The sequence below is a fragment of the Pseudoalteromonas sp. S4741 genome, assembly GCF_005886135.1.
GTDB classification, from domain to species: Bacteria; Pseudomonadota; Gammaproteobacteria; order Enterobacterales; family Alteromonadaceae; genus Pseudoalteromonas; species Pseudoalteromonas tetraodonis.
On sequence record NZ_PNCN01000022.1, the window covers coordinates 1 to 57,671 of the forward strand.

Sequence of the window (57,671 nt, forward strand, 5' to 3'; positions counted from 1 at the left end):
GAAATGTCATCAAAAAACTCTGGAACAGTAGGTTGATTAAAGTTAAATACATCGCTCTGTACTTTTAACTTGCGGAACAAATCCATTGGGTCATCATCAGTCCAATCAGATAATTGAATAACATGCTCGTTATCTGCACTAATAATATCTTTTTCTCGCGGTTCAATAATTAATGCACCGTACATGCCAGTCATTTCTTGAAAGCCACTATGTGAGTGATACCAATATGTACCGCTTTGTTGTAATTTAAATTTATAAACAAAGGTTTCGCCAGGCATAATCCCTTTAAAACTGATACCAGGTACGCCATCCATTTGATACGGTAAAATAATGCCATGCCAATGAATTGAACTCGGTACTGATAACTTATTTGTTACTCTAATAGTAACGTCATCGCCTTCTTTGAGGCGCAAGGTAGGGGCGGGTATAGAGCCATTGATAGTTGTCGCCATACGTACTACGCCAGTAAAGTTAACCGGCGATTCATCTATAACCAGATCAATTACTTTGCCGCTAAGTTCGGGCACAGTGCCTGTTATTGTTCCTGCTACTAAAGATGATGCAGCATGTAATACACTCGGAAAAGCAGCAAGTACACCTCCTGCAATTAAGCCTTGAACAAATCGTCTTCGTGGTGTGCTAACCTGTTGTGATGACTTTTTAAACCCCATTTCCTTACTCCTTCATACCAGAATATGTATTAAGTATAGAAAATAGACCTGTCTTCAACATGACGCGAACATTACAAAGTTGTAATCTTGGTGTCATGTTGCTGTAGTGACAGATACTGCATAATATTTGCAGAGGTAGTTGTTAGGACTTTAATGAAGGAATTGTATGCGCTTATTAGTTGTTGAAGATGAAGCAAAAACGGGAGATTATTTAAAACAGGGACTAAGTGAAGCTGGTTTTCAGGTTTCTTTGGCGCGCAATGGTCTTGACGGTCATCACCTAGCAATGACCGACTTATTTGATGTAATAATACTTGATGTCATGTTACCTGACGTATCCGGTTGGAAAATTTTACAGTCGCTACGTGAAGCAGATAACAAAACCCCAGTACTATTTTTATCTGCTCGCGATAGCATAGACGATAGAGTAAAGGGGCTCGAACTTGGTGCTGATGACTATTTAATAAAGCCTTTTGCTTTTGCTGAAGTTTTAGCAAGAGTACGCACTCTTATTCGCCGTGGTGCAGTACAAACAGTTGACGATATACTGATCGTTGCTGATTTAGAAATGGATATTCCAAAGCGAAAAATACAACGTGCAGGCAAGCGTATTTTATTGAGTAATAAAGAGTTTAGCTTACTTGAACTATTGTTACGGCGCGAAGGTGAAGTACTGCCACGTTCGTTAATTGCTTCTCAAGTATGGGATATGAATTTTGATAGCGACACCAATGTGATTGATGTTGCCATTCGTAGGCTAAGAGCAAAAGTTGATGATGACTTTACTATTAAATTAATTCATACGGTTCGTGGTATGGGCTATAAATTAGAGGTTGAAACTGATGGCTATTAAGTCACGGCCTTTATCACTTACGATGCGTGTTGTGTTGTTTGTGGCTGTAACCGTTATTGCGTGCTTAACTTTAGTTGCCACCTTAATAAATAGTTCGATAAAACATCATTTTTTCAAGCAAGATAGTAGTGAACTGCATGTTATTAATCAATCTATTGAATTAGTTTTAAGACAACAGTATAAATCAAACCTGAAACTTAAAAATGAATTATCTAACGCTGTAGCGGGTCATCACGGTGTTTACTATCAGGTAAATACCGCAAAAGGAGAGCTCATTTTTCAAAGTTCTGAACGAGATTTTAGTGATTTTGTAATGAGTGCTAAGGCTTCAGCTGGCTTTAACCGTAACAACATTACCTCATGGCAAAATGATACCCACACCTACCGAGCTCTGGTGAGTAATTTAAGTACTGGGCAACAGCAATACGAAATTACTACAGCGATAGACATGAGCTTTCATTTACACTTTCTCAATCAATTTCAACAAAGCCTTTGGGCTATTATGTTTGGCTCTGCGGTACTCATTTTATTGGTGGCTTGGTTTGCTATACATCAAGGATTAAACCCTTTACGAGGTTTGAGTCAGAAAATGCATGACATCCAAACTAATAAGATGGATGTAAGGCTTGATGAAAATAAAGTGCCTATTGAGCTTGTTAATATGGTGCAATCTTTCAATTTAATGCTAGACAGGCTTCAAGGTGAATTTATCCGGCTATCAAATTTTTCTAGTGATATTGCTCATGAACTACGCACACCTCTTACCAATATAATAACTCAAACGCAGGTTGGCCTATCTAAAAAAAGGCAATCCGAAGAGTACCAAGAGTTATTATTTTCTAATCTAGAAGAGTTGGAACGACTAACTAAGATGGTTAGTGACATGCTTTGGCTGGCAAAAACCCAAAACGGCCTAATTCAACCAACCCAAGACATTTTATCCAGCCATGAAGAAATTGAAGCGCTGTTTGAATATTTTGATGCTTTAGCTGAAGAATCATCGTTGATACTTAATAAAGCAGGTGAAAACATCAGTTTTTATTGTGATAAACTACATTTTCGTCAATTGTTATCAAACCTGTTATCGAATGCTATAAGATATGCACCGAAGGGGTCATCAATTACGGTAAGTAGTGAAATAACATCTGTTGAAAAAGTATGTATCTGTGTGAGTAATACCGGTGAGAAAATACCTTCTGCACATTTACCTTATTTATTTGACCGCTTTTATCGACCAGATAAGTCTCGGCAACGCCATAGTGATGGAGCCGGTTTAGGGCTTGCAATAGTTAAAGCTCTAGCGCAAGCAAGCAGTGGTGATGTAGAGGTCAGTTCAAATAATCAAACTACCAGCTTTAAAGTTTTTTTTAATTTAGCTAAAAGCTAATTATTAAAATTAATAACTCAATGTTTGCTCTCAGCATTTTGGCGAAGTTTAACTTGATCTGAACCAATAGTTTTGGACACCTCATTAAGTGAGTAAACTAACTCATAGAGGTGAAACATGACAACTAAGACCAAACGTAAATCCTATTCAGAAGAATTCAAAGAAGAAGCACTAAAGCTGGCGAGTAAAGTAGGTTTTGCTCAAGCTGCCAGAGAATTAAGTGTCGCAGAGTCCCAGCTTTACTATTGGCTAACTGCTGCTCTGAAAAAGGCATCTACATCAGATAGAGAAAGTACGTTAGCTACCGAGAATGCTCGTTTGAAACGCCAACTAGCGGTGCAAGCAGAGGAGCTAGACATATTAAAAACAGCCGCCACCTACTTCGCGAAAAATCAAAAATAACACGATTTGAATTTATGCAAAGCTACCGAAGCACATTCAGCGTTATCAGAATGGCTAAGGTACTTTGTGTATCGCCAAGTGGGTTTTATGCATGGATAAAATCATGTGAGCACGTGTGTAAGCGCAAACAACAACAGCAAATGTTAGATACTCAGGTCAAAGCCGTATTTGTTGACAGTAAAGAGCGAGACGGTGCGAGACGTATCCAAGTCGAGCTGGCGGAGCAAGGGAATAAACATGATGTAAAAACCATCAACAGAAGCATGGGACGTCAGGGTTTAGTAGCTAAAGCAGCTCGTAAATTCAAGTCGACCACCGACAGTAAACACAATTTACCTGTGGCCCCTAATTTACTTGAGCAGAACTTTACCGCCGATAAGCCCAACCAAAAATGGGCAGGTGATATCACGTATCTAATGACCAGCGAAGGATGGCTTTACCTCGCTGTGATTATCGACCTGTACTCGCGCTCAGTGATTGGTTGGTCAATGAGTACACGCATGACATCATCTTTGGTGTGTGACGCCCTGCAAATGGCTATCTGGCGCCGAGGTAGACCTAAAGATGTCATTGTACATAGTGATAGAGGCAGCCAATATGCTTCCCATGCTTATCGTGATTTATTAAGCGAACATCATTTAATGCAAAGTATGAGTCGTAAAGGCAACTGCTGGGATAATGCGTGTGTGGAAAGCTTCTTCCATTCACTCAAGGTCGAAGCCATCCAATATGAGCCTATTATGAACCGAGAAACCATGAGGCAGCATGTATTTGAATATATAGAAATTGATTACAACAAAAAGAGAAGGCATAGTGCGTTAGGCTATTTAAGCCCCGAGAAATTTGAACAACTAAATGTCGCTTAACGAAGTGTCCACTAATGATGGTTCAGATCACTTAATAAAAAAAGACAGCAAATACACTTGAATAGGGGAGAAGCATTAAGCTTCTAACCTAATATTTTCGTATATTCCTATTTTTACGTATTAACGATTATTAAAAAATTAGAATCCATTTGGTTAGTGTTCATTATAGTTGTTGTAAAATAAGTACATAGATTAGGAAAATTGAGATACACAATGTGTATCTCAATTTAAATTATAACTTATTGTTATAATATTAAAAAATAGAAAGTACACAGTAATCACTATATATTATGTCTAGTATTGGACATAGTAAAAGTGTATTTATTTAAACATTGTTGTGTTTTGGTATGAATCTTATCAAGGAAAGTTTTATGAAAAAATTTATAGTGTTAGGCCTACTTACAATAAGTGTATTACTAACAGGTTGTGCTACTACAGGCAGTGCTTCCCCTGGAGAAAAACGTGCTTTAGTACAAAGTATGAAATCGAATACACTAACTGCTCTATACGAAAAAAAACCAGATGTTAAAACCCAAATCGCCAACTCTGCCGGATATGCTGTTTTTGATAATGCCAATGTAAATGTTATTTTAGCCAGTTTTGGTGGTGGGTACGGTGTAGTAAAAAATAACCTAACCGGAAAATCTACCTATATGAATATGGGCGAAGCTGGTTTAGGCTTAGGTTTAGGTGTTAAAGATTTCAATATTGTGATGGTTTTTCACGATCAAGCAGCGTTAAATAGATTTATTAAACATGGTTGGGCGTTCGGTGGTAATGCCGATGCTGCTGCAAAATACCAAGATAAAGGTGGCGCTTTAGTTGCCGAAGCTATTGCTGACCAAGTTACTGTTTACTCTTTAACCGAAAGTGGCCTTGCACTACAAGCCGTTTTAAAAGGCACTAAATTTTGGGTAGATTCTGAGCTAAACTAAGCTATCAAAACCCTATCATAAGTGGGCTAGTTTTATGGATTACGCCCACTTTAATTTAATTCACTCAATTTAACATAACGTAATTTATGGGTTATCAATGTAACCTTACCTATTTAGCCGTGATTACCAATAATATTTCATCACTTATTATATTTGATATAATGTGATTGTTTACTTTCGCTAATTCAGTGAACAATTATTCTAAGAACCTTTTAAAGAATATATAGTTTTAAAAATCAGACATTATCAATTGATTATCTAATATATTTTTTTACTGCTTAATAAAGGGAATTAAATTTAATGTTAAAAACAATAAAAAAATATGTCATGTTAGAGAGCAAAACATTTACTTTATTAGTATTAATTTCAATGATGATTATATTAGTAACAACAATGTTTTCGAATAGAATACCTATGTTTTTTTCTTGGGGTAATGAAGCTGAACAACTTTTACTATCAGTTAGTTTATCATTTTTCAGTAGTTATATTTTTTATATTTCCCTTGTTCATAGAAAAGAAATTAAGGATAAAGAAAACATTAATTTCGTTTTAGACAGAAAAATAAGTTTAGCTCTTTCATCCTATAAAAATGAATTAATTCTTTTCAAACAAGCTGCAAATATATCTAAAGAAATTGATCAACTTGATTTAAACGACTTCATGTTATTTTCAAAATTAATTGGAAGTAATTCACACATGAATAGTACAACTTTTTATCTTGCAACACATGATAGCGTCAATGACACAGCTGAAGATATTTTAAAAAGAAATGCTCAAAAATTTGAGCGTTTTGTTACTGAACTCACCCCACTATATCCATTTTTAGATACAGGTCTATTGAAAATATTGCTTTTAATTCAAGATTCAACTTACATAAACAACTCTTTAATTAAAGGTTTACCACTATCAAAAACATTCAGTAATTTTCACGAACATTTTTATAATTTCCACTCTTTGATTCTCGAATTAAAATTTTATTATGAAAATAATTTTAATAAATAAATTGAGAAAAGTATGTCTATACACACTAGTTTAATAGGAGAATATCTCATCTGTCCTCTATTATCATTTATAAATTTTGATATGTGAATTTTTATCGTTTATTTTTTCATCTAAAGATTCAGCCAATGCCTCAGTCTCACTAAAAACAGTATTCCAATATTTAATACGCGTGTCTGCATCAAGATTGGTAAAGTCGTTTCTGTCTGGGATTTTCCCGTAAGGTAAGCCGGCTACAAATTCTTTTGATGGGGTGATCATTACTACATTGTCGTAATTTTGTGGTGACACTTTTCGTTTTAAATTTTTATCGAACCAACCTGCTTTTGGATCTGAATTAAAATGCGGATACAAAATTAAGCCTGGGTTATTAATTTTTAAATCAAAGTGGTAATCAATAATGCCGCCATCGCGGTAAATTCCTGGTGGCGAACCGGCAATATTTTTTATGCCTTGCATTACTAGTGGTATAGAGCCCGATGCTAATAAGGCATCTTTTAAATTTGTTTGGCTAAGTGGTATGTTTTGCGTTTTAAAATTATAACTGTCGGTTATTGATAAATTGCTGTTTGGCGCACCAAAAATAAATCGCTCGTACTGCGAGCCTAATAATTTTCGGTTAACTCGATTAAGCATGTAACTTTTTGATAAACCTAAAAGTTGAATTAATTTATTTTCACTAGCAATAAAGCCATTCGATTTTGCCACTATAAAATGCGCTTTAAAAATAGGATTATTTAAAATTTCGGTTACGCCGTGCTCCCCAAATACATCATCTAATAATGCGCGGGCTTTAGTGGTAATTTCAGTTGGGGTTGGTTTATTATTAGAATATCGGGTTTGCGAATACGATTTTGCTAACCGCTTAATGGCTGCAACTGGATCGTTTTGTGCAAAACAGGCTGAACGAAAAGCCCCTGCAGATGAGCCAATTAAATTAAGCGGTTGAGTATGGTTTTTAAAAAATTCGCCAAATATATATTTATCTAAACCAAATAAGGTAACCACTTTGGCCCACCACTGGCACCTAAAAATGAGCTGAATAATTCGGGTTTAAACCCCTGCTCGTTAATTACTTTTGCTGCAGTTTTACCTGCATAGATATTGAGCATAAAGTTACTTCTTAGTCATGTATGTTTTTAATTTATTGAAGTACTGCACGAGCATTCTTTATTGAATTATTATTTGATAAATAAGTATTTATTATAAAATCTAATTTATCTTCTTCTATAACACTTGCTAAGGTTGTTATCATAAATTGATAATCGGTTCGTTTTGTTTTAACTGTGAGTAATTTATTCAACCATTGCCACATATGATCTTCACCAATCTCTTTTTCGATAGCTAGCCAGATAATAGGTGCATAGGTATATACATAAAGATTTCTGTTACCATAATCCGAGTTGTTTTTAATTTCTTTTATGGCGGTCAATTTTTTATCTCGAAGTTGAATCAGTTTCTTATTTATATTGTTTATGTATGTTTCATTATTAATGAACTGCTTTGTTACTTTTAAAGATAGGTATTCAGAAAATGACTCTTGAAGCATATCGCCTAACTCAGAATTAAATGTTCGATACGTCAAAAAATAGTAATGCGCTAACTCGTGAGCAAGGTAAGGTTTAAACCATCTGGATTCGCTATCATTTAGTAATTTACTTAACCCTCCCTGATCATGGTTGATAGTGACTATTGAAGGATACGATACAAAAAGCCAAGAATCTTTCTTAGATACAGGAGCTGTGTGTATGAAAACAACATTTTCACCGTATGCTATAGATAGTTTCTCCTGATAATATTGCTCATATGATGAAGTTATTTCTCCTAATAGTGACATTTGAGTTTCTGATAAGCCTGAATTCAAATAATAGCTGCCGTTTTTTACAGCAATATCATAATCACCTGCAAATAGAGAAATAGATACTGGCTTTTCTTTTTTAAATATAGCGTGAGTAGCTGATACGGGCTTACTGCCATTAACATATATGGATTTACAGTCTAAACACGTAACTTCTATATTATAAGTTATTGCGTCATGTCGTTTATCTTTTTCAATATCATATAGAATTGGATACCAGGCTGTTTGAAAGCTATCGGTACGAATTGTTTCTCCGTTAAAAGCAATATTACCTTTCCAGTCTCCAGTTTCACTTGCGTTGCTCATGTTATTAATAACGGGAAATTTTCCAGTATATTTAAACTGCATTATTGAAGGTAAAATCTTACCTTTTCCTGTCTTGTCTGGAAGGTAATAACCAAAACTTTCCTCTGAATAATTAGTGTTATAAGTTTTTTTGAAAACATAGTTACTCGTGTTTTTATGATTTCTAAAGTACTGAATATTAAATCCTGAGTTGAGAAGTATTAGATAGTCTCTTAGTTTTGGCATATTTTTAAGTGTAAAGTTAGCATCAATAGTGCCATTTTTAACTGATATTTCAATTGTTCCTGAAAGATTTATAGGTAATTCAGATGAGTAGATTGACTTTGAAAAAAGCAAGGTAAGTGTGATTAGTATTATTTTCAAGTAATTTCCCTATTGATAAATGTTCTATTTTTATAAACATTATAGGGGGGGGTAAGATAGCTTGTCTACTTTATAGTTTTAATTATATTTTATACAAAAATAGAACTGAATTTAAAATATCGGTGTTTAGCTTTACAAGGTAAACCATTTAGGGCCACCACTTGCCCCTAAAAACGAGGTAAAAGCTCAGGTTTAAACCCTTGTTCGTTTATTATTTTTGCTGCAGTTTTACCTGCAAAAATGTCGATCATCTAAAAATACTACCTGTAGAGTCGCAGTTTAATGTTGTTAAAACCAAACTTAAAATGAATACTTATGCAATATAAAACTTTTAAACTTTAATCTTAATCCCAAATTCCGTCTTCACATTTGCCCTGCACTTTTACGTTTTTTACCTTAAACTCAGGCTCTATGCCTTTGTCTCTTTGTGCGTTGTAGTCGTTAGTAACAGACAAAATAGTCGGTGTGAGTAGTATAATAGCGATAACGTTTACTACTGTCATTAACCCTAGGGCAATATCGGCTAAATCCCATACTTGTTTTAATGTGGCAGATGCACCCCATAACATCATTGATAAATAAAGCAAAGTATAAATACCGCGCCCTACTTTGTTATCAAGCTTAAATAAATGCAGGTTACTTTCGGCGTAAGCGTAGTTGGCCACCACCGAGGTAAAAGCAAATAAGGTAATGGCTGCCGCAACAAAATATACGCCGCCTTGTGCTAAGTGTGCGGTCATGGCGCTTTGCGTTAAACGTATGCCTTCCATTTCGCCGCTAATATCTATATCTGCTAATAAAATAACAACGGCTGTACAGCTACAAAGTACAATGGTGTCAAAAAATACACCAAGCATTTGTATATAGCCTTGTGTTACTGGGTGATTAGGAATCGGGCTTGCGCTTGCTGCAGCATGGGGCACACTCCCCGCGCCGGCTTCGTTAGAGTATAAACCACGTTGAATACCATTTTTAATGGCTGCGCCCATTGCACCTGCGCCGGCTTCTTGCAGGCCAAACGCTGATAAAAACACATCTTTGAGCATGGCAGGTACTTGCGGTAAATTTATAAGCGTTATAATTACGGCGGCGGCAACAAATAATATGCCCATTAATGGCACTACACGTTCAGCAAAGCGAGCTATTGCTTTAAAGCCGCCAAGTATAATTGAGCCTGCTAATACAGTAATAACTAAACCAGAGTAAAAGGTAGGTACTTCAAATGCATAGTTAAGTGCGTCTGTAATGGTGTTGGTTTGCATGGCGCTAAAGGTAAAGCCGTAACCTAAAAATAAACACGCGGCAAACACAATGGCAAAGGCACGGCTGCCTAAACCTTGCTGAATATAATATGCGGGGCCGCCTCTAAACTCGCCACTACTATCGCGTACTTTATACACCTGTCCTAATACACTTTCGGCAAAGCCGGTTGCCATGCCAAGTATGGCAATAACCCACATCCAAAATATGGCGCCGCTTCCGCCTAGTGATATGGCAACGGCTACCCCAGCTAAATTACCTGTACCTACTCGTGCACATAGCCCGGTACATAATGCCTGAAATGATGAAATGTCGTTTTTTTTACACTTGCTACTGCCTTTTAAAAGGCTAAACATGTGTTTAAATTTTATTAGTTGAATTGCTTTTAACCGTACCGAAAACCATATACCTGCAAACAGTAGTATGTAAATCAGTATTTGACCGTCTCCCCATAGTAGGCCATTTACACTTTTTACAACGGTATCGAACATGGGCTAATCCTTTTATATTTATTATGTTTTTACTCAAACTTTTTAGAGTGTGAGGCATTTTATTATGCATGTTAGCCATAGATTAAGGCAGCTTAGCTGCCTTAAATATGTAGACTTAGTGGTAGGTTATTTACTTTTCAGGTGTATGCCAGCAATCATGCATCTAACCGAACCTCCCGCCGACTCTATGGTTGGTATAGGTAACGAAACAAGTTTAGCTGTTTGTTGTATTGCTGCTTTTTGTTCGGTTGTAAGTGCATTAAACGCCGTTTGTGAGAGTGCTAAAATACGGCCATTTGTACCTTGTAGCTCTATTGCGTTGCCGCAAAAGCTATTTATTTGCTCATTTGTTAAGTTGATAACTTCTAAATGGCTTTGTAAAAAATGGCTAGTTAATTGTTTATGCTGACTTATTGGCACCATATCTAGGCTGATCATGGCAAACTCTGTTGCTACACACATTAATACATTAGTATGATAAATCGCAGTGCCTTGTTCGTCATAAGCATTAAATACAACAGGTTTGAGCTTAAGTTTTTCACACACTGTATCTACCACAGTTTTTGTAGTGCGCTTAGATTCTACTGCATAAGCAAGCTTATGTGGGTGATCAATAACAAGCGACCCGGTGCCTTCTAAAAATGCATTTTCTTTCACTAAAAATGAATAATCAGTCAGAGATGACACTTTATAGTGATTAGTCAAAAAATCAATAATATCTTTTCGATATTCTAATCTTCTGTTTTCTGCATACATTGGATAAACAACTAGCTCACCACTTTGATGTGTTGAAAACCAGTTATTAGGAAACACTGAGTCCGGCGTGTGTGTATGCTCATCTTCAAATAAATGAACAGTGACGCCTTCGTTTTGTAATAATTTAACCGCATTAGTAACTTCGTCAAAAGCGAGCTGACCCTGATTTTTTGAGTTACAGGTGCTTTGAAACGTGTTGTCTAACATAGTTTGTGGGTTAGATGTAAAGTGATGCGGTCGCACCATAACCACAGCGCTTGGTGCTTGCTTTATATAACTCATGCCACTTGCTCTTGCTTGGTTATGCTAGGTGTATCAGCCGTATTTAGTACCGAAAATAGATTACGGGGATCGGCTTGTTGTGTAATTAAATCAAGTAGTTCAAACTCACCCGCAGCCACCAGCGCGTCTTTAATATACACCAGCGCGGTAAAGTCTTCGCTTGCAAAACCTACCCCATCAAAAATAGTAAGCTCGTTGTTACTTGTACGCCCAGCTGCTTGTTTATTAATTACTTTATGAAACTCTGTTACGGCAAAGGTATCGCTCATTTGCTGTATTTCGCCCTCTATTCTGGTTTGCGGTTCGTACTCTACAAACACATTTGCGCGCGCTAATAATTGTGAATCAAGCTCTGTTTTACCAGGGCAATCGCCACCAATGGCATTTAAATGCACGCCCTGGGGGATCATATCGCTGGTTAAAATAGTGGCATTTTTTTTATCGGCTGTGCAGGTGGTAATAATGTGCGCGCCTTGCACGGCTTCTTCTGCGCTATTGCATAGAGTTACATTTAAGCCATAGCCAATTAAATTGTTGTAGGCTTTTTGTGAGGCATTTTTATCAATATCGTATAAGCGAATGTGAGTAATACCTAATACGGCTTTAAAAGCGAGTGCCTGAAACTCAGACTGTGCACCATTACCAATTAATGTCAGCGTTGTTGAATTTTTAGGTGCCAAGTATTTAGCCACCAATGCTGATGTAGCTGCGGTACGTAGTGCAGTCAGTAAACACATTTCACTGATCATAACCGGATAGCCACTATCAACATCCGATAAAATACCAAAGGCCGCGACGGTTTGAAGCTCCTTAAAGGTGTTTTTTGGGTGGCCATTTACATATTTACAGCTAAACATTTTGCCATCGCTTACGGGCATAAGCTCTATTACGCCATCTGGAGAGTGCGCTGCATAACGTGGTGATTTATCAAATTCGTGCCAGCGAGCAAAGTCTTGCTTTAATTTTTGGGTGAGCTCTAATAGCACGTTTTCTATGCCTACTTTATTTATAAGTTTAGCCATTGCCTGTACGCTAACAAATGGAACGCCTTGTTTTGGCTGTACGATAAAGTGACTCATGTATACCTCTGTAATAAAAATATGAACTAATTGAAATAAGTTTATCGACTACAGATGCCAGTTAAAATGCCAATATTTTATACAAATGATATTATTTTTTATCATTTTGCTATGCTTTAATGTGCAAATTTAGTAATTTGTATTGAAAAATAGCGAGACTTTTTATGACCCCTTATATTTACGACTCATTAGATAACGCGTTAATAGCTGAATTAAGAAAAGATGGCCGTGCTTCTATTTCTGCTTTAGCTGATGTTTTAAAAGTGTCGCGCGGGACGGTACAAAACCGCTTAGACCGTTTGTTTTCATCGGGTGCTATATTAGGCTTTACGGTGCGTGTACACGAACACATAGAAACCGAAGCGGTAAGAGCAATAATGATGGTGGAAGTGGTTGGTAAATCTACATCGCAGGTAATTAAAACCATGCGCGGCATACCAGAGCTAACAAAGTTACATACCACCAATGGCGCTTGGGATTTAGTGGCTGAAATACAGGCGGCAAATTTAGGTGAGTTTGATGGCGTACTCAGGCAAGTACGCGAAATAGAAGGCATTTTAAATAGCGAAACCAGTATATTATTGTCATCTACTTAGGTTTATTAACGCTATGTTTTATTTAAAGTATTTTAGGCAATACTCGGTTTATGTATTAGGTATTGGAGTAGGCAATGAATAAGCTTTCTATTCGGTATTATTCGCAAGATATAAAGCACCACCAGCATAATTACCATCAACTCGTGTTACCCCTACACGGTGAAATACACATAACATTAAATAATGACTTTAAAACAACGGTTAGTACGGGTAGTTGTATCATTATAGAGAAAAACGTGGTGCATGCCTTTACGGCCGATGAAGCCGCGCGTTTTATTGTGGCAGATTTAGACGCGCTACCTCAAAACCTTATTCATCTTTTATGCCCTAAAATCTCAATAGATAGCCGTTTATTAAGTTACTTACAGTTTATAGAGCAGCAACTGCTTTTTGTTAACGACGACAAGCTTACTAGTTCAACCTTTGATTTATTTTACTTATTACTTTGTGAGCAAAGTAGCCACAGTAATATTGATAAGCGAATAGATAATGTAATAACTATTGTTAAGCAAAATTTAGCGTACCCCTACACGTTAAAAGAGCTGGCTGATATAGCCTGTTTAAGCGTTACGCAATTTAAAACTGTATTTAAAAAAAGTACCACTATCGGAGTTTTTTAACTATGTTGCGAATGCAGCACGCTCGCGCCCTTTTAACCCATTCAGACTTACCGATTGCTTTAGTAGGCGAGCGCATTGGTTATAACGATGCCTCTGCGTTTAGCCGCCGGTTTAATTTATACTTTGGGCAGCCACCTAAGGCATTTGCAAAGCAGTAATGTAGATAATTTAAACACGAGATAATAAATCAAGCTTAAGCATAACTTAGGTTAAATTGCGTCATAACAAACAATAGCACCGTCTTTTTAGCACATTTTTAAAAGCCTCAACTGATACACTTAGTAAATAGTATTTACGGAGGGTAATTAATGGCAACATACATAGGTTTTTTAGCAATATTTTCGTGGGGGCTTTTAGCTTTACTGGGTAATTTAACCAAAGCACTCCCGGCTTTTCAGTTACTTTTTATGTGCTTTGCACTCTCTTTTATTATTTTATTAGTAAAACGTTTTGCTTCAAAACAGCCATTATTAACCCCTCCTAAGCTTTCTAAAAAACAACTTATAATAGGTGTTACTGGCTTATTTGGTTTTCACTTTTGTTATTTTATGGCTTTAAAATACGGCACTTTAATTGAGGTAAGTTTAATAGTGTATCTTTGGCCATTATTACTGGGTGTATTTGTGGCTACCCCAGGGTCTAAATTTAAAGCAATATTGGGCGGATTATTGGGGTTTTTAGGTACGCTTAGTTTAATTACCGATGGCAGTGTATTATCTATCAATAGTGAGTATTACTTAGGGTATTTTTTTGCAGGTTGCTGCGCGCTACTGTGGTCTAGTTATTCTTATTTAATGTCACAATTTGATAGCCATGTAGATGACATAGGCTGGCTTTCACTTATTGTGGCAGTGCTTGCCCTTTTTGCACTTTTTTATTTTGAAACAACCGTTATTAGTTTGTCTGTCTCACAATGGATAGGTGCTATTTTATTGGGATTAGGCCCAGTGGGTGGTGCATTTTATTTATGGGATCATGGTTTAAAATTTGGTAACCGATCGCTATTAGCCTCATTGAGTTTTTTAACGCCGGTGCTCTCTACCTTTATTTTAATACTCGCCTCGCAGGCTCCCTTTAGTTGGTCAGTATTTATAGCTTTAGTACTTATTTTATTAGGGGCGACGATTAGCAATAAAAAGCCATCGATAAGTTTAAAAAAAGCATAGTTTTAATTTTCCGAGGTATTTTACCAACGCTTAAACTTAAGTGGTAATTTAAGTTTAAGCGTTAATATACAGCTACGCTATGTAGCTGTGTTTATAATCATCTTGAGCTGGGTGATGGTTTTTTAAGTAGTTATGGCCTGCTGCTAAACCAAGTTTATAGTCAAATCGTAAGTCATCATTTGAGCTGCCTAATAACTTACTATAAAGCTTTTGATTTGCAAAAATTTGGATTATTTCTACATCTTTTGGTGGGTTAGCAATAAATGCTAACTCATCTTCGTAGGCTTGCTCATGTTGTAATAAGTAATCTATTGTTTTTGGGCAATAGCCAGATACTTCAACAAATGATTTTAATTTACTTATCCATGCTGATTGAGCCTGAAAAGCTTCATCAACGGTGCGTATAACCACAATTTTGCGTGCGCCACGATTATAGGCTTCGCGTACAGGAAGCGGTGCGGCAAGGCCACCGTCTAAGTAAAAATCAGACTCTGACTGTATCTCGGTTTTACCTAATTCATTTGCGGCTAATGCATTTAACCACGGCGTCAATTTTACACCTTGCTTATATAAAAATGGCAGTGCACTTGACGCTTTTAATAGTTCTCGCCATTGTTGGCCTTCCCCTGTTGGGGATAAAAAATAAGGTTTGCGATCACGGGCATTAGTTGCGGTAATTAATAGCTCACGGTCACCTAAACTGGCTTTTGCGGTTTTAAAATCAAGCGCTCTGTTCACTTCGGTAGTTTTATCAAAGTACCAATCTAGGTCAACAATATGTTTGCCCATTAGGCCGCGACCTAATTGAAAAAAACGTTTATGACGCGAAAGGCCTCTGATCAGGCGTTTAGCATAGCCTTTTTGACGTGCCAAATAGCTCGTTAAGTTTTGAGAGCCTGCAGATGTGCCAATAAACAAGTCAAATGGATCATACTCTTGCTCCAACCAAGCATCGAGTACACCCGCGGTAAATATCCCTCGTTGTCCGCCACCTTCTGCTATCAGCGCTACTTTTGGCTGCACTGAATCGTTGCATGAATGGGGTGTCGTACTGTTTTGAGATTTCACGCTTTACCTTCCTATTTATTTAGCTGAATTGTGTTGCATACCCTTATAATAATCGCTCAATATTCATAATTAAAATTGATTGTTTAAATTAGTTCTATTGAAAAAACAGAACAAGCTTTTTCATTGCCACTTTTTAAAATAATGTAAAATGGCCCCGACGTAATCAACTTTAATCTGTTTAATAGCATAACAAGCGTTGAGTGTACGCTTGCTTAACCAATTGCTTATCCGTGTTTTATTTGCATTAAAATTTCAAGCGCCTTATGGCGTTTTTCATTATCAAATAAGTCATTGGTGAATATAAGCTCATCGACCCCTAATTGATTTACGATCATTTCTAACTTGTGTTTAATACTGGCTGGCCCACCGGTAACACTTAACCCTAAAAAGCTCTCAACATGAGCGCGCTCTTGTTCGCTCCACAGACCTTCCATTGTTTCTACTGGAGGTTTTAACCACAACTCGTCGCCTCTAATTAACGATAACACTCGCTGCTTAGATGTAGTTGATAAGTACTGTGCTTCTTCATCTGTATCGGCAGCCACTAAAGGTAATGCCAACATGACATAAGGCTTAGCTAATACACTTGATGGTTTAAATTCTCGTTTATACAAGGCTACTGCATCATGCACAAAACGCGGTGCAAAGTGCCCCGCAAATACATAGGGTAATCCTTTTTGTGCAGCTAACTGCGCACTAAATAAACTTGAACCTAAAAGCCAAATGGGAACATTGGTGTTTTCACCAGGTATTGCTCGCACGCGCTTAGTTCCCTCATAAGGGCCCAATAATGTTTGTAACTCGCTCACTTCATTAGGAAAGTTTTCAGCACGGCTGATATCGTTATTTAATGCACGACTTGTCACAGGATCGCTACCTGGGGCGCGCCCTAACCCTAAATCAATTCGACCTGGGTATAAACTTTCTAAGGTGCCAAATTGCTCAGCAACAACTAAAGGAGCATGATTAGGTAACATAATTCCACCCGACCCTACGCGTATTTTTTTAGTGTGACCGGCTATGTGCCCCACCAAAATCGAAGTAGCCGCACAAACAATCCCAGGCATATTATGATGCTCGGCTAACCAAAAACGATTAAAACCGAGTTCCTCAGCTTTTTGCGCATAGGCTGTACTTTTATTTAAGGTGTCACTCACAGTGGCACCTTTAGGCATAGGCGCCAGTTCTAATAACGAAAAAGGAATGGTTGATAACAAAGTAGCACCTCCAAATTAAATAGCGATTTATGGCGCGTTAACCATAAATAATGAGTCTACGGTAAGAGATGGGGGGACATTACAGTCAATTCAAGGCGCCTTGCCTTTTAAAAGCTAAATAGCGATGTGACTGAACAACAATTAAGTTAGCTATTTTTAGCAGCAGCGTGTTGACGCTTTAGTTTATACGCCTCTGAATCAAGCCCTTTTTTCCAATAGCCCGATGCAACAATTTGACTGCGCGGTATAGCTAATTCATCAGTTAATATGGTTTTTGCTTTACGGACTAATCCGGCTTCAAGTGCCATAAATACAATAGGTTGTTGCTCACTAAGTGGTAGCGATTTTAATGCGTTTATCATATCTGTATCGGGGTTATTTGTTATTAACCAAGTTATATCACGCGAGGAGTCTAAGCTAATCACATCATCTTTTGTTGGTGCATGAATAATCGCGTCAATTTTTGCGTTTATAGGCAATTGTTGCACGTAGCCTTTAATTGCATTAACCGAAGTTAAATCGCCAAGTAATAGATAATATGAATGATCATAGTTATCCAACTTTTTAGGGCCTGGCCCTGCTATACCCACTTCATCGCCTACTTTTGCTTCTTTAGCCCAATTAGTGGCTGGGCCTTGGTGCATATTTATCACAAAGTCGAGGGTAAGTGCACCAGTGTGCTCATCAACATGCCTTATAGTGTATGAACGCATACACGTAGTTTTAATATTAAAGTCAACGCGGCCATTTTGTGGAATAAGCACCTTAACGTAGTTACCAATGTATTGCTCACTCAGGTCGTTAAACTCATATGAGCCGACAATAATGCGTTGTAAATGTGGGGTTATTTGCTTTGTGCTTAATACGGTTGCTTTGCGTACTTTTTTACCCATGTAAATTTACCTCACTAAAATGATGAATTGCACAACGCCCCATTGGTTGATAAAATCAACTATAGTGATTTAATTGACTTTGTCAACTACTATGGATTTATTATGAACTCTTCATTGGCCAATACATTATTTGCTTTAATGCAAAGTTATCGCGTTACCATACGCGAAGCCATTAATGCAGGTGAGCTTGGATTAAACGCGATGCATGTGCGTTGTCTGCATATTATTGCAGCGACACCTCAGTGCACTGCTAACGATATTGTGAATCAAACCCAACGCGACAAAGCCCAAATAGCACGATTAGTGAAAGAACTGCTCACGCTAAACTTAATTCATAAGAATGCCAGTGAGCATGACAAGCGTTGTTTTATTCTGTCGTTTACCGCACAAGGGTGCACGCTTTACAACAAATTATTAAACGCTGAGCAGTATGTAAATGCGCAAATGTGTAAAAACTTAAACCCACAGCAAATCAATGACTTCTTAGATACAGCTCAGCAAATGATCAAAAATATGGATTGATCGCAGATCCATTACTTGGCATAACTTATATAAAACGAATATACTGTACACTTATACAGTATATTCGTTTTAGGTTGTGTTATGTTTGTTATTCCCATTTATATAGAGGCCGGTGTATGCGGATTTGAGTCACCTGCAGCACAATATACAGAGCTTGGCGTTTCACTTGATGAGTTATTAATAAAGCACCCTGATGCCACGTTTATTGGGATAGCGTCTGGGTGCTCTATGCAAGAAATTGGTATTTTTGAGGGCGACTTACTGTTGGTTGACCGGGCTGAAATACCAAAAGATGGCGATGTTATTGTGGCTAACTTAAATGGTTTATTTGTGTGTAAGCTGCTTGATAAGACCAATGCACGCTTGCTATCAGCCTCTTCTGCTTATAAGCCGGTGCAATTAACTGAGTCAGATGAGTTTCAGCTTGAAGGTGTGGTAACTCGCTCTATTAGGCTGCATCGCCAAAGCCCTGAGTTACTTTCATGTATGCCTTAGTTGATGCCGTTGCTTTTTACGCCAGTGCTGAAAAGGTATTTGATCCCGCCATTCGCTCAAAGCCGGTAGTGGTGCTTACCAATAACGACGGCTGTGTGTGTGCGGTCTGCCCAATTGCGCGTAAGCTTAATATTCCTAAATTTGGCCCTTACTTTAAAGTTAAGCAGTTACTAGAACAAAACAATGTGGTTGTACGCTCTAGTAACTATGAACTATACGCTAATTTAAGCGACCGGATGATGAGTGTAATTGGCCGCTTTTGTGACACCCAGCATGTTTACAGTATCGATGAATCGTTTTTACACTTTAATGGTTATCAACCTTTAATTAACGATTGGCAAGCATACGGGCAACTAATTAGGCGTACTGTATGGCGCGAAACCAAACTCCCTGTTGGGGTTGGCTTTGGCCCAACACCGACCTTAGCCAAAGCCGCTAACCATGCAGCTAAAAAACTAACTGGCTTTAATGGTGTTGCAGTGATTGACGATGAAGTAAGTCGCCGCACTATTTTACAACGAATGCAATGCCAAGATGTTTGGGGGGTGGGCAAACGTTTAGCTAAAAAGCTGGCTCTCATGGACATTCATACCGCGTGGCAACTGGCTGAGCAAAGCCCAAAAACTATTCGTCGCCAATTTAGTGTGGTGCTTGAGCGCACAATTAACGAGCTCAACGGCATTACCTGTTTAAACTGGGATGATGTACGCCAAGATAAACAAGCTATTTTTTCAACACGTAGTTTTGGTCAGCGACTTTGCGACCCCGATGCAGTTAAAACCGCCCTAATAAATCATGCTAGTGTAGTTGCACAAAAATTAAGAGCTCAACAGTCGCTAACTCATCGTATTTATATTTTTGCTGCCAGCTCATCACATGAACACGCCTTTTATAAAAAGTCAGTTATGTATCAATTTGATCCGCCCACTAACGATACCCGCGTTATGGCCAATGCGGTATCAAAGAGTTTTGAGCAAATATATCAACCGGGAATTCGATTTTATAAATGTGGTGTGGGCGCATTAGAGCTCAGCCCACAGCAGTTTCAACAACATCATTTATTTGATAAGCAAACCGATAACCCGCAGTTAATGAACTGTTTAGATGCTATTAATCATAGATACGGTAAAGGAATGCTTAACGTGGCGAGCAGCCAATTAAATGATCATTGGCATATGAACAGGGCTTTTTTATCGCCGCAATACACGACTCGTTGGCGTGATATTCCAAAAATACAGTGTTAGTCGGCAACTTTAATAAATTCACATTCTACACTCGGATTGTCCAATGTGTATTTAAGCGTATTGCTGGTTAAAAAAGTAATGCTTTGTTTGATCGTTCCTTCATGGATAGGATTATCACAGCGGCTCATGCGTAAGCTATTTTCTAGGCCATCTGTTTTATATTTTAGCGAGCTGGTAATAAAACAATAATTTGGTTTTTCAATGGTACGAGTGCCATTGTGTAAGGAGTTAAACAAAATCTCTTTGCCTAAGCTAAAACCTTGCCCAGGATCTTCAGGGTTATTAAATTGTAATCGGCTATTAGTACATAACCCAGAATTACTGGAGGTCACTTCGTAATTACCCAGCTTAGTTTGTAACAGCGGAATAAAGCGAGTTTTATTACTTGGGCCTGCCACTGCATAACAGCTAAAAAGGCTTATGATAAGTAAAACCAGGGTGAAAAATTTCATTATAGGCTCTATCCTCGTGTATCAAATATGATCAAGCACTGTGACTATGCTTAGCTATTTCTAACTATAACAGAGATTTACTATAAAAGATGTGAAGTCGTTATACCATAAACACGTCTTTAAACTGTATTTAAAAATACGTAGCTCACAGCAAATACGATTACATTTTAAAACAGTTCAGTTAGTGAAATAAGAGGATGTGAATAATAGCGCAAGCTGGATCAAAATCTAAGCAACGTAAAATGCATTACCCCTAACCCAAAGTAATGCATTCATAGTCAAAAGTGGGCGATTACTGCCAATACTTAGCAAATAATTGTGGGTAATTTTGTTTTAAAAACTTAGGTTTGTCTTTAAAGCGCTTACCTTTAGGTTGCTCAAGCCCTGATGGGATAAACGGTAACTCATCGTCATTACGTTCTTCATATAACAAACCTGCAATTAGGTCATACTCATCTAAGTACGGGTAAGGTTGCTCGTTTAAAAAATAAAGTGGTGTGCACTGAGCTAGACTATCTGGGTTTTCTAGTGCGGCTTTAAATGCCGCTTCCCCCCGAGAAATGAGCCAACAACGAAATTCAGAAAAACCATATTCATCATTACAACCAGCCATTACAAACGCCGCACCAAATAAATCCCAAGTATAACTTTGGCGCATACAAATACTAAACTGTTTATCAAATTCAATTAGCTGCTCGTCGGATAAATCACTCAATGCAGCCTTAAGGGATTGGCATACAGACTCAGGCTCTGCGGTTCTGTCATTTACCGTTACCAATCGCCAAAAATCAGTTAAGGTTAAATCGCTCATGCAATGATCTCTTTTACCCGACCTACTTGACCATCTTCTAACTGTACTTTAATACCGTGCGGATGATTAGGTGACTTAGTTAATAAACGCGACACTATACCATTGGTTAAAGTACCACTGCGTTGATCTTGTTTAAGCACAATATTAACCTCAGTGCCGGGTGTTATTTGTGAACGTATTGGAACAGCCATATATAATCTCTTTTGCTATTTTTGGGGATTATAGCCTGCTTAATAAAATCACTCCATATTAAAGCTTTTAAAGGCTCTATAAATGCCTAATTCAAGCTAATGTGAAGAATAAACAAAACCCATCGTACACATTATGGCTGCTTAGAAAATGAAATGGCATTGGCTTTAATGTGTATGTTCAAGCTGGCTAACGCATTACAAATAAGCTGCTCAATGTAATCAAACTGATTTTTTTGTTTAGCCTGCTCTAGTGCAATATCATCAATAAAATAACAACTTACTTTAAACTTAGAAGGTAAATTGTTTAAGTCTGCTGAATGGGTAAGAAAGCTAAAGTCCTGCACAGTATCTTTTATTTGCTCACAAGCGAGCGTTAATTGCTGACGAATACGTTTATCTAGCTGCTTTTGGGTTTTGGTCATCGTTTATTGCTGCTCGCGAGCTTGTTGTTCTTTAAATTCTTTGTAACTGTCTTGCTGCTGTTTAACACACTCATGGTATTCCTTATCTGCCATGTAGCTGCATTCACCCAACCGCGCTGATTGAATTTCATGGTAGCGGCTATCGCTGCTACATCCCGCTAACACCAATAATGCGGATAACGAAAATATATATTTTAACTTATTATTTAACATTCAAAATTCCTACTATTTTAACGGGAAAACTACTGATTTTCGTTATTTTTGCTGTATATTGCACTGGTTTTGTATTTATAACCGTTAAGGGCACGTTATGATGTTGTCGCAGTTACAAGAGCTGTTCCAGCGTATCGATAAAAGTAAACTATTTCAATCATTTGTTATTGCAGTTATTGTTGTTTCTGCATTGACCGTGGGCGCACATACTTATTCATTGCACCCAACCGCCGAACTCGTTCTACATTGGATGGATATAGGCATAACGGTGTTTTTCTTAATTGAACTGATTATTCGCTATATTGCCAGCAAAGGTATCAAGAACTTTTTTTCCAAAGGTTGGAACATTTTTGACTTCATTATCGTGATCGGAAGTTTATACCCCGCGGCAGGCTCTACTATTTTTATTGCTCGACTGCTGCGTATTTTCCGCGTGTTACGATTAGTCTCAATGATCCCAGAACTGCGCTTATTAGTAAATTCGCTAATAAAAGCAATACCTCAAATGGGCTACATAGCACTACTCATGTTCGTTATATTTTATATTTATGCCGCCACTGGCAGTATGTTGTTTGCTGATATAAATCCGGTACTTTGGGGCGATGTGTCTATTTCTATGCTCACCCTGTTTAGAATAGCCACCTTTGAAGATTGGACTGACGTCATGTACGAAACCATGGCCGTGTACAAATTAAGTTGGATTTTTTACCTAACCTTTATCTTTTTAACTGCATTTGTGTTTTTAAATATGATGGTTGGCGCTATTTTAGAAGTGATGAGTGAAGAGCATCGCAATGCACGAGAAGAGCAAGCCGATATAGACTCACTCCCTGCCACCCAAGGCCAAGTAAACGAATTAAAAGCACAACTAGCAGAATTAAAAGAGCTACTTAAAAATAGGTAGCAGGGATAAAAAGGGCATGCATTTGCTTGCCCTTACACTTTAAATTTACCCACCAATCCCGTTAAAATTGACGAAAGGCGATTCATTTCGTTGCCGTTTTCACTGGTGCTCACGGCAATATCACTCACCTCATCAGCCGCATTTTTAATTTCAGTAACATTGCGGTTTATATCTTCAGCTACATGTTGTTGCTCTTCAGCAGCAGTGGCTATTTGCGTATTTAAATCGCTAATATGAACGATAGATGCCATGATCTCACTAAATTGTTGCTGCGCCGAATGCGCAAGCTCGACAGTTTTATTAGTGGTTTCTATACTGCGTTCCATGTCTTTAAATACCATAGATGACATAGTGCGCAATTTATCAAGCTGTGTTTGGGAAATAACTAAAGCAGCTATAATTAATAACCGCAAGGCAATTGCAGATGCAAAGGAGAGCTTTAATTTTTTGATATATTCATGAAGTTAACCTCTAAAAACACTCTTAGGAATATAGTGTGGCTAAAGGGGTTGAGCAAGAAATAATATGAGAATGTTTCGAAGAGGCAATAAAAAGGTTAGCAATTAGCTAACCCTTTAACTTGATGGGCTAGAAAATTACTCACCGTCTACAATAATTCGTAACATCCGGCGAAGTGGCTCCGCTGCACCCCATAAAAGCTGATCGCCCACGGTAAAGGCGCTAATGTATTTTGGCCCCATAGCGAGTTTACGAATACGGCCAACAGGAATACTCAGCGTACCGGTTACTTTAACTGGAGTTAAGTCGGTACTGGTAATATCACGCTGATTAGGAATAACTTTAACCCACTCATTGTGCGAGGCTAAAATTTCTTCTATTTTTTCTACGCTAATGTCTTCACGTAATTTAATGGTCATCGCTTGGCTATGACAACGCATTGCACCAATGCGTACACATAAACCATCAATAGGCACAGGTTGTTTAGATGAGCCTAAGATTTTGTTGGCTTCAACTTGCGCTTTCCACTCTTCTTTTGATTGACCGTTTGGCATAGGCACATCAATCCATGGGATTAAGCTACCCGCCAGTGGCACACCAAACTGGTCTTGTGGCAAATCGCTTGATGCCATTTTTTCGCTGACTATTTTATCAATTTCTAAAATAGCTGAACTTGGGTTATCTAGTTGCTGTGAAACACTTGCATGAATAGCCCCCATTTGAGCTATGAGTTCTTTCATATTGCGTGCACCGGCGCCCGATGCTGCTTGGTAGGTCATTGGGCTTACCCATTCGATTAGGTCTTGCTCAAATAAACCACCCAGCGCTAGTAGCATAAGTGAAACTGTGCAGTTACCACCTACAAAGGTTTTAACGCCTTGCTCTAGCCCTTGTTCAATGACATCTTTGTTAACGGGGTCAAGTACGATAATACTGTCGTCACTCATACGCAGTGCAGAGGCTGCATCTATCCAATAGCCATCCCAACCTGATTCACGTAATTTTGGATACACCGCATTGGTATAATCGCCACCCTGACAGGTAACAATAATGTCCATTTTTGCAAGCTCAGAAATATCGCTGGCATCTAAAAGCGGTTTAGCTGCACCCGCTAACTCAGGGCCAAGCTGACCTGCTTGTGAGGTGGTGAAAAAGGTGGTGTCGATATGTGCAAAATCATGTTGTTGTTCCATTCGCTCGAGTAACACCGAGCCTACCATGCCGCGCCAACCGACTAATCCTACTTTTTTCATTGTTTGTTCCACTGTTTGATTCATAAAAGGAGCCTATACATTAAAAATTAAAAATTCATTGCGTGAGATTTAATTTTTACAGCCTTAAGCTAACACCACCAGCACACTAAAACTAGTCAATAAACTGTAACTCAAATATTTTTCATACACATAAAAAAGCCCTGTACAAAATACAGGGCTAATAAGTAGTTAGGCGTTGTTATAAATCCTATCCTTGGGCTTTTACTTAAAACTCGTAGCTAAAGCTGACGCTCAGTTCTCTAGGCGTTTCTTGAGAACGAATTAACACATCATTTTGTTCTACTTTAAAGTTTTGTCCCAACATATTTTTCACTTTAAGTGTTAACGTGGTATTAAACGTTGGGTAGTAACTATAAACCATGTCTAACGAGTTTAAAGGTTGTTCGTAAGCATCATCAAAATTATTAACACCTGCAGCTAAAATACGGTCACCAAATACATTATAAATAACTGAAGCTTGGTGCATGCCATCATGCGAATCGTAATTCAATTGTAAGTTGGCAACATACTTTGAGTGGCCAGTCATACGTCGCTTTAGATTCGTAAGGTCGGCGCGCTGTTCTTCTGCAATTTCAACTTCTGAATCACTAACCGTTAAATTACCAGAAGTAAAAAAAGCACCTCCTAATAAATCACTGTGCAACTCCGTTAACCATTCAGCCTCAATACCGTAAACATAGGCTGTATCTGCATTGTCAAACTGAAGAGTAAAACGGCCGTCACTTTCTGTTAATAGTGCTTCGATTGGGTTATCAATATCTTTATAGAATGCGCCAACTGAGTAGTTATCACCATTGTCCATATAAAACTCGATACGTGCATCAAAGTTATCTAAATAGCTAGATTCTAAGAATGGGTTACCAAGCGTTCGATAACCGGTTAGCGGATCTTGGAATTGAACAGGGCTTAGCTCTCGCAAATCAGGGCGTACAACCGTGCTGCCATAACCAAAACGAACTTGGTACGACTGCTGACTATAAGTCATAGATAATGAAGTAAAATACTCATCTTCCATCACACTTGCTTGTTTTATCGCATCTGCACTTAATTTATCTGCCAATAAAGCAGGATCAAATGCTGAGCGAGAAAAAGCAAGAGCAACTTGGCGGAAGTCCTCGTAACGCACACCACCACTTAAACGCCAATCTTGAGCAAAAGTAATATCAAAAGAGCCATAATAAGCATCAATCATTTGCGCTGCTAAGTAATCATCGGCTGTCGGTTCTTGAAACAATAACTCGACATCCGTTGAATCGATCACTGCATCATTTGCAAAGAAACTACCAATTGACAGCGCCTCTTCTTCACTTTGTGCTAAATCTAAAGACTGTGATTGGCTAAAGCGATAGTTGAAAAAGTCTGTACGGTAATCACGCGTTTTTTCAACAAAATAGCCGCCGCCCGCAATTTCAACTTCGGCGTTATCAAAGTAAAAAACTTTGTTAACATTTACGCCCCAGTTTTCTACATCGTCTTCTAGCTCAACAAATCGATACAAGTAAGGGTTACCACCTAAACTACCATTATAAAAAGTACGTTGATATTCGCCATCGGCGTACTCATCACGCACCGTTACTTCAAGCTCGCCAGGTATACTCGTCGTCGCTGTTGAATCAGTATACTGCCAATCTACACCAACACCCTCAAGAAAACTCCACTCTAAATTATGCATTCCACGAAGTTGAAGTATTTCAAGTTCCCGTTCCTCAAAAGAGGTTAAGTGGCTTCGCTGTAATTGCCCAGCATCAATGCTTAATGACTTTGAAGGCTCTTGGTAAAGCGCAACAGCAGCTTCATCTTCAGTATCTCGTAGCATCATATAGGTGGCTGTTAAATCATGGCCGCCAATTTTATAACCTAAATTTACAGAGCTATTTAATTTTATATTATGCTTGGTTGATACTTCTTTCTCTGTAGCAGAGTAACAAGTAAAGTTATCTTTTGAACATTCAGATTCAGATGCGTCAACAGAAGAAAGTACAGCGCTAAACTTCTCTGCATTAGACCACTCATTTTCATAAGCAACTGACGCTAAGAAACCAAAAGAGCCATCTAAGCCAAATAAGTTATCAAATCGGTCACCATACACAGCTTTAATGCCTGCATCAGGGTTTAAGCTTTCTTTTTCTAAGCCAAAATCTCTTGGTAGTGCTTTTGATAAACTTTTATTTAAGTCTATTGCAGCTGCTTGACCAATATCCGCCCCCTGACGTCTTGACTCGACGTCTCTTATATTTCTATATGAGATATCAGACAAGCCATTGATATAGGTATTTAGCGCCGTTTTAACGGCTCCAGGTAATGCGCGTGTACCATCATCTTTACCTAACCAGTCATCACTGCCGCCATTGTATGTATAGCCTTCATCGTTTGTATCTTTATAGCTAGCACCAATCTCAACTTTAAATAAAGTATCACTTGGAATGCTTTTCGTCCTGATATTAACGTCACCACCACCAAAAGCCGCAGGCATATTAGGCGAATAGGCTTTTTGAACAGCTAAAGATTCAATAATACTTGATGGGAAGATATCAAGTGGAATTACATTTCGGGTCAGATCTGGGCTTGGAACAACTGCGCCATTTAAACGCACGCTTGAGTAACGCTCGCCTAACCCGCGTACATAAATAAACTTATCGTTAACTAATGATAAGCCTGTAACACGACGAAGTGCTGAAGCGGCATCGCTATCACCTGTTCTAGATATTTGCTCTGAACCCATTATATCAGCGACAAATGCCTGGTTTTTACGTTCATCAATTACGGCACTAGCACTGCCTTTAAGGCGCGTACCTGTTGCAACAACTTCTTCTATCGCTTCTTCATTTATTATTTCTTGTGCCTGTTCAGCAAAAGAATTAAATGAAGAAAAAAGGGAGAGCAGAGATAACGTTATTAGATTAGTTTTAAACTGCTTTTGATGTTTCATATTTATATCCTCTAAACCTAAAATTCCCTTAAAAAAGGCGCAAGAGCGCCTTATAATTAGAGCCGGTCTAGATTAATTACTAGCGCGTTGTAAAGATGCGGCTACAAAATCAGCCCACTCACTTGATTCACCTTCTTTAAGTGCACCAATGTAGCCTGCGTTCGTAAAGAAAGAGTCAACTTCACTCATGTCTTTAGCCGTTGTAGATACCGCAGTACCTTGTGAATCAGTAATAGTTGCTGCTGTTGAAACACCATCAGCACCAAGTACATTTGCAAAATCAGCAAAACCAATCAGCTGGTTATTTTCGCCACCAGTAAACCAGGTATTTATATCAAAGCTTGCTAATGCGCCAGTTAAATGAGTATTTACGTCTTCAAAATTCTTGCCACACGCAAATATTGAACTCATAAATGCGATATCACCGTTGTTTGCATTGGCATGCACACCAGCATCTCCTGATTTATCTTTTTCATTATATAAATCAAAACAGCCAGCACCATCTACAGATGATGAGTTTACAAACAACATATTAGCTAATTGCGCTTTACCCCATTCTTTCATTTCCATACCGGCACCAGTACGACGCCCTTCAGCACCTTGATCACCAGTAGTAACAACGGTTGCATTAGCAATAGTTGGGTTAGAAACAGTCGTTACTAAATCTTGTGCGTCTGCAGATAATGGATCTACTTTTGCGCCATCTGTTTCAAATCCATGATTTCCATATTCATTTGAACGTACAAGAATGTACTGTCCGTAACCTTTCCAACCCTCATCCCAGTCAATACCGTCATCACCAGTATCAGTAACAACAATATGTTTAAGATTAACGCTACCACCAAAGAGCTCTATACCATCATCAAAACCATTATGTACATGAACATAATCAATTGTTGTGCCTGATCCAACAGCATTTAGTGTTAAACCATTTAGCTCATCACCTTCAACGCCAAATCCTGCATACTTAATAACAATATGCTTTAATATACCGCTACTATCTTGCGGGTCATTACCACCATAATACGAAACAATACCTTCAGCTGAGTGATTACACATGTCTTGTGCCGCAGCAGTCGCTGTACAACGAATAGAATGGCCACGTCCATTTACCTGAACACCACCCCAATCCCCAATTTGAGCGGTTGTTGAATCATCACCATCAACCTCTTTAATACTTGTGAAAATAATTGGCTTATCTACTTCACCAATTGCTTCAATATTTGCACCGCGTGCAATACGAATAAAACTCTCAGGCTTGGTAAACGCAATGGTAGCGCCTGCTTCAATAGACAATGTTGGGCCATTAACATCAATAGTAGCGCCTGTAGATGTGTCTACATCGTCACCTATAAATAAAGCACCTTCAAATACATGGGCACCGCCATCGTCTAGCGCAGGGATAACAAAAGAGCTAGTAATTTCTTTTGCATTACTTGCAAATGCTTGGCTGTATAAACAGTTTACGCCTTCTGCTTCACCTGTAAATGTAGCTCCATCTAATGTGTATGTGGCGCAACTTATTGTATCGCCACCATTATCACCACCAGGGTTAGTCACTGAATTGTCTACACTATTATCAACTGTTGTAGGTGTAACGTTAATATCTCCACCACCACAACCAGCCAGTGTTATTGCTGTAGCCACTAAGCTGATTTTGAATAAGCCAGATAATTTCATTGTTCACTCCGTAAAAGTATTTAATTATTGTGTTAGCGCTTTAAGTAATAACTTAAGTCACTTTAAGGCACGATACTCATGCATTAAGGTCACTTGAGTTATCGAATACGAAGTACAATACGGGAGTGATATGACAATGAAGTTACACTTTAATAAACATAAAATGACAATGTTAATTAATTAAAAATCAATTGGTTGCTTTTAAAAGGCAAGTAAAAAACCACACTAACCGAATGTTAGTGTGGTTTGAGTAGTGCAATTATGAAATGGTTTTTAGTGCGTCAATTAAGAGCTAATAATCACACTATAAAAATTAAAGCAGTGCTGTTTTTAATGTTTGCGCATGCACTTTTTCGCGTTTTACATATTTGATCCATTGCTGGGCTAAACGTTGCGATTTTTTGTGCTTTTCAGCTTGTTCAAACGCAAGAATAGACGCATCAAAATTTTGTAAATTGTATTGTGCCATTCCCAAAGCAACAAACGCATTTGATTCAAAATCAAGGCCGCCTTTATCCAGTGCCATTCGCGCTGCATCGGCAGCTTCGTCATACTGCTCTGTATTTACATACACTTCAGCCAAGCGCTGATCGTATTTACCATGCTCTGAGCGCTCTGCAGCTTTGGTAAAGTAACTAATCGACTTAGCATCTTCTTTAGCTTGTACCATGGCCTCGGCTACAAAGGCATAATTTTTAGCTGTTGGTTCAGCAATGCCCTGCTCTATTGCCTTACTCATTACACTGGCTGCTTTATAAGCAAGCTGATTATATAAATATACCTGTGCAAGCTGTCTTAGGTCAGATTTAGAGGTTAAAAATCCTTGCTGGTAAGCCGCTTCTAAAACACTAAGCTGCTGTTTTTCTTGCCCAGTTTCACCGTACATACCGGCTAATTGCACCCAGTACTCAGGTTTGTTGTATAGCTTTACCATACGCTCAAGTACGCTGACTACTTTATCCGTTTGGTTAAGTGAGTAATACATAGCACGTTGCAGTACCAGCCAGTTTTCTTTTGGTACTTTGCCTTCGCTATCACTTAAGTTAATGGCTTGGGTAATGTAACTCAGGCCTTGCTCATAGTCTTTTAATTGATAGTAGGTTTGCGCTCTTAATAAATAATAGGCGTCGGTTTTAGGCTTAGTATTAATGGCATCCCATTTATCTAAAAATGCAATCACCTTTTTATAGTCACTGTTAGCCATAGCAAGCTGAGCAAGGCTAAATGTCGTGCTCAAACGAAGCGTTTCTGGAATGCCATCTTCGCCAATCACTTTTTCAAATGAAGCAATCGCTTTTACAAGGTCGTTTTCATTGTAATAAATAAACCCATAAAAGTTATGCATCATCGCAATTTCATAAGAATTCATACTTGATGAGCGCGCTTGTATGCTGTCAAGCGCAGCCAAGCCCGCTTTACTGTCGCCATCATCCGCAAGTTTTTGGGCGCGAGCTAATTGGCTGTATACTTTTTCACGCAGTGCGGGTACTCGTGTTGTTTTTTGCTGTTCAGCGGCCTGTACTGTCGCCAAATTTACACCCGGAAGTACACTTAATGCACTTGGTGTAACAACACTGGCACTGATTGCAACAGTGCACAATATACTCAGCTTTAATAGCTTGGTTGTTAGTTTTAATTTCATAATTGCCTCACGTTCACTCTTTGCTTACTTAACAGAATTAACCATTAATTTGGAAAGAAATTTTATTTTGCACACCGGCTACTTCAACGGCTTCACCATTAACCACGCGCGGTTTATATTTAAATTTAAGGGCTGCATCCATCGCTGCTCTGTCAAACAATGACTCTGGCTCGGCTTTAATAACTTGTGGCTCTTTCACTGTGCCTTGCTTGGTCACTGTAAATTCAACAATGACATAGCCTTCAATACCACGCGATAACGCACGTCTTGGGTATACCGGTGCCACTTTTACTATGGGTAAATACTCACCGTCACTGGTTTCTAACGCTAATCCACCCGCTAGATTTACATCAGCATCAACATTGGCAGCAAAATCAAAGTTGTTGCTAGCAGCGTTGTTATCGCTACTTTGCATTTGTGGCGATTCCATTGGCGGTGGTGGCTCTTTAGGTGTTGGTGGCTTTTGTGGTTTACGCTCCTTTTTTTGTACCGTTTCTTCTTTTTTCAAACGGACAAAATCCAACACATTCCCTTTTGCAGGCTCCGTCATGGCGCCCTCGCCACCGGTGATCAATGCCTGCATACCTAAAAACAGCATAAAGGTCACCACACCCGCTATAATTAACGCAAGTACATAACGCATCACTCGTTACCCTTCTTGAGCCGCTATTGAAACATCAAATACACCCGCTGCACGCGAGGCATCCATCACTTTTATCAAGGTTTCTGTAGTGGCTTTTTTATCGGCCTGAATAACCACACTGCCTTGTGGATTTTCAGCTTTTAAGCGTTCAATGTTAGCTTGTACAGCACGTACATCAATTTGACGTTTATTGATCCAAATTTCGCCTTGATCTGAAATAGCCACTAATATGTTAGCGCGTTCTTTTTTTACAGCAGTTGCCGCTTCAGGGCGGTTTACATCAATACCGGCTTCTTTTACAAACGAGGCTGTAACAATAAAGAAAATAAGCATAATAAATACAACATCCAGCATAGGAGTCATGTTTATTTCTTCTGCTTCATCTTCTTGGAATAAATTACCTAATGGGGCTCTCATTTTACTTCTCCTAGAATAAGCGGTGATTATGTTCACCGCTTTTCAATAATTATTTAGTGGTCCAACACCATAGTGTCTTGCAACAATTCAACTTCACGCTTTGCTTTACGCTGTAAATAGGTTGAGGCAAACACCCCAGATAACGCACCGACCATACCTGCCATAGTGGGTATGGTTGCTTTTGACACACCCGACGCCATAGAGCGTGCGCTGCCTGTACCTGTAATAGCCATTACATCGAAGACTTCTATCATCCCTGTAACTGTGCCGAGTAAACCTAATAGTGGACACAGCGCCACCATCACATTAATCAGTGGTAAGTTTGCGTTTAATCGCATACTGGCGCGTGACACCATGGCCTGGCGTATTTGCTCTGCATTCCAGCTGTTGCGTTCACTACGAGTTTTCCACGTATTTTTAACGTCTTTTTTGTAGTAACGATAGCCATTAAAAAAGTACATAAATCGCTCGAGTATCAATAACCACATCGCGAAAATTAACACGGCAATGACCAAGAGCACTTGGCCACCCGTGTCGAGAAAATCACGGATAGCATTGATTGAATCAATCAATAGCACCATGGTTTAAGCTCCTTTCTCGCTTCGCTCGGCAATAATACCTGCACTTTGTTCTTGTAAAATAAGCAGTAAGCCTTTTGAGCGAGTATTCAATAAGGTGTATAAAAACACCGTTGGAATGGCAACAACAAGGCCTAATACCGTAGTAACCAGGGCTTGCGAAATACCGCCTGCCATTAGTTTAGGGTCGCCAGTGCCGAATAAAGTAATTGCTTGGAAGGTATTGATCATCCCAGTTACCGTACCGAGTAAGCCCAGCAATGGCGCTACCACAGAGATAATTTTAATAAGCGTTAAATTACGGGTGATTTTTGGCATTTCGCGTAAAATGGCTTCGCTTAACTTAAGTTCAAGCGTGTCGTACGCCACATTAGGGTATTGATCTTTCACTTTCATGACGCGCCCTAGCGGGTTATCATCACGGGCTGTATCGTCTTTTAATTGACGACGGATTTTTCCACCCATCAGCAGGAGCGATACAAAACGCTCTAACGCAATTAATAACGCTAATAAGCCAACGCCTAAAATAACGTAACCAACTGCACCACCTTGATGAACTTGCTCGCTGGTATCAGGGGCTTGTACTAACAAACCTAAAATTGAACCACCAGTTGGGTCAAGCGCAAACGGCACCACACCGGTGTTTGCTTGCTGCAAATCAGCCGCAGTCGCAGTAAAGCGGCTACTTGGTTGGCGAGTAAGCTGGCTAATAGTATTGGTAGAAGGCGTATACTCTAGGTACTGACCGTCACTAATAAGGTTAAATGCACCCACACGTACCACTTCTTTTTGTACTTTATTGCCACCGTCAACAATTACATCAGTATTGAAGCGGCTTACTTTTCCTTGTTCGGTCATTTCGCGTTGTAGCTCAAACCAAACCTTTTCGATATCTTCAATAGACGCAAGCTTTGAGGTAGAACCCATTTTTTGCGCCAATTCGTCCATAAAAGTACTACGCCCAGGTAACTGAGCCGATACCACCGAGGTTGCAAACTTATTACTAGAATCTCCAGCAACTTGTTGTAGCACACCAAATAGCTCTTTTAATGAACCCATACGCTTTGATAAAGTATCGGTCAGGTTAGCCAATTTAATTTCGTTTTCTTCAAACTGCGTTTCTAAACGCTCTGACTCGCTAAGCATTTGGTTTCGTTTAGCTTGGGTGTTTTTAAGCATTTGCACTTGTTCATTTTGACGTGCTGAAAATTCTTGTTCGCGTTGTTTATTTTGTTCTGATTGCGCTGATTTACCCTGCTCTAACGTTTTTAATAAGGCATCTAAGTTCATTGGTTCAGCGGCACACATCGCACCTGAAAAACCTAAGCTGGCTGCAAACACGGCCATTTTTGTCATTTTTGTTAATAATTTCATGGTAAACCTCTTATTCTGCAGCATGAATTGGCAGTGTTAACATATCTGGGGCTAGTTGTTTGCGAGCAATGCGAAGCCCTTTATTAATTTGGCTAATGGTTGAATCAGGCAGTGCAACAAAAGACTGTGATTTTTGATCCCAACTACCTGCTTGTTTACCGTCGCGGGTAAGGTAAATTAGCTCTAAACGTCCAATGCGCAGAAAGTCGACTTCGCGTTCTTTATTATCCACATCAAGCAATGCGGTATACGCTTCAATAGTGCGTCCGTAGTCAACCTCAACTTGATAAGCCTCTAAAACACGACGAAATTTTTCACTTGATGAAATATCAGCGCGTTCCATCATTGCATTTAATGATTCAAGGCGCTGCTTACGCTCTTGCTTTAAAAACGGCACATCTAAGGCAACAAACTGTTCAAGCCCGGTGATCATACGAAGCATTAAAGGGGTTATTTGGCGTTCAATTATCGATACTTGATCCATCGATAAATTAATCGACTCCATCTCTTCTATTTGATTATTTAACTGTTTGGTAAGCTGTGCGTTATAAACGGCTAGGCCATCTATTTCTTTATTTAGGGTTTTAAATTGCTGTAAACGCCCTTGCATTGAATCTGCAATCTTGTCTATTTTTGTTTGTGATTGCGCAGCTAAATTATTAATTTCGCTGCTTTTATCAATTACCGTGTTTAAATCATTGGCGTGGACTGCTGCACTTGCGGCTACAATACCAGCTAAAATTAATGGTTTAACGCCTTTCATCGTATACACCTTTGCTCGTTAATTAGCGGATTTGCTAGTGTTTATTAATCGCTTTAGCTCGTTTATAAAAAACAATTTAAAGCGAGATAGTTTCAATGAGCGAAAGTGTATAGATTAAAAATGACAAGCGTGTTGCGTAAAAAAGTCGCTTTTATGACAACGGTAATAAATTAGCCTTATTGGCCTATTTTACAATTCAGGGATGAAAATAGTGGGATTAAGTTTACAAGTAAGATTGTATTTCAATCAGGGTTTGTCGCCAATCTGTGTAGTTAATAGCAATAGGGTAAGCGCGATTGTTATGTATTAATACTAACGACGGAAAACCTTGAATAGGTAAACTGCGAACATAATTAAGCTCATCATCAAAGCGACGCTTAAGCTCATTAGAGTGAAGTAACTGTGCAAATAAACGGGCGTCTAAACCAATTTTTTCGCTTAGTTTAATTAAAACCGCTTCATCCGATGGGTTTTGTGCCTGTAAATAATATGCCTGCTGTATTGCCGCTATCATCTGTGGTTCTTTGTTGAAGCTGCGAGCAATTAAAGCGGCCCTGCAAGAGGGATAGGTAGAACGGCGAGGTTGGCAGTCTCGCCAAAAATCAAAATTAAACTCTGTGCCTAACTGGCTGCTAATTTTTTGCCATATGGCTTGTAGTTGCAACTGCATATCCTGACTCATTGGCAAGTCAGTATCTGCAGCTAAACCACCCACTCTGTACTCAATGGGAAGTTTGTTTGCTAAGGCAGCCTCAAGCGCATGCCAAGTCGGTGCATAACCCCAGCACCAGCTACACATAGGGTCGTGTACATATATTAATTTACTCTGAGGCGTGTTGATCATGTACAGATACCACCTTATTTCTACCTTGCGCCTTAGCGCTGTATAAATACTGATCCGCTTGCTTTAACGCATTATTATAATCATCTACACTGTTAGCCTGAGCAATACCCATACTACACGTTAATGATACTCGCTGATGTTTGTCGGTTAGCATCACATGGTTTTGCACACATTCTCTAAAACGGTTGGCCAAAATGCTGGCCTCAAGGGTTGTTTGTTGCGGTAAAATAACCACAAACTCTTCGCCGCCATAACGTGCTTTAAGCGCTGTTGCAGGAAACTGAGACTCTAATAACTTAGTAAATTCAATTAAAACCGTATCACCAAAATCATGCCCGTAGCTGTCGTTTAATTGTTTAAACTTATCTAAATCAATGAGTAAAATAGACAGCGGCAAATAATGTTCTGGCCTTGAAGCTGCTAGCTTTAAAAAATGTGAGGTAATAAAGCGACGATTAGGCGCCCCGGTAAGCTGATCGGTATGAGCATGCTGTTTTTGCTCTAAGGTGATATCAGCAATTGCTAAATGACTGCGGTGACGAAAATATTCACCTATAAACGAAAACACTAACACCAGCGAAAATGCAGCAACAAAACGGGTCTTTTCTACCGCGCCATAAATAACTTGCCCCATATCAGGGCCATACAACATAACAATACAGCTCAATAACATGGCACTGCTTAACCAGGCGCCAAACTTCACACCCAGTATGGCAAATGCAGCAACGGGATAAAACATTAGCCAATATAAAGCAGTGTTTTCTTTACCGCCGGTGTATACCAAAGCTAAGCACATCACAAATACAATCACTAAAGTGATGAGGGCGATTGCATCAATCTGCTTTGTTTTCATAAAATAAATAATACACCCTACAATCGTTACGTTAACCACAATTAACGCAATAGTAAGGATTGGTGCATACACGTGATGATTGGCAATTACTAAATAGGTAATTAACACCAAGGCAATCGCTATCATGGTAAATAACGAAAATACTTGGCGTTGTTTATCAAAGCTATAAACGCTGTCAATATTGATTAAATTGAGCCAGCTTGGCTTATTTATTTTTGTTTTACTGATCATACTTTGAATTTTTTAACCATGCGCTCTAAGTCACTAAATTGATGCTTAAGTTTGGTACACTCTTCCAAAGTAAGATTTAGGTTTGATTGGCCTTGAATCGATAAGTCGCTGATAACGTGAATATCGCTATGTAATGACTTAACCACTTGATTTTGCTCATCCGTAGCATTAGCGACACTATGATTGGCGTCGGTTATTTGCTTTATCGCGCTGATTATTTGTTTCATTACTTCGCCAACCGCATCCGCTTGCTGAACACTTTTTTCACTTTCTTCTAAACTGGTTTTCATAAGCTCAACGGCAGAGCTTGAACCTTTTTGTAATTCAATGACGGTGTTTTCTATTTCTTGGGTTGATTGCTGAGTACGCTTTGCTAGTTGCCTTACTTCATCGGCAACAACCGCAAATCCTCTTCCCGCTTCACCAGCACGAGCCGCTTCTATCGCCGCATTTAAAGCCAGCAAATTGGTTTGCTCACTCACCCCTTTTATTACTGCCAGTACATTTCCTATATTAGCGGTATGCAAGTCTAAACTATTTATGGTTTCTTGCGCTTGCTCTATATTTTGTGACAGTTGATGAATACTTGAAACGTTGTTTGTGAGGGTCTGTTGATTCTTAGCACAGTATTGATCTGCATCTTTGGCAAGCGTCGAGGCATTGTTGGCACTGGTTGAAATTTCTGTTGAGGTAGCTGAAAACTGATTAATTGCCGACGCCACACTGTTGGTGCGCTCACTTTGGTCGTCATACTTAGTTAATGTTGAGTCTGTCTGCGTAACCAAATTAGCAACTGCCGTTTCCAGTAACTGCGTTGAAGATTTAACCTGAATTATTGAATTTTGGATTTTTTCTATAAAAATATTAAACGAATTGCTCAATTGACCAAATTCGTCATCGTTTTCAACGCTTAACCGACAGGTTAAATCGCCCTCACCCTGCGCTATGTCTCTAATGGCATCATTGAGACGATACATAGGGCGCATCAAATAACGCAGTAAAAATTCCAGTGACGCAACAATTACTAAAATACCAATAATTAAAAATACAATTGCCTTTTGCCCAAACGAAGAAACACTTGAATACGCTTTATCTTTATTGACTACTACACCTAGATACCAATCAACGTTTTCAATACCACGAATTTTAGTAAAGGATACCAGCGAGGTTTCACCTGCTACTTGATACTCGGTGAATTCTCTTGCTAACGGTGCATTTTTACCAATTAAGTCAGCGACTGTTTTTGAATTTAATTTACTATCAGGATGACTTAATATTTGCCCTTTATTATCAAGTAAAAAACCATAACCGAGTCCTAAAAAATCAATATCTCCAATAATGTCAGCGATGGTTTGCATATCAATATCTGCCCCCGCAACCCCTTTAAATTGGCCATTACTATTAATAGGGGCAACGGCAGAAATTGTCAGTTCGTTGGTCGTTACATCAATATAAGGCGTTGTAAAAGCCGTTGTTGTTTTATTTTCTACTAATTTATACCAAGGGCGACTTGTCGCATCAAAATCGCTGGGGAGTACAACACTTTGATCATTTAAAATAAATGTCCCCGATGATTTACCTATATAGGTATTTTTAAAATCTCCCGCAAGCTCAGCGGTATTTAATTGCGAAAGCGTTAAAGACTTGGCATCGTCATCTTGGTATGTTTTTGCGATAGAGATCACAATCGCTAATTTATTATTTAGCCAGCTTGCAATATTTTTAGAGACAGACTCAGAGTTTTGCTCTAGTACCAGCGATAACTGCTCTTGAGTTTGATGCCGCATTGAAAAATAATTATTTATGGTGAAAACACCTAACACTAAAACTAACACTAATGATGCAGCAATGGTGATTTTGGAGGTGAATTTAAGCGAGCTAAACATAAGTACCTTTAGTATTAATCATTATTATCAGTGTCTTTTTTAACAAATTTTTAACTGAATGTCTTAGCAAATATGATTTCAATGAAATTAAAGAACAAAAATAATAATAAATAACTAGTTCTTTCAAGGATGACTTTGCCACAGTGCGTTTAATTTTTAGACTAGCAGAGCTAGATAAATAAGTGTTTAAAAGCACTATGGGGATAAATTTTATCCCCATAGTAACGCTTTATCTAAATTATTCATCTTGTTGGCACTGGCTTGTGATCGGTAATTGCCTAAGCACTTTCATCTGTGGATCAACAATAATATGATCAACAGGTTTAGCTTTAATGGTAATGACTCCTTCAATTGGTATATAAACTTGAAGCTGGCCATTGATTGAAATGGGTATTGGCACTTTAAAAGGTGTCGCATCTTTTTCACTTTTGCTCCAATATAAATTGGCCACGTTATTTTGACGTTCTATGGTTAGTGTGGGCAATGCAGCTTGTTTTAAATACACATCAAATAGCCAGTTATAGTCTTTTTTTGTAATGTGATTAACAATATCAATAAACTGCTGCGTGTTGCTTGCCAAAATAACTCATCACCAATTAACCAACGCAAAGTGTGTAATGTCCAGCCTCCTTTACCATAAATATCTGAGTTAAAGGCTTCTTTTGAGCTTAATTCACCCTCTTTTACAATAGGTTGGCAGTTTTTAATCCCTAAATAGGCTTTATACATTGCATGGTTATAAGCGGCCTCACCAAAGGTATATAAACTGTAAGTCGGTTGCATGTAAAAGCCAAAACCTTCATGTAACCACGCATCATTCAATTGCTCATAAGTCATTAAATTACCAAACCACTCATGCGCTAATTCATGCTGAATAAGCCAATCATAACTACTAGGGTCGCGAGTATACCCTTTGCCATAAGCATTTATCGTTTGATGCTCCATGCCTAAATGAGGCGTTTCTAAAAAGCCAAGTTTTTGTTGCCCCCATGGAAATGGACCTAACACAGATTCAAAAAATGCCATTTGTTGATAAACATCGTTGCTGAGCAAATTACTGGCTTTTTGCCTATTTTCAGGTAACACCCAAAATTCCACAAGAATGTCAGTACCATTTATACTGGTATATTGCTGTTGAATGCGCTCAAATGGGCCAATATTCAGCGCAATGTTGTAATCACTCGCAGGCTCAGATAAAAACCAATCAAACTCGGTAGTCTTGTTTTGTAATACAGTTACATTTTTTAGTACCCCGTTACTGGCAACATGCAATCCAGTGGGTACCGTTACCCGTATACGCATACTATCGGCTTTGTCACTAAAGTGATCTTTACAAGGCCAAAATAAATCACAGCCCTCACCTTGTACTGCTGTCGCTATCCAAGGTTTACCATCGTTTGTTTCACTAAATACAAAACCACCACTCCATGGAGGATTAAGCGCAATATGTGGCTTGCCTGAAAGTTAATAGCAACTTCAACCACTTCTCCCGGGTACTTTTTCTCATATAAGTTAATCGTAACCACACCACGAGAATGGATAAATTCAGCTTTCTTATCAGCCACTGTTACTGTGTTTATACTAAAGCGACTGTCGAGTTTTAGTTCAATTTGCTGAGTTTCTTTAATGACCCGAAATACTGTTTTCCCTGTGTCGGCTATCTGCTTTTCTTCTAGAAAAACGGCTAACTTAAGATCATAGAAAATAACATCGGTTGATTGAGCCACGCTAGATAATGGTTGACCAGTATTAGCAACGAGGGGATCTAATTTTGCAGGTTTGCTGGTGCAGACACTGAGTATATATCAATGTAACAACCAAGTAACACCTAATCACATGGTGCAAGAACAACATAAATAATAAGCTCTTATAATTATAATTTTTTAATATAATTACATAGTTTTACGTTTATAGTGTTTAAAAATACGAATTGCTTATTTTTTAAGTTAACTAGTTACTTTATTTTACATTTAGCAAGGGATAAACCTTAAACAGCAAATATGTTTAAGGTTGTTTTTGCCATTTCATTTTATTATTGGTATCGCGTGAAGTGATAATGGTTTCATCACTACTTTGAATACCGCCAAGCTTGGCGAGTCGGTCATAAAGAACAACATTACAGGTTGCTGCTAAATTCATACAGCCTATGGTTGGAATATAAACAACTTCATCACACCACTTTAAAACGTCTTTTGGCACTGAACCATCCTCTGGGCCGAAAACATAAAATGCGTTCTCAGGGTGGGTAAACTCAGGCAAGGGAGTCGCCCCTTCTATTAGCTCTATCACCACCACTTTAGCACCTTCAGGTTTACTTGATGCTAAATTATCAGTGGCGGTTAATGGAATACGTTGCACTACATTTTTAGTATCGGTATGAAATTTCTGTGCGTTTAAATAACGGTTGCCAGTAAAAAAAACCTGCTGTGCGTCATAACAGCCTGCGGCGCGTAATACGCCCCCCACGTTGGTCGGGCTTTTTGGATTAATTAAACCAATACTTGCTTGTAATTTACTCATTAGTTGCAATCCTTGGTTGGCCACTCGGCTATATACAAATCAAAATCTTCTAGCTTTACGTCACAGTCTTTTACGGTTTTATCTTTAACAGAAATGTTTAGCTCGTGCATTTTAGTTTTTTCGCCGTTATTAAGTAACGGATGCCACGTTGCTAATCCACGTCCTTCGTGAAGTCGGCGATAGCTACAGCTTTGCGGCATAAAGAAAATGTCTTTGAGGTTTTCTTTGGTAAGCTTAACGCAAGAAGGCACTAAGGTTTGGCGGTTTTCGTATTCACTACAACCACAGGTTGCGTTATTAAGGTATTGGCAAACAATATTGGTAAATATAAGTTGCTCACCTTCTCTTAGCTGATCAGTGGCGGTAAAGTCATCTTCGTCTTCGCTGTCAATAAAGGTGTTTAAGCAACACTTTCCGCATCCGTCACAAATGGCTTCCCATTCTTGCTGGTTCATTTCATTGAGACTTTTGCTAAGCCAAAATTGGGTTTTTGCTAATTGTTGATCAAACATGGTGTTCTCGCGCCTTTTAAGAGCGCGCATTCTAACGTATTGCAGCAAAGCGCGCAAAGCCAATCCCTGTTCAAATAATGACTTTGCGCGATTATGTTACTGCTGAGATTTAACCCAACGTTTAATTTTTTGCTCTAAGATAGGCATAGGCAATGCGCCATCTATTAATATTTGCGTATGAAAGGCTTTAATATCAAATTGCTCGCCTAACTGCTGGTGGGCGTAATCTCTAAGCTCTTTAATTTTAAACTCACCCAATTTGTACGATAATGCTTGCCCAGGCCATGCAATATAACGTTCCACTTCAGCAATTACATCGCTTTTTGCCATTGAAGAGTTAGCTAACATGTAGTCAATGCCTTGTTGACGTGTCCACCCTTTGGCATGAAAACCTGTATCAAGCACTAAACGCATAGCTCTTAGCTGCTCATCGTTAAGACGCCCGTACCACATATACGGGTCGGTAAATAAGCCAAGCTCTTTGCCAAGACTCTCTGCGTATAATGCCCAGCCCTCAGCAAACACAGTGTAGCCGCCAAATTTACGAAAATCGGGCAGGCTTTCTACTTCTTGTTGCAGTGCAATTTGAAAGTGATGACCAGGTGCTGCTTCATGAATAGATAGCGTTTCAAGTAAAAATTTAGGCTGCGCTTTTAAGTTGTAAGCATTAATGTAAAAGATACCCGGACGAGAACCATCTGGTGCAGGCCCTGCATAAGATGCCCCCGCTGCCGATTGGGCACGATACGCTTCTACTGCTTTAACAATGTAAGGGGCTATAGGCTCAATATTAAATAATCGCGGTAAGCGCGCATCTATTTTTAGTTTAATATCTTCATAGGCGGCAATTAACTCATCGGCTGTTTTATAATAAAACTCATCTGAGTCACGTAAATGATCAAAAAACGATGCTAAATCACCTTCAAATCCCACGGTGTTTTTAACCGTTTTCATTTCACTTAAAATTCGAGCCACTTCACTTAAGCCAATGTCATGAATTTCATCTGCTGATAAACTCAACGTGGTGTTTTTCTTGATTTGATATTCGTACCACGCTTTACCATTAGGTAAATCAGCATAACCAACAGAATCGCGAGCATGAGGAATATAGTCGTTGAGTAAAAACTCACTCATACGCTGATAAGCGGGCACTAATTTATCTAAAATAAGCGTTTTATACTGCTCAGTGAGTTGCTGTTTTTGTGCATTAGAAAATGAGTCGGGCATGGCCTTTATTGGTGAATAAAATAATGAATCTTCTGCGTTAGTTACTACGTGCACTTTAAACTGAGGCAATAATTTTTTAGCCAACGGCATAGGCAATACTACACCTTGTTTAACACCTTGCGCCATTGATTGTTCAACACTGGCTAACCATTTCACAAAACCATCAGCACGTTTAATAAATTGCTCATAGTCGGCAACAGTATTAAAGGGCTGTGCACTTTGCCCTGAACCAAATCCAGCAAAAGTATTATGTGCTCCCGACATTTGGTTAATCGGTAACAAATAATCTTTATATTGCATCCCCTCAAGCTTTAGGGCTAAATCTCGCGATAATACTTCAAAGTTAAGTAGCGCCTGCCCTGTTAATTGTGATTCATCGATTAGCGTTAAACGTTGTTGATATTTTTTATAAAAAGCAGTTTTTTTATCACGATTAGCCTGCGATATCACCGGCAAAAATTGATCATCGAATTCATGGCGACCGTTATAAGTGGCGCTTAAGGGATTAAAGGTTAATGACTCATCGTAGTACTGGGCAACGAGCACATCCAACTGTTGCTCGGCTGATAACTCGCTTATTACAGGCGCGACCGGCTGATTTGTGTTTAATTGTGAGCTGGTGCTCATACAACCACTTAAGGCAAACATAACGCTACTGGCAACCAGTGCTATTTTAATAACTTTCATAAAGATCCTTGTTAGTTTTTACCCGCTAATTATGCGGTTTTAAATGGCTTAAATAAAGTAATTACGGTGAGTGGGATTCGTCGCTAGATAATTTACTCAATAGCTAATGATTGCTACATTCAGGTAAATTTAAATAATTAAATAATAAAAATGATCAAAATAAAAAAACATTTACTAACTACATCAATCGCATTACTGAGCTTAACCAGCGCAAGTACACTGGCAACCACCTATATATCGGCCAAAGCTTTGCTTGATGTAAAAACTGGAGAGCTAAAAGCTAATCCGTTAATCGCGATTGACGAGGGTGTAATAAGCCAAATTCAATTTAATAAAAAGCCAACGCTTACCAGTAATGATGAACTGATTAACCTACCTGAACTCACCTTAATGCCGGGGTTGATGGATATGCATGTGCATTTAACCAGCGATCCAACCGTTTCGCGCAGTGAACGTATAGGCCAATCAGTACCCCGTATGGCTATTAAAGCCAGTTACTTTGCTAAAAAAACATTAGAAGCCGGCTTTACCACAGTGCGTAACCTAGGTGCAGAAGGCTTTAGTGTTATTGCGGTTCGCGACGGCATTAATGCAGGTGATATTATTGGCCCTCGCATCTGGGCTGCAGGCCCTTCTTTGGGGATTACTGGCGGACACTGTGACAATAATCGTTTGCCTCCAGAAATGAAGTATACCGCCTCGGGGGTTGCTGATGGCCCATGGGCTGTTCGCATTAAAGTACGTGAAAATATTAAATATGGCGCTAATGCAATTAAATTATGTGCAACTGGTGGGGTATTTTCTAAAGGCACAAAGGTGGGCATACAACAATACGCATTTGAAGAAATGAAAGCCATTGTGGATGAAGCGCACATGCGAGAATTGCCTGTTGCGGCTCACGCACACGGCACTAACGGCATTAAAACAGCCATTAAAGCCGGTGTAGACAGCGTAGAGCATGCTAGCTTTTTAGACGATGAAGCGATTGAGCTTGCTATAAAGCACGGTACTTGGCTCTCTATGGATATTTACAATACCGAGTATACACTGAGCTTTGGTGAGCAAAATGGGGTAGATGAAGAGAACCTAAATAAAGAACGTCTTGTTTCTAAAAAGCAAAGAGACAGCTTTAAACGCGCCGTTGAAGCTGGGGTTAACATGGTATTTGGTACAGATGCGGCTATTTATCCACATGGTGATAATGCGAAACAGTTCTCGCGAATGGTTGAATTTGGTATGAGTGAATTACAAGCTATTCAAGCCGCGACAATTAATAGTGCTAAATTACTAAAGGCAGATTCACAACTGGGGCAAATTAAAACTGGTTTTGCTGCTGATATTATAGCGGTGAGTGCTAACCCACTTAAAAATATTTCTACACTAGAGCGTATTCCTTTTGTAATGAAAGCCGGTGTCGTTTACAAGCAGTAAACCCAAAACATCTTTATAAGGTTGAGCTTAGCTCAACCTTAACAATTTTTTAGCTAATGTAGTTAAACTGCCCATTTAATCATCAATACTTTTTTAGATTCTCTCTTAGTAAAGCCAACTAGCGACTGCAATACCCCGTTAATATTTTTAAATGTGATTGTTTTTAAATCATATTGTATAACTATCAAGCAAACACACCTATTAAAGTAAAAAAGTTTGAACTTTTTATTTTATTTTAAAATGATAACCATTATCATTCACGCAAATTAACAAATGCGAATGGTTATCACTCTATGAAAAGGTTTCAATACTCACTACTCACACTCGCGTGCTTAAACGCGCACTTGGCATTGGCAAACGAGTCACAAGTTAATTCCGATATTGAACGTATCAGTGTTTACGAGCAACAAAACCGAGTGGTAATGAGCTCAGGTTTGGCTACTAAATCTGATATGTCACTAATGGAAACCCCTGCACCCGTGGTCATTGTTGATAAAGCGCTTATTGCATCGCAAGGTATTGATAGTTTACAAGATGTGATCCGTAATGTAAGTGGTTTAACGCAAGCCGGTAACAACTATGGCATTGGTGATAATTTAGTAATTCGTGGTTTAGGTGCTAATTATACGTATGATGGCATGTACGGTGGCGCAGGATTAGGCAATACATTTAACCCAACGCGCTCTTTAACTAATGTTGAATCAATTGAAGTATTAAAAGGCCCAGCAACTGGTTTATACGGCATGGGCAGTGCTGGTGGGGTGATCAATCTTATTGAAAAAAAGCCGCAGTTTAACGAGCAACATACCTTAGAAATGGATATTGGTCAGTGGGATAGTTATTCACTGGCGCTCGATAGCACCAATGCAATAACAGACGACTTAGCTTATCGAGTCATGGCAAAAACCGCCTCTAGCGATGGCTTTCGTGATTTAAAAGAACAACGTGATGAAATTTATTCGTCTTTAAAATATGTTCTAAATGATCAACATGCGTTTGTGTTATCCGGAGCCTATATCAAGGACGCCATTGCTGTAGATTCTATCGGCCACCCTATTCGTATTTTTAACAGTGAATCGGTTAATGGTTTAACTGCAGATGAAGTATCAGGCGCCGAATTAGTGAATGACCCTACAGCAAGTGGCTTACAATTGAGTGAAGCACAACGAAATGAACTAGCTAACTCTTTGGCAAGCAATGATGGTTTAACACCCTTTAACTTTGGCACCAATGGCATAATATCACCGATGGCAAAGGATAACGAAGGTGAAGAGCTGCGTTTTAAATTAGCCCATAATTATTACATTAATGATGATTTATTTGTTAATCAACAACTACAGTACCGTAATTACACCTCAAGTTTTGCCCGTCAAACAGGTGCTTACAACTACGTTTACTGGAAACGTAACGGCGTGATCAACCAAGACCCACGCGCACCGCTAGTTGTTGATGACGTGTTATACCCTTTTGCAGCCAGACGCCAAGAGTACCGCCAAGTAGAAGCGGATGAAAAATCATGGCAGTACTTTTTAGATTTACGTTATGACTTTATGCTCGGTAACATAGAAAACGAATTACTGGTTAACGCTAACTATGAAGATCGTGATATTCGTTTTAAACAATATTCTATTTACGATGCCGATAAGGTCATTAAAAACAAAGCCGGTGAGGTAATTTATCAAGGCGCACTGCCGTATATTTTTGATATGCGTCAGCCAAATTGGCCTACAGGTAAATTTAATGATTACGATCCGCTTAAAACCAGTGATTATAATAAAAAAGTACAAGCATGGGGTTTAGGCCTTCAGCATGTTGCCTACATTAACGATAAAATCACCACCCGTATTGGGATTGCTCATAACCGTATAAAACAAAGTTACGAGCATTTTGGTGTTGACCCACGTTATAGTCAAAGCCGCGCAAACCCAACGCCAGAGGCAAACACTTCAGATAGCGGTTTAACGTACAATTTAGGAGCGACTTATCAATTAAGCACTGACATGGCTTTATTTTTAAATCACTCAAAAGGTCGTACTGCCTACAGTGTACTTGGATCTGTTGCTGGTAATGAAGCCGATAGAGAAGACTCAGAATCTGTTAGTAACGATTTAGGATTTCGTTTTAAAGCGTTTGATGACCAATTACTGGCTTCAATTGTAGTATTTGAAAGTGCACGTACTAATTTAGAATATGCCAACCCACTTTATGAAGCAGGCGTGTCTGCACCAAACGTAGTGGAGAGCTTCTTTGATGGTGAAGAACAAACCAAAGGCGTAGAAATTGACTTAAATGCGTATTTGAACGATCAATGGAAAGTTAACATCAACGGGGTTTATCAAGATGCTCGCGATAAGACTAACCCAAACAGCACAAGCTTTGATACTCGCCAAAAAGGCGTGCCTTATGTAACTGCTAGCTCATGGGTAACTTACTCTGCTGCATTATTTGAATTACCTCACGCAATAGATTTAAGCGCAGGCTTAACGTTTGTTGATAAGCGCAGTACTAACTCAAGTTCGTTCGGTATTGATAACGGCTACGTCCCCGCTTATACCGTGTATGATGCTGCAGTTAGCTATAAAGCAGACAACTGGCAAATGCAATTAAACATTAATAACCTGTTTAATAAAAAATACTATTCTAAAGCCATGTTTTTAGGCGGTATGCCAGGTGAGGAAAGAAATGCAAAGTTAAGCTTTAGTTATACGCTTTAACACAATGCGCACAAGCCAGGTTGGTTTGTGCGCACTATATTTTGGTATAGTTAGGTATAGTTAGATTGTAACAACTATACGGCCGTTAATTTCGCCTTTGAGCATATCATCGAAAATTTCATTAATATCTTCGAGTTTTTTCTCTTCAATGATAGCTTTTACTTTACCTTGTGCGGCAAATTCAAGGCATTCTTGCAGGTCTTTACGTGTACCTACAATAGAACCTACTACTGAAACACCATTTAGCACAGTATCAAAAATTGGCAATGGCATATCTTCTGGCGGTAAGCCAACTAATACGCATTTGCCCCCACGGCGAACACTTTTATACGCTTGTTCAAACCCAGGTTTTGATACTGCGGTACAAACAACAGCATGCGCGCCACCTACTTGCTCAAAAATAGCCTCACTAGGCACCACTTCTTTAAAATCAAGCGTAATATCGGCGCCTAACTCTTTAGCTAAGGCCATTTTTTCTTCACCTGTATCTACAGCAATAACATTAAAGCCCATTGCTTTTGCATATTGCACCGCTAAGTGACCTAAACCGCCCACACCAACAATAGCAACCCATTGACCCGGTTTTGCATCTGATACTTTTAATGCTTTATACGTTGTTACGCCGGCACAGAATAACGGTGCAGCTTCAGCAAAGCCTAATCCTTCCGGTATTTTGATGATGTAATCACCATGTGCTAAACAATATTCTGCATAACCACCATCAATTGAGTAACCGGTATTATGTTGCGATAAACACAGGGTTTCACGTCCATCTAAACAAAATTCACAATGGCCACAGGCGCTATACAACCAAGGTACACCCACTCGGTCGCCCACTTCTAAATGTTTAATATTACTGCCTAGTTTTTCTATTACACCCACGCCTTCGTGACCTGGTACCAATGGCATTTTTGGTTTTACCGGCCAATCACCATGACACGCATGTAAATCGGTGTGACATACACCACAAGCGGCTATTTTAACCAGCACATCGTTAGGACCTACCTCTGGGATTGGTAAATCGGTGATCGCCAACTTGCCTTTATATTCTGTATTTATTGCTGCTTTCATAGTCATTCCATCGTTTATAAAAAATTTATGCTATTTAACAAAGACGTTAAACAACAATGTCATGTTACATACCCGCAACATAACCTACTATAGATGCTTTAATATTAATCTATATCAATCATTAGTCGTAAAACGTGGTTTTTTATCCAAGCTAAACGCTTGCCATACTTAACCAGCGTGCTAGCATAGCTTTCATTTATTTTTGAAACTTGTAACAATGACATTATCAGAAAAAAACTTTGCCTTTGTAATGCATTGTGGCGAGATGGGCAGCCGCTGGGGATTTAATCGTACAATCGGCCAAATGTGCGGATTACTTATTATTACCAAAGATCCAATGACGGCAAACCAAATCGCAGATGCACTGAGTATTTCACGCGGTAACGTAAGTATGGGAATTAAAGAATTACAATCTTGGCAGCTGATCAAGGTAATGCATATCCCAGGAGATAGAAAAGAATACTATGCACCTGCAGGCGATATTTGGGATATGGCTAATCGCGTGTTTGAAGAACGTAAAAAGCGTGAAGTAGAACCTACGCTTAGCTTACTTAGAGATAACTTATTAGATGAAGCAAGTAACGACGATGAAATTTATGCACAAAAACAAATGGGCGAAATTCATAACTTACTTGAAACAGTGACTAAATGGTCGTCAGAGTTACAACGCTTAACCCCAGAGCAGCTCAACAAACTAATGAAGCTAGGTTCAGGCATTGGCAAAGTCATTGACCTCAAAGATAAAATATTCAAAAAAGAGCAATAACCATTAAAAAAAGCCGCAATGAGCGGCTTTTTAGTTATTCGCTTGAGCTTAAATTTTTGGGTAAGCAATTCTATCTGACAAATAACCTACGCTGGTAGCAAAGTAGTATGAACGATTCCAGTGCATAAATACTTTGTAGTTATCGTATGCTAAATACATGCGTCCATTTATATCATCCGGCATGACTAATGCTGCATCTACAGCAACCGTAGGTAAATCACTGCCATCAACACGACGAACACCTAATGCTTGCCAATCTGCTAAGGAGCGCTCTGATTTGTCCCAATACTCTAGCCATTGCTTTCGGGTTTTAGTACCGCGCTTTAATATATACTGCTTATCAAAGTCAGCGGGCAATTGTACCTGGCGACCCCAGGTTAAATTATCATTCCAACCCTCTTGCTTTAAGTAATTAGCAATTGAAGCAAACGCGTCTTCTTTGGTTGTCCAAATATCTTTGCGGCCATCGTTGTTGTAATCAACGGCGTAGGCATTAAATGAGGTTGGCATAAATTGGGTTTGACCCATAGCACCCGCCCAAGAGCCTTTAAATTTATCAAGCGTGATATGACCCGACTTTAATATATCCAGTGCTGCCCACAATTGGCGTTTGTATAACGCTTCACGACGTCCATCAAATGCTAAAGTTACTAAGGATGAAATAACATTGTGGCCGCCTTGAATAGCGCCAAAATTGCTTTCTAAACCCCAAATAGCCACAATAAAACGCGCTTGAACACCAAAGTCTTTTGCTACTTTTTCTAAGACTTCTTGGTTTTCTTTATACAATTTACGCGCACGATCTATTTTCCATTGCGGTACTCGTTTTGGTAAATACGTTTCCAGCGTTTCTTTTACTTCTGGCTGGTTTTTGTCTGCTGAAATGACTTTTTCTTTATAAGATGCAGTGGCAAATGCTTGCTCAATTAACTGAGTATCGTAGCCTTTTGCAATTGCCTCTTGCTTTAAATTAGTAAGATATTGTTGAAACTCAGCTTGTGTTTTTGCCATTACCGATGAGCTTAAACACACACCACACAATACAACCGCTAATTTTTTAATCACTATCTACTCCATTTTGTTTTCTTAATTGACTTAGCAAGTTTTCCTCAGGTGGCGGAATTTGTAAATAATAGCCTTGGTCGCTAAGCGACTGTTTTAAAGTGTCTAAATCCGCTACGCCTAATTGAGTTCGCTTCGCTAAGTTAATGATCATCACGTACTGAGGTTGACCAAACATGGTCATTAAAGGTTCCGGAACTTTACTAAAATCGTCTCTTTTTTCAATAAATAAGAAAGTATCTGCTTTTTTCTTACTTTTATATACCGCAGTTAGCATTATGGCCCTATAAAATCTTGCTTAACAGTGCTACACACTATAACATGGCAATAATAATAAGTTATAAAAATTAGTGTGGAAACTGTAATAAAAGCCTTGTTCAGCCTAGGTTTATATAAAGTTACATGCTAACTAGACAATCCAGTTGAGCATCTATGTCGGACCAAATTTTTGAGCTAAAAGGCAACCTTTTTACGTTATCAGTTTTGCATCTTTATAGTACTGATATTAACCTTTTAGCAGAACAACTGTATGTAAAAATTGCCCAAGCCCCAAAATTCTTTGAGGGTGCCCCTATCGTCGTCAATTTAATTGAAGTAAAAAACAGCGCAATCGACTTTGTTCACTTAAAATCGCTTATTGAACGCATGAGCTTTAATGCTGTGGGTGTATGTAATGGTTCGGATGAACAGCATAAACAGGCAAAAGCCGCAGGGTTGTCTGTTTTAAACTATTCTCAAGACGTTAGGAGCGAAGGCGCAAGAGTAGAGCCAAATACTTCGGTTGTAGAAAAAACCGTGTATTTACCAGCGCAAATTATTAATGGTGCGGTGCGCTCAGGCCAACAAGTTTACGCCAAAGACCGCGACTTGGTGGTGTTAGGCGCGGTAAGCCATGGCGCAGAAGTTATTGCCGATGGCAATGTACATATTTACGGAACCCTACGAGGGCGTGCAATTGCCGGTGCAAAAGGGCTCGAAAACGCATACATATTTTGTAATAAATTAGAAGCAGAACTCGTTTCAATCAATGGTAATTACTGGATCAGTGACTCACTGCAAGGTGAACACTGGGGTAACGCAGTTCAAATACAACAAAAAAATGAATCTTTAGAAATTTCAGCTTTGGTTAAAGGATAAATCTCATGGCAAAAATAATTGTCGTTACCTCGGGTAAAGGGGGTGTTGGTAAAACAACATCAAGCGCAGCAATTGGTACAGGCTTAGCATTAAAAGGCTACAAAACTGTTATCATCGATTTTGATATCGGCTTACGTAATTTAGACCTCATCATGGGTTGTGAACGTCGCGTAGTGTATGACTTTGTTAATGTGATCAATGGCGAAGCTAACCTTAATCAAGCACTCATAAAAGACAAACGTGTAGAAAAGTTATTTTTACTTCCTGCTTCACAAACTCGCGATAAAGACGCACTCACCCGTGATGGTGTTGAACGCGTATTGAACGAGTTAAAAGAAGACTTTGACTATATTGTTTGTGATTCTCCTGCAGGTATTGAAGCCGGAGCTATGATGGCGATGTACTTCGCTGATGAAGCTATAGTTACAACCAACCCTGAAGTCTCGTCAGTACGAGATTCGGATCGTATTCTAGGCATTTTACACAGTAAATCGAAACGTGCCGAAGAAGGTTTAGAAAACATTAAAGAGCATTTGCTAATAACACGCTATAATCCAGATCGTGTAACAAAAGGTGAAATGCTATCTGTTGAAGATATCCAGGACATCCTAGCCATCGACTTACTAGGTGTCATTCCTGAATCTCAAGCAGTGCTTAGTGCATCAAACTCTGGACAGCCGGTAATTCTTGATAGCGAATCAGACGCAGGTCAAGCTTATGCTGATGCGATCAGTCGTTTATTAGGCGAAACGGTTGAATTTAGATTTTTAGATGTAGAGAAAAAGGGTTTATTCAAACGGATATTTGGAGGTTAATGTGTCTTTACTTGACTACTTCCGCTCAGAAAAGAAAAACAGTGCGTCATTAGCAAAAGAGCGATTGCAGATCATTGTCGCGCACGAGCGTTCTCAGCGTGGAACACCAGATTACTTGCCACAATTAAAGCAAGATATTCTTGATGTGATCCGTAAGTACGTTAATGTAGGCGCCGATGCGGTTCAAGTTCAGTTTGATCAAAATGAAGACGATTTAGCGGTACTCGAGCTCAATGTCACATTACCTGACGAAGAAAAGAAATAACAAACAAGGGCGCTAAGCGCCCTTTTTATTTGTTTGTAACTCGCCTTTATGACTTTAATTATCCCACTCTTTAAGAGCGTCTTTAACAAAGTCATAGCGCCATGAACTGAGTAAATCTGGCTTTATGTGTTTTTCTTTTTGCTGAGCAGTTAACTTCCAATTCCAACTAATTAGCTGATTTATTTGCTTTTTAGAGGCCATAACGTCTTCTGGAATGTTATGCTCTTTAGCAACTTTAGTAATTTTTTGTTTGATCTCCTTCGCTACTTTTTTATAGGTAGGAAAATCAATTAACCGCTTTAATACTTGTGGGTGTTGCTCAGCTGGAATGGCTTTGGCCTGCTCAATACACTTTAAAATTTCAACCCCAGAACGATTCACTTCAATGGGTTCTACCCCAGGAATTTGTCTCAGAGCATTTAAACTTGAAGGGCCTCGTTTGGCAATTTCGGTCATATTGTGCTCTTTAAGTACAAAATTAAGCGCTAGATTTTTACGAATGGCTTTATTTCGACGCCATACTGCTAACTCTTTAAGTACCGCTAGTTCATGCGGCTTAAGTTGCCATGCATTTTTAATTTCTTTGTAAAGTAGCTCATCCGGAATTTGAAAAGCACGTTTATTGGCAACTAATTCACTTTCATTGATCACAATATCAAATAAATCAGCGGCTTTAATGCTATCTATAATTAACTCAAAACATGGCAGCAGGTGATACGTATCAGCAGCAGCGTATTCAAGTTGCTTTTGAGTAAGGGGGCGTTGTAACCAATTAGTGCGCGATTCGCTTTTATCAATCTCAATATTCAATAATGTTTTCACCATTAAGGCAAAGCCCATACAGTTTCCCTCACCTAATAGCTGAAGTGCAAACTGGGTATCGAATAAAGGATAAGGAACAAACCCTGCGTACTTTTGAAAAACTTCAATATCTTCTGAGGGTGAATGGAGTACTTTTAGCACTTTAGGATCTTTAAGTATTTGCCAAAAATCAAACAAGGAAAGCTCGGCAAGCGGGTCAATAAGCGCTAAATGTTCGCCATCATAAACTTGAATAAGTGCAACTTCTGGATACAAAGTACGGCGGCGCATAAACTCGGTATCAATAGCAAGAATGGGTTTGTTTTTAATTTGTTCTACAAACGTATTAAGCTCATTTTGGGTTTGGATCAATTGGTAGTGCACTGAGTCTCCTACAATAAAAAAGCCGACTGATGTCGGCTTTTTTATAGTTGCTAATCTTTTAAGGCTCTTCTGAGAATTTTACCCACGTTAGTTTTGGGTAACTCATCCTTAAACTCAACGAGTTTAGGAACCTTGTAATTAGTTAAATTATCACGACAATGTTTTATTATATCTTTTTCAGTTAAAGAAGGGTCTTTTTTCACAACAAAAACTTTAACTTGTTCACCACTAATGTCATGAGGGATACCAATTGCAGCAACTTCTAATACACCTTCGTGCATGGCAACCACTTCTTCTATTTCATTTGGGAAAACATTAAAGCCTGAAACAATAATCATGTCTTTTTTACGATCAACAATGTAGAAAAAACCTTCGTCATCGTAAGTGGCAATATCACCAGTTGCAAACCAGCCATCTTTTAAACATTCAGCCGTTGCATCAGGGCGATTATAATAACCAAGCATCACTTGCGGACCTTTTACCCACAGTTCACCCGGCTCACCTTTAGCAGCTTCTTCACCGTTATCGAGCATTAATTTAATGTCAGTACTTGGCGCAGGTAGACCGATAGAGCCATTATAAGCTTCTAAATCATACGGGCTAATTGTGACTAAAGGAGAACATTCTGTCAGGCCATAGCCTTCCATTAGTTTGCTGTTAGTGACCTTTTGCCATTTTTCTGCAACAGGGCGTTGTACTGCCATGCCGCCGCCTAATGACATTTTAAGGTGACTAAAATCAAGCTCAGAGAAACCAGGGGTATTTAATAAGCCATTAAATAAAGTGTTCACCCCTGTGATAGCAGTAAATTTATGCTGACTAAGCTCTTTTACAAATCCAGGCATATCACGTGGATTAGTAATTAAAACGTTTAAGCCGCCGTATTTCATAAATGTTAAACAGTTCGCTGTTAATGCAAATATATGATAGAGCGGTAGCGCGGTAATAACCACTTCTCTACCACGCTCAAGCACGTTATCTAAACAACCAGATACTTGCTCAAGGTTACCCACCATATTACCGTGGCTCAACATTGCCCCTTTAGATACACCGGTTGTACCACCGGTGTATTGTAAAAATGCTAAATCGCTTAAGTTAACCTCTGGGCGCTTATAGCCATTCAGATCAGCTTTTAATAAATCACAAAAGTTAATCGTGTTAGGCAACGTATAGCTTGGTACCATTTTTTTGAAATACTTAACAACAAAATTGACTAAATGCTTTTTGAGTCCGCCCATCATGTCACCAACCTGCGTAACCACAATGTGTTTAACGTCAGTATTAGGCAGTGCTTTTTCAAGCGTGACAGCAAAGTTAGCAAGAATAAATATTGCTGATGTTTCAGAATCTTTTAATTGGTGCTCTAGCTCACGAACGGTATATAGCGGATTAACGTTAACCACCACACACCCTGCGCGTAAAATACCTAATATAGCAATTGGGGTTTGCAACAAGTTAGGCATCATAACAGCGACTTTATCGCCCTTTTTTAACCCTAAATCGTTTTGAATATAAGCCGCAACACGTTTTGTTGCCGCGTCAATTTCGTTATATGACAATGTTTTACCCATATTAGTAAATGCAGGTAAATCTTTGTAATCATTAAAACTTTTTTCAAACACTTCGAGTAACGAGTTGTAGTGCTCAGGATCGATTGTTTCAGGCATACCTTCTGGGTAGCGCTTAAGCCAGATTTTTTCCACTCTTAGCCCCTGTTTATAATTATATTTTTATTAACCTTAATCTAAGTAAGGCACTTTCACAATTGAGCAAATACTCTAATCTAGAGATAATCCCACATTTATCGGTAATATACAATTAACATGCACTACTTTGCACCATAAATGCGTGAATGTGTTCAAAACATAGTCCACTACTTTGCATATGGCAATGATGCCCACCTGGCACATCTATTACACTCAAGTTATTGTAATATTTACTATACTTGTCTAGATTTTGTTTTACAAATGGATAACCTTTATCACCTAATATTAATTGACATGGTGCAATTAATTCTTTTATTGCACCAATACATTGCGCTTCATCAAATCGAAAACCTGAGTGATTTTTAAGCTTAGGATCAGTCGTTAACTCAAACCCACTGTGCATTTGTTTTATGTTTCTGTCCATCAACAACGCGATTAGTTCATCATTTAAATCAGTTGTTTTTGCACGCGCTTGATAAATTTGTTGTTTTGAAGTGTATACCCGTGATTTTTTTGTACTAAACCTTGCTCGGTTTAGTATGGCATTTCTTAGTTGAGAACACACTTCATCGCTATCGGTGGTAACACAGCCTATACCTTCAATAAAAGAAACCGATTTTACGTACTCACTAAAACAACTAGCAAACAGCCCTGCTACCATAGCCCCCATAGAATGACCAACCAAGTGTACCTTCTTTAACTTAAGCGCTGTGATTAATGCATACACATCATCCACATAATCAATAAAGTAGTAATGTGCTTGAGGGCTTCGCCAAGATGACAGTCCATGCCCTGGAAAGTCAATGCAATACCATGTTTGCGAAGGTGCAGCACGACTCAGCATAGGCACGAAGCTAGCACAATTATCTAGCCAGCCATGCAGAGCGATAACGACGTCTTCACCGTCTCCAAATTTAATACCGTGTATATCTAAGTCATTAGCTTTTACCGAAAATGGTTGCAACGCAAACCTCAACTTTTTTATTTGGTTATGGCCATAACATACAAGAGTTAATACACAAATAATAGAACTGAACTAATAGAACACACACTTAAATTTCGAGATTTCATAACATATTCATTTATTTATCTTGCTATCGGTATACAATAATAGTCGCTATTAAAATTAGTACACTTAAAGGGTACGCACAATGAAAAAACAGTTCGGCTTATTAGCGCTTTTATGTACAACAGGAGCATTCGCTCAAACAGCGCCTAAAAATGTTATTTATATGATTGGTGATGGCATGGGTCCCGCTTTCACTACCGCTTATCGTTATTACAAAGATGACCCTACAACAAAAGAAATAGAAACAACCGTTTTCGACACTATGTTAAAAGGCATGGCGCACACTTATCCTGATGACCATACTTATGTAACAGACAGCGCAGCAGGTGCAACTGCACTTAGCAGCGGTCATAAAAGTTATAATGGCGCAATCGCTGTCGATACGGCTAAAAAACCGGTTAAGACCATGCTAGAAATTGCAAAAGAGCAAGGAATGACAACAGCGTTAGTGGCTACTTCACAAATTAACCATGCAACACCTGCAAGCTTTGCCGCGCATAATGAATCAAGAAGAAATTATGATGACATCGCAAACGACTACATTGACAATAAAATTGCTGGTAAATTACCGGTTGATTTAATGTTAGGCGGTGGAACTCAATATTTTAT

General features: G+C 38.8%; 58 protein-coding genes and 2 pseudogenes (1 of these 60 running past the window's edge). 20 read left to right on the forward strand and 40 right to left on the reverse strand.

The features are described 5' to 3' along the window. Nucleotides 1–671, reverse strand: a 671-nt coding sequence (locus CWC30_RS03505; RefSeq protein WP_171034680.1) for a multicopper oxidase domain-containing protein, incomplete at its 3' end; no start/stop codon positions are given. A 166-nt stretch (nucleotides 672–837) separates the two neighbouring features. Here CWC30_RS03505 and CWC30_RS03510 point away from each other — a divergent pair. From CWC30_RS03510 to CWC30_RS03530, 5 genes are all read left to right on the forward strand, one after another. Continuing rightward, nucleotides 838–1,524, forward strand: coding sequence for a heavy metal response regulator transcription factor (locus CWC30_RS03510; RefSeq protein WP_008109918.1), 687 nt, complete (start codon nucleotides 838–840; stop codon nucleotides 1,522–1,524). Next, nucleotides 1,514–2,911 (forward strand): heavy metal sensor histidine kinase, encoded by a 1,398-nt coding sequence (locus tag CWC30_RS03515; protein WP_138626443.1) that lies wholly within the window; start codon nucleotides 1,514–1,516, stop codon nucleotides 2,909–2,911. The genes CWC30_RS03510 and CWC30_RS03515 overlap by 11 nt, the downstream gene beginning before the upstream one ends. 117 nt (nucleotides 2,912–3,028) lie before the next feature. Beyond that, a protein-coding gene (locus CWC30_RS03520; protein ID WP_138626444.1) for an IS3 family transposase occupies nucleotides 3,029–4,179 on the forward strand; the annotation gives its coding sequence in 2 pieces (ribosomal slippage) (nucleotides 3,029–3,284 and nucleotides 3,284–4,179; 1,152 coding nt in all). A 371-nt stretch (nucleotides 4,180–4,550) separates the two neighbouring features. Continuing rightward, entirely contained in the window at nucleotides 4,551–5,114 is a 564-nt protein-coding gene (locus tag CWC30_RS03525) for a lipid-binding SYLF domain-containing protein (protein WP_036984047.1), read from the forward strand. Between the two features lie 300 nt (nucleotides 5,115–5,414). Further along, nucleotides 5,415–6,116 (forward strand): hypothetical protein, encoded by a 702-nt coding sequence (locus tag CWC30_RS03530; protein ID WP_036954723.1) that lies wholly within the window; start codon nucleotides 5,415–5,417, stop codon nucleotides 6,114–6,116. Nucleotides 6,117–6,179: 63 nt separating this feature from the next. Here CWC30_RS03530 and CWC30_RS03535 read toward each other — a convergent pair. From CWC30_RS03535 to ocd, 6 genes and pseudogenes are all read right to left on the reverse strand, one after another. Continuing rightward, a pseudogene (locus CWC30_RS03535) lies at nucleotides 6,180–7,225 on the reverse strand (patatin-like phospholipase family protein). Between the two features lie 32 nt (nucleotides 7,226–7,257). Continuing rightward, nucleotides 7,258–8,640 (reverse strand): gluzincin family metallopeptidase, encoded by a 1,383-nt coding sequence (locus tag CWC30_RS03540; RefSeq protein WP_036984045.1) that lies wholly within the window; start codon nucleotides 8,638–8,640, stop codon nucleotides 7,258–7,260. 135 nt (nucleotides 8,641–8,775) lie between these two features. Continuing rightward, nucleotides 8,776–8,891 (reverse strand): annotated as a pseudogene (locus CWC30_RS18620) (patatin-like phospholipase family protein); the annotation flags it as partial. Between the two features lie 93 nt (nucleotides 8,892–8,984). Further along, nucleotides 8,985–10,391, reverse strand: a complete 1,407-nt coding sequence (locus CWC30_RS03550) for an alanine/glycine:cation symporter family protein (protein WP_138626445.1) — start codon at nucleotides 10,389–10,391, stop codon at nucleotides 8,985–8,987. Between the two features lie 126 nt (nucleotides 10,392–10,517). Then, nucleotides 10,518–11,429, reverse strand: coding sequence for a citrulline utilization hydrolase CtlX (gene ctlX, locus CWC30_RS03555; RefSeq protein WP_069439758.1), 912 nt, complete (start codon nucleotides 11,427–11,429; stop codon nucleotides 10,518–10,520). Beyond that, complete coding sequence (gene ocd, locus CWC30_RS03560) at nucleotides 11,426–12,508, reverse strand: ornithine cyclodeaminase (RefSeq protein WP_138626446.1); 1,083 nt, start codon at nucleotides 12,506–12,508, stop codon at nucleotides 11,426–11,428. Before ocd ends, ctlX begins: the two co-directional genes overlap by 4 nt. A gap of 164 nt (nucleotides 12,509–12,672) precedes the next feature. Here ocd and CWC30_RS03565 point away from each other — a divergent pair, with 164 nt between their 5' ends. From CWC30_RS03565 to CWC30_RS03575, 4 genes are all read left to right on the forward strand, one after another. Continuing rightward, nucleotides 12,673–13,104, forward strand: coding sequence for an Lrp/AsnC family transcriptional regulator (locus CWC30_RS03565; RefSeq protein WP_036984041.1), 432 nt, complete (start codon nucleotides 12,673–12,675; stop codon nucleotides 13,102–13,104). A 74-nt stretch (nucleotides 13,105–13,178) separates the two neighbouring features. Further along, nucleotides 13,179–13,724, forward strand: coding sequence for a cupin domain-containing protein (locus tag CWC30_RS03570; RefSeq protein ID WP_249929819.1), 546 nt, complete (start codon nucleotides 13,179–13,181; stop codon nucleotides 13,722–13,724). Between the two features lie 2 nt (nucleotides 13,725–13,726). Continuing rightward, a complete protein-coding gene (locus tag CWC30_RS18625; RefSeq protein ID WP_249929820.1) occupies nucleotides 13,727–13,882 on the forward strand; it encodes a helix-turn-helix domain-containing protein in 156 nt (51 codons plus the stop codon). A 150-nt stretch (nucleotides 13,883–14,032) separates the two neighbouring features. Continuing rightward, entirely contained in the window at nucleotides 14,033–14,890 is an 858-nt protein-coding gene (locus tag CWC30_RS03575; protein WP_138626447.1) for a DMT family transporter, read from the forward strand. A gap of 72 nt (nucleotides 14,891–14,962) precedes the next feature. Here CWC30_RS03575 and CWC30_RS03580 read toward each other — a convergent pair whose 3' ends face one another. The 3 genes from CWC30_RS03580 to CWC30_RS03590 form a co-directional block, all read right to left on the reverse strand. Next, nucleotides 14,963–15,958, reverse strand: coding sequence for a patatin-like phospholipase family protein (locus CWC30_RS03580; RefSeq protein ID WP_069439753.1), 996 nt, complete (start codon nucleotides 15,956–15,958; stop codon nucleotides 14,963–14,965). 224 nt (nucleotides 15,959–16,182) lie between these two features. Beyond that, the gene (locus tag CWC30_RS03585; RefSeq protein WP_036984037.1) at nucleotides 16,183–17,175 is read right to left on the reverse strand and encodes an LLM class flavin-dependent oxidoreductase; all 993 of its coding nucleotides are present in this window, start codon (nucleotides 17,173–17,175) and stop codon (nucleotides 16,183–16,185) included. 146 nt (nucleotides 17,176–17,321) lie between these two features. After that, a complete protein-coding gene (locus CWC30_RS03590) occupies nucleotides 17,322–18,068 on the reverse strand; it encodes a siderophore-interacting protein (protein ID WP_138626448.1) in 747 nt (248 codons plus the stop codon). A gap of 102 nt (nucleotides 18,069–18,170) precedes the next feature. Here CWC30_RS03590 and CWC30_RS03595 point away from each other — a divergent pair, with 102 nt between their 5' ends. The 3 genes from CWC30_RS03595 to CWC30_RS03605 all read left to right on the forward strand — a co-directional run bounded on the left by CWC30_RS03595 (nucleotide 18,171) and on the right by CWC30_RS03605 (nucleotide 20,329). Continuing rightward, nucleotides 18,171–18,590 carry a MarR family winged helix-turn-helix transcriptional regulator gene (locus CWC30_RS03595; RefSeq protein ID WP_138626449.1) on the forward strand — a complete coding sequence of 140 codons (420 nt, stop codon included), beginning with the start codon at nucleotides 18,171–18,173 and terminating at the stop codon, nucleotides 18,588–18,590. 81 nt (nucleotides 18,591–18,671) lie between these two features. Beyond that, nucleotides 18,672–19,085, forward strand: coding sequence for a LexA family protein (locus CWC30_RS03600; RefSeq protein WP_013463339.1), 414 nt, complete (start codon nucleotides 18,672–18,674; stop codon nucleotides 19,083–19,085). Beyond that, nucleotides 19,073–20,329, forward strand: a complete 1,257-nt coding sequence (locus CWC30_RS03605; protein WP_138626450.1) for a Y-family DNA polymerase — start codon at nucleotides 19,073–19,075, stop codon at nucleotides 20,327–20,329. Before CWC30_RS03600 ends, CWC30_RS03605 begins: the two co-directional genes overlap by 13 nt. Here CWC30_RS03605 and CWC30_RS03610 read toward each other — a convergent pair. The 5 genes from CWC30_RS03610 to CWC30_RS03630 form a co-directional block, all read right to left on the reverse strand. After that, a complete protein-coding gene (locus CWC30_RS03610) occupies nucleotides 20,326–20,781 on the reverse strand; it encodes a hypothetical protein (protein WP_036984033.1) in 456 nt (151 codons plus the stop codon). The genes CWC30_RS03605 and CWC30_RS03610 overlap by 4 nt on opposite strands. Before the next feature lie 292 nt (nucleotides 20,782–21,073). After that, entirely contained in the window at nucleotides 21,074–21,592 is a 519-nt protein-coding gene (locus CWC30_RS03615; protein ID WP_138626451.1) for a DUF4240 domain-containing protein, read from the reverse strand. Next, entirely contained in the window at nucleotides 21,589–21,783 is a 195-nt protein-coding gene (locus CWC30_RS03620; protein WP_138626452.1) for a YwbE family protein, read from the reverse strand. The genes CWC30_RS03615 and CWC30_RS03620 overlap by 4 nt, the downstream gene beginning before the upstream one ends. Nucleotides 21,784–21,914: 131 nt before the next feature. Then, the gene (locus CWC30_RS03625) at nucleotides 21,915–22,205 is read right to left on the reverse strand and encodes a hypothetical protein (RefSeq protein WP_069439751.1); all 291 of its coding nucleotides are present in this window, start codon (nucleotides 22,203–22,205) and stop codon (nucleotides 21,915–21,917) included. A 3-nt stretch (nucleotides 22,206–22,208) separates the two neighbouring features. Then, entirely contained in the window at nucleotides 22,209–22,418 is a 210-nt protein-coding gene (locus tag CWC30_RS03630) for a hypothetical protein (protein WP_036984032.1), read from the reverse strand. A gap of 100 nt (nucleotides 22,419–22,518) precedes the next feature. Here CWC30_RS03630 and CWC30_RS03635 point away from each other — a divergent pair, with 100 nt between their 5' ends. After that, entirely contained in the window at nucleotides 22,519–23,322 is an 804-nt protein-coding gene (locus tag CWC30_RS03635; protein WP_171034682.1) for an ion transporter, read from the forward strand. A 32-nt stretch (nucleotides 23,323–23,354) separates the two neighbouring features. Here the strand turns inward: CWC30_RS03635 and CWC30_RS19030 are convergent, their stop codons facing one another. From CWC30_RS19030 to CWC30_RS03720, 19 genes are all read right to left on the reverse strand, one after another. Next, on the reverse strand, nucleotides 23,355–23,735 hold the full coding sequence (locus tag CWC30_RS19030) for a methyl-accepting chemotaxis protein (protein WP_283956805.1): 381 nt from the start codon (nucleotides 23,733–23,735) through the stop codon (nucleotides 23,355–23,357). Between the two features lie 183 nt (nucleotides 23,736–23,918). Then, nucleotides 23,919–25,058: an aspartate-semialdehyde dehydrogenase gene (asd, locus tag CWC30_RS03645; protein WP_069439748.1), complete on the reverse strand. Its 1,140-nt coding sequence runs from the start codon at nucleotides 25,056–25,058 to the stop codon at nucleotides 23,919–23,921. Between the two features lie 202 nt (nucleotides 25,059–25,260). Continuing rightward, entirely contained in the window at nucleotides 25,261–27,984 is a 2,724-nt protein-coding gene (locus tag CWC30_RS03650) for a TonB-dependent receptor domain-containing protein (RefSeq protein WP_138626453.1), read from the reverse strand. A 72-nt stretch (nucleotides 27,985–28,056) separates the two neighbouring features. Continuing rightward, nucleotides 28,057–29,664, reverse strand: coding sequence for a beta-helix domain-containing protein (locus tag CWC30_RS03655; protein ID WP_138626454.1), 1,608 nt, complete (start codon nucleotides 29,662–29,664; stop codon nucleotides 28,057–28,059). 313 nt (nucleotides 29,665–29,977) lie between these two features. After that, on the reverse strand, nucleotides 29,978–31,306 hold the full coding sequence (locus CWC30_RS03660; RefSeq protein WP_138626455.1) for a tetratricopeptide repeat protein: 1,329 nt from the start codon (nucleotides 31,304–31,306) through the stop codon (nucleotides 29,978–29,980). A gap of 37 nt (nucleotides 31,307–31,343) precedes the next feature. Further along, entirely contained in the window at nucleotides 31,344–31,949 is a 606-nt protein-coding gene (locus CWC30_RS03665) for an energy transducer TonB (RefSeq protein WP_008111498.1), read from the reverse strand. Nucleotides 31,950–31,955: 6 nt separating this feature from the next. Beyond that, nucleotides 31,956–32,366, reverse strand: a complete 411-nt coding sequence (locus CWC30_RS03670) for an ExbD/TolR family protein (RefSeq protein ID WP_008111500.1) — start codon at nucleotides 32,364–32,366, stop codon at nucleotides 31,956–31,958. A 53-nt stretch (nucleotides 32,367–32,419) separates the two neighbouring features. Next, a complete protein-coding gene (locus CWC30_RS03675; protein WP_036984024.1) occupies nucleotides 32,420–32,947 on the reverse strand; it encodes a MotA/TolQ/ExbB proton channel family protein in 528 nt (175 codons plus the stop codon). A gap of 3 nt (nucleotides 32,948–32,950) precedes the next feature. Next, nucleotides 32,951–34,318: a MotA/TolQ/ExbB proton channel family protein gene (locus CWC30_RS03680; protein WP_138626456.1), complete on the reverse strand. Its 1,368-nt coding sequence runs from the start codon at nucleotides 34,316–34,318 to the stop codon at nucleotides 32,951–32,953. 10 nt (nucleotides 34,319–34,328) lie between these two features. Continuing rightward, complete coding sequence (locus CWC30_RS03685; RefSeq protein WP_138626457.1) at nucleotides 34,329–35,081, reverse strand: DUF3450 domain-containing protein; 753 nt, start codon at nucleotides 35,079–35,081, stop codon at nucleotides 34,329–34,331. A gap of 223 nt (nucleotides 35,082–35,304) precedes the next feature. After that, complete coding sequence (locus tag CWC30_RS03690; protein ID WP_128583728.1) at nucleotides 35,305–35,925, reverse strand: DsbA family protein; 621 nt, start codon at nucleotides 35,923–35,925, stop codon at nucleotides 35,305–35,307. Next, on the reverse strand, nucleotides 35,903–37,009 hold the full coding sequence (locus CWC30_RS03695; RefSeq protein ID WP_013463324.1) for a GGDEF domain-containing protein: 1,107 nt from the start codon (nucleotides 37,007–37,009) through the stop codon (nucleotides 35,903–35,905). Before CWC30_RS03695 ends, CWC30_RS03690 begins: the two co-directional genes overlap by 23 nt. Further along, the gene (locus CWC30_RS03700; RefSeq protein ID WP_138626458.1) at nucleotides 37,006–38,895 is read right to left on the reverse strand and encodes a methyl-accepting chemotaxis protein; all 1,890 of its coding nucleotides are present in this window, start codon (nucleotides 38,893–38,895) and stop codon (nucleotides 37,006–37,008) included. The genes CWC30_RS03695 and CWC30_RS03700 overlap by 4 nt, the downstream gene beginning before the upstream one ends. A 238-nt stretch (nucleotides 38,896–39,133) precedes the next feature. Beyond that, nucleotides 39,134–39,400, reverse strand: a complete 267-nt coding sequence (locus CWC30_RS18630) for a hypothetical protein (protein WP_249929821.1) — start codon at nucleotides 39,398–39,400, stop codon at nucleotides 39,134–39,136. Next, nucleotides 39,391–40,197: a M1 family aminopeptidase gene (locus CWC30_RS18635; RefSeq protein WP_248532306.1), complete on the reverse strand. Its 807-nt coding sequence runs from the start codon at nucleotides 40,195–40,197 to the stop codon at nucleotides 39,391–39,393. The genes CWC30_RS18630 and CWC30_RS18635 overlap by 10 nt, the downstream gene beginning before the upstream one ends. 74 nt (nucleotides 40,198–40,271) lie before the next feature. After that, nucleotides 40,272–40,622 carry a hypothetical protein gene (locus CWC30_RS18640; RefSeq protein ID WP_249929822.1) on the reverse strand — a complete coding sequence of 117 codons (351 nt, stop codon included), beginning with the start codon at nucleotides 40,620–40,622 and terminating at the stop codon, nucleotides 40,272–40,274. 277 nt (nucleotides 40,623–40,899) lie between these two features. Continuing rightward, complete coding sequence (locus tag CWC30_RS03710; RefSeq protein WP_064663205.1) at nucleotides 40,900–41,415, reverse strand: RNA methyltransferase; 516 nt, start codon at nucleotides 41,413–41,415, stop codon at nucleotides 40,900–40,902. Next, nucleotides 41,415–41,927 carry a YcgN family cysteine cluster protein gene (locus CWC30_RS03715; protein ID WP_138626459.1) on the reverse strand — a complete coding sequence of 171 codons (513 nt, stop codon included), beginning with the start codon at nucleotides 41,925–41,927 and terminating at the stop codon, nucleotides 41,415–41,417. Before CWC30_RS03715 ends, CWC30_RS03710 begins: the two co-directional genes overlap by 1 nt. A gap of 96 nt (nucleotides 41,928–42,023) precedes the next feature. Further along, nucleotides 42,024–43,841 carry a DUF885 domain-containing protein gene (locus tag CWC30_RS03720; RefSeq protein ID WP_138626460.1) on the reverse strand — a complete coding sequence of 606 codons (1,818 nt, stop codon included), beginning with the start codon at nucleotides 43,839–43,841 and terminating at the stop codon, nucleotides 42,024–42,026. Between the two features lie 159 nt (nucleotides 43,842–44,000). On the opposite strand from CWC30_RS03720, the gene CWC30_RS03725 reads away from it, so the two are divergent. Further along, nucleotides 44,001–45,272, forward strand: coding sequence for a Xaa-Pro dipeptidase (locus CWC30_RS03725; RefSeq protein WP_171034683.1), 1,272 nt, complete (start codon nucleotides 44,001–44,003; stop codon nucleotides 45,270–45,272). Nucleotides 45,273–45,565: 293 nt separating this feature from the next. Beyond that, the gene (locus CWC30_RS03730) at nucleotides 45,566–47,986 is read left to right on the forward strand and encodes a TonB-dependent receptor (RefSeq protein ID WP_138626462.1); all 2,421 of its coding nucleotides are present in this window, start codon (nucleotides 45,566–45,568) and stop codon (nucleotides 47,984–47,986) included. Nucleotides 47,987–48,046: 60 nt separating this feature from the next. Here CWC30_RS03730 and adhP read toward each other — a convergent pair whose 3' ends face one another. Next, nucleotides 48,047–49,057: an alcohol dehydrogenase AdhP gene (gene adhP / locus CWC30_RS03735; protein WP_036984016.1), complete on the reverse strand. Its 1,011-nt coding sequence runs from the start codon at nucleotides 49,055–49,057 to the stop codon at nucleotides 48,047–48,049. Nucleotides 49,058–49,274: 217 nt separating this feature from the next. Here adhP and CWC30_RS03740 point away from each other — a divergent pair, with 217 nt between their 5' ends. After that, on the forward strand, nucleotides 49,275–49,823 hold the full coding sequence (locus CWC30_RS03740) for a GbsR/MarR family transcriptional regulator (protein WP_013463314.1): 549 nt from the start codon (nucleotides 49,275–49,277) through the stop codon (nucleotides 49,821–49,823). 48 nt (nucleotides 49,824–49,871) lie between these two features. Here CWC30_RS03740 and CWC30_RS03745 read toward each other — a convergent pair whose 3' ends face one another. Both CWC30_RS03745 and CWC30_RS03750 read right to left on the reverse strand, forming a co-directional pair. After that, nucleotides 49,872–50,888 carry a lytic murein transglycosylase gene (locus CWC30_RS03745; protein WP_016900168.1) on the reverse strand — a complete coding sequence of 339 codons (1,017 nt, stop codon included), beginning with the start codon at nucleotides 50,886–50,888 and terminating at the stop codon, nucleotides 49,872–49,874. Next, nucleotides 50,881–51,162: a YcgL domain-containing protein gene (locus CWC30_RS03750; protein ID WP_036984015.1), complete on the reverse strand. Its 282-nt coding sequence runs from the start codon at nucleotides 51,160–51,162 to the stop codon at nucleotides 50,881–50,883. The genes CWC30_RS03745 and CWC30_RS03750 overlap by 8 nt, the downstream gene beginning before the upstream one ends. Before the next feature lie 155 nt (nucleotides 51,163–51,317). On the opposite strand from CWC30_RS03750, the gene minC reads away from it, so the two are divergent. The 3 genes from minC to minE are packed head-to-tail and all read left to right on the forward strand — an operon-like array spanning nucleotide 51,318 to nucleotide 53,102. Next, complete coding sequence (gene minC / locus CWC30_RS03755; protein ID WP_036984014.1) at nucleotides 51,318–52,022, forward strand: septum site-determining protein MinC; 705 nt, start codon at nucleotides 51,318–51,320, stop codon at nucleotides 52,020–52,022. A 5-nt stretch (nucleotides 52,023–52,027) separates the two neighbouring features. Continuing rightward, nucleotides 52,028–52,837, forward strand: a complete 810-nt coding sequence (gene minD, locus CWC30_RS03760) for a septum site-determining protein MinD (RefSeq protein WP_138626463.1) — start codon at nucleotides 52,028–52,030, stop codon at nucleotides 52,835–52,837. A gap of 1 nt (nucleotide 52,838) precedes the next feature. Further along, a complete protein-coding gene (minE, locus tag CWC30_RS03765) occupies nucleotides 52,839–53,102 on the forward strand; it encodes a cell division topological specificity factor MinE (protein ID WP_008111532.1) in 264 nt (87 codons plus the stop codon). A gap of 54 nt (nucleotides 53,103–53,156) precedes the next feature. Here minE and rnd read toward each other — a convergent pair whose 3' ends face one another. The 3 genes from rnd to CWC30_RS03780 form a co-directional block, all read right to left on the reverse strand. Further along, nucleotides 53,157–54,287 carry a ribonuclease D gene (gene rnd / locus CWC30_RS03770; protein ID WP_013463308.1) on the reverse strand — a complete coding sequence of 377 codons (1,131 nt, stop codon included), beginning with the start codon at nucleotides 54,285–54,287 and terminating at the stop codon, nucleotides 53,157–53,159. 50 nt (nucleotides 54,288–54,337) lie between these two features. Continuing rightward, nucleotides 54,338–55,990, reverse strand: a complete 1,653-nt coding sequence (fadD, locus tag CWC30_RS03775) for a long-chain-fatty-acid--CoA ligase FadD (RefSeq protein ID WP_138626464.1) — start codon at nucleotides 55,988–55,990, stop codon at nucleotides 54,338–54,340. Between the two features lie 115 nt (nucleotides 55,991–56,105). Next, nucleotides 56,106–56,957 (reverse strand): alpha/beta fold hydrolase, encoded by an 852-nt coding sequence (locus CWC30_RS03780; RefSeq protein WP_069439734.1) that lies wholly within the window; start codon nucleotides 56,955–56,957, stop codon nucleotides 56,106–56,108. A 187-nt stretch (nucleotides 56,958–57,144) separates the two neighbouring features. Between CWC30_RS03780 and CWC30_RS03785 the strand changes: the two genes are divergently transcribed. Continuing rightward, nucleotides 57,145–57,671, forward strand: the 5' portion of a protein-coding gene (locus CWC30_RS03785) for an alkaline phosphatase (protein ID WP_076923228.1). Its footprint extends 760 nt past the window's final position; the window shows 527 of its 1,287 coding nt (coding positions 1–527); its start codon is at nucleotides 57,145–57,147; its stop codon lies beyond the right edge, outside the window.

Bases quoted from the DNA above. Each gene is read 5' to 3' on its own strand.
- asd (WP_069439748.1), bottom strand. From the start codon at position 25,058: ATGAATCAAACAGTGGAACAAACAATGAAAAAAGTAGGATTAGTCGGT.
- CWC30_RS03525 (WP_036984047.1), top strand. From the start codon at position 4,551: ATGAAAAAATTTATAGTGTTAGGCCTACTTACAATAAGTGTATTACTA.
- minC (WP_036984014.1), top strand. From the start codon at position 51,318: ATGTCGGACCAAATTTTTGAGCTAAAAGGCAACCTTTTTACGTTATCA.
- CWC30_RS03730 (WP_138626462.1), top strand. From the start codon at position 45,566: ATGAAAAGGTTTCAATACTCACTACTCACACTCGCGTGCTTAAACGCG.
- CWC30_RS03715 (WP_138626459.1), bottom strand. From the start codon at position 41,927: ATGTTTGATCAACAATTAGCAAAAACCCAATTTTGGCTTAGCAAAAGT.
- CWC30_RS03595 (WP_138626449.1), top strand. From the start codon at position 18,171: ATGAACTCTTCATTGGCCAATACATTATTTGCTTTAATGCAAAGTTAT.
- ocd (WP_138626446.1), bottom strand. From the start codon at position 12,508: ATGAGTCACTTTATCGTACAGCCAAAACAAGGCGTTCCATTTGTTAGC.
- CWC30_RS03530 (WP_036954723.1), top strand. From the start codon at position 5,415: ATGTTAAAAACAATAAAAAAATATGTCATGTTAGAGAGCAAAACATTT.
- CWC30_RS03630 (WP_036984032.1), bottom strand. From the start codon at position 22,418: ATGTTAAATAATAAGTTAAAATATATATTTTCGTTATCCGCATTATTG.
- CWC30_RS18625 (WP_249929820.1), top strand. From the start codon at position 13,727: ATGTTGCGAATGCAGCACGCTCGCGCCCTTTTAACCCATTCAGACTTA.
- CWC30_RS03610 (WP_036984033.1), bottom strand. From the start codon at position 20,781: ATGAAATTTTTCACCCTGGTTTTACTTATCATAAGCCTTTTTAGCTGT.
- CWC30_RS03515 (WP_138626443.1), top strand. From the start codon at position 1,514: ATGGCTATTAAGTCACGGCCTTTATCACTTACGATGCGTGTTGTGTTG.
- CWC30_RS03710 (WP_064663205.1), bottom strand. From the start codon at position 41,415: ATGAGTAAATTACAAGCAAGTATTGGTTTAATTAATCCAAAAAGCCCG.
- CWC30_RS03700 (WP_138626458.1), bottom strand. From the start codon at position 38,895: ATGTTTAGCTCGCTTAAATTCACCTCCAAAATCACCATTGCTGCATCA.
- minD (WP_138626463.1), top strand. From the start codon at position 52,028: ATGGCAAAAATAATTGTCGTTACCTCGGGTAAAGGGGGTGTTGGTAAA.
- CWC30_RS03635 (WP_171034682.1), top strand. From the start codon at position 22,519: ATGTTGTCGCAGTTACAAGAGCTGTTCCAGCGTATCGATAAAAGTAAA.
- CWC30_RS03600 (WP_013463339.1), top strand. From the start codon at position 18,672: ATGTTTGTTATTCCCATTTATATAGAGGCCGGTGTATGCGGATTTGAG.
- ctlX (WP_069439758.1), bottom strand. From the start codon at position 11,429: ATGAGTTATATAAAGCAAGCACCAAGCGCTGTGGTTATGGTGCGACCG.
- CWC30_RS03550 (WP_138626445.1), bottom strand. From the start codon at position 10,391: ATGTTCGATACCGTTGTAAAAAGTGTAAATGGCCTACTATGGGGAGAC.
- CWC30_RS03665 (WP_008111498.1), bottom strand. From the start codon at position 31,949: ATGCGTTATGTACTTGCGTTAATTATAGCGGGTGTGGTGACCTTTATG.
- CWC30_RS03670 (WP_008111500.1), bottom strand. From the start codon at position 32,366: ATGAGAGCCCCATTAGGTAATTTATTCCAAGAAGATGAAGCAGAAGAA.
- CWC30_RS03675 (WP_036984024.1), bottom strand. From the start codon at position 32,947: ATGGTGCTATTGATTGATTCAATCAATGCTATCCGTGATTTTCTCGAC.
- CWC30_RS03720 (WP_138626460.1), bottom strand. From the start codon at position 43,841: ATGAAAGTTATTAAAATAGCACTGGTTGCCAGTAGCGTTATGTTTGCC.
- CWC30_RS03590 (WP_138626448.1), bottom strand. From the start codon at position 18,068: ATGGGTAAAAAAGTACGCAAAGCAACCGTATTAAGCACAAAGCAAATA.
- CWC30_RS03625 (WP_069439751.1), bottom strand. From the start codon at position 22,205: ATGACCAAAACCCAAAAGCAGCTAGATAAACGTATTCGTCAGCAATTA.
- CWC30_RS03740 (WP_013463314.1), top strand. From the start codon at position 49,275: ATGACATTATCAGAAAAAAACTTTGCCTTTGTAATGCATTGTGGCGAG.
- CWC30_RS03615 (WP_138626451.1), bottom strand. From the start codon at position 21,592: ATGAGCGATTTAACCTTAACTGATTTTTGGCGATTGGTAACGGTAAAT.
- CWC30_RS03680 (WP_138626456.1), bottom strand. From the start codon at position 34,318: ATGAAATTATTAACAAAAATGACAAAAATGGCCGTGTTTGCAGCCAGC.
- CWC30_RS03620 (WP_138626452.1), bottom strand. From the start codon at position 21,783: ATGGCTGTTCCAATACGTTCACAAATAACACCCGGCACTGAGGTTAAT.
- CWC30_RS03510 (WP_008109918.1), top strand. From the start codon at position 838: ATGCGCTTATTAGTTGTTGAAGATGAAGCAAAAACGGGAGATTATTTA.
- CWC30_RS03660 (WP_138626455.1), bottom strand. From the start codon at position 31,306: ATGAAATTAAAACTAACAACCAAGCTATTAAAGCTGAGTATATTGTGC.
- CWC30_RS18635 (WP_248532306.1), bottom strand. From the start codon at position 40,197: ATGCGTATACGGGTAACGGTACCCACTGGATTGCATGTTGCCAGTAAC.
- CWC30_RS03750 (WP_036984015.1), bottom strand. From the start codon at position 51,162: ATGCTAACTGCGGTATATAAAAGTAAGAAAAAAGCAGATACTTTCTTA.
- CWC30_RS03575 (WP_138626447.1), top strand. From the start codon at position 14,033: ATGGCAACATACATAGGTTTTTTAGCAATATTTTCGTGGGGGCTTTTA.
- CWC30_RS03655 (WP_138626454.1), bottom strand. From the start codon at position 29,664: ATGAAATTATCTGGCTTATTCAAAATCAGCTTAGTGGCTACAGCAATA.
- adhP (WP_036984016.1), bottom strand. From the start codon at position 49,057: ATGAAAGCAGCAATAAATACAGAATATAAAGGCAAGTTGGCGATCACC.
- CWC30_RS03650 (WP_138626453.1), bottom strand. From the start codon at position 27,984: ATGAAACATCAAAAGCAGTTTAAAACTAATCTAATAACGTTATCTCTG.
- CWC30_RS03565 (WP_036984041.1), top strand. From the start codon at position 12,673: ATGACCCCTTATATTTACGACTCATTAGATAACGCGTTAATAGCTGAA.
- CWC30_RS03690 (WP_128583728.1), bottom strand. From the start codon at position 35,925: ATGATCAACACGCCTCAGAGTAAATTAATATATGTACACGACCCTATG.
- CWC30_RS03695 (WP_013463324.1), bottom strand. From the start codon at position 37,009: ATGATCAGTAAAACAAAAATAAATAAGCCAAGCTGGCTCAATTTAATC.
- CWC30_RS03685 (WP_138626457.1), bottom strand. From the start codon at position 35,081: ATGAAAGGCGTTAAACCATTAATTTTAGCTGGTATTGTAGCCGCAAGT.
- CWC30_RS03605 (WP_138626450.1), top strand. From the start codon at position 19,073: ATGTATGCCTTAGTTGATGCCGTTGCTTTTTACGCCAGTGCTGAAAAG.
- CWC30_RS03570 (WP_249929819.1), top strand. From the start codon at position 13,179: ATGAATAAGCTTTCTATTCGGTATTATTCGCAAGATATAAAGCACCAC.